We start from the raw sequence: 55,562 nt of genomic DNA on the forward strand, positions 1-55,562 counted from the left end.
CGGTCGACCGCGCTCACCGCGCTGGTGTCGGCAGTCGTCTCTGGCTCGTTGTGCGTATGGGCCGCCGCCGTCGCCCCCGCCTCGGTGCGGACCCCCCTGGCCTGGGGAGCGGGTGCGGCAGCGGTCGCGCTGACCGTGGCCGCGACCGTCGCCGCCCATGCACTGGGCGCCGCACGGGCGCTCCGCGAGGCCCGGGCGGCGGACAGCCGGAGGTTCACCGAGGACACCACCCGCCTGGTGTCCTCCGCCTCCGCCGACGCGCAGCGCTTCACGGCCGAGGCCGCCCGCATCAAGGCCACCTCCCGCGCCGCAGCCACCCGCGCCGCCTCCGAGGCGGCCACCGCGCTCGCCCGGGCCACCGCCGAGGCGGCTGCGGCCAAGGAGCGGCTGGCCGCCGAGACCGAGCGGCGCGCGGCCGAGAACGAGGCCGACCGCGAGCGCTTCGCGGCCGAGAAGGCCGCCCTGACCACCCGCCTCGCGCAGGCCGAGCGGGAGCGGTCCGCCGCCCTCGCGACGAGCGCCAACGCGGCGAGCCGGATGCAGGCGCTCGCCACCAGCATGCTGGCCGACCTGCGGGAGATGGAGAACCGGCACTCCGACGAGAACGTCCTCGGCGACCTCCTCCACCTGGACCACCGCACCGCCCAGGCGGGCCGGCTGGCGGACTCCGTCGCCGTCCTGACCGGCGCGCGCTCCGGGCGCCGGTGGGCCAAGCCGATCGTGATGGAGTCCATCCTGCGCGGCGCGATGGGCCGTATCAGCGGCTACCGGCGCGTCCGGCTCCACTCGACCAGCGACGTGGCCATCGCCGGTCACGCGGCCGAGGGCGTCATGCACGCGCTCGCGGAGCTCCTCGACAACGCTGCCAATTTCTCGCCGCCCACGGCCGAGGTGCACGTGTACGTCGAAGAGGTACCGGCCGGTGTGGTGATCACCGTGGAGGACAGCGGCCTCGTCATGAGCGACGTGCAGCTGCGCCGCGCCGAACAGGCCGTCTCCCCGGACGACCAGGGCTTCACCGCGCTCTCCGGTACCCGCCTCGGCCTCGCCGTCGTCGGCCGCCTCGCCCGCAAGCACGGCCTGCGGGTCTCCTTCCGGCCCTCCGCACGCGGCGGCACCGGCGCCCTGCTGATGCTGCCCCAGGAACTCATCTCGCGTACGTCGCAGGGCGCCGCGACCCCGTCGCTCCCGGCCGTCGTAACGAAGCTCCGGACGCCCGAGCCCCGTACGCCCGCAGCCGAGCCCTCTACGCCCGAGCCCCGTACGCCCGAACCGGAGCCCACCCACTCCGCAGCGGGCCCCCACGAGGGCGACGCCCGGCCGGGCGAGGCTCCCATGGCGGCCGAGGCGGCCGAGGCGGCCGAGCCGGTGACCACGGCCGCAGCGACGGCCGAGACGCCCGAGCCCACCGCCGCCCCCGGGACCGCACCCACCGCCGCTCCCGGGACCGCAGCCGGGACCGCGGCCGAACCCCCCGCGCCCGCCGCCGAGTCCGAGGCCGAGTCGACCGGCTCCTTCCCGAAGTTCGGTGAGAGCGGGCTGCCCCGGCGGCGCCGCGGGCGTACCTTCGCCGCCGCCGAGTCCCGTGCGACGGCCACCGCCCCCGTCGACTCCGTGACCCCCCGGGAGCGGGCCGACGTCGCCAAGAGGCAGGCCGAGCGCTTCTCCACCTTCAGCCAGGCAGTACGGGCCAACGCACCCCTCCCGGAAGGCAACACCCGATGACCGCGACCACCGACGAGAAGCTGAACTGGCTGCTGGAGGGGCTGCTCGAACGCACTCCCGGCGCCCGGCACGCGCTCGTGCTCTCCCGGGACGGCCTGAAGCTGTGCCGTACCCCCGAGCTCTCCGTCGACCAGGCCGACCAACTCGCCGCGATCTCCGCGGGCATCCAGAGCCTCTCGCACGGCGCGTCCGTCGAGTTCGGTGACGGCACCGGCGGCGTACGGTCCGCGATGGCCGAGTTCTACGGCGGGGTGCTCTTCATCGTGGAGGCCGGTACGGGCGCCCACCTGGCGGTCGTCGCCGCCGAGGACTCCGACGTGGGCCTCGTCGGGCACAACATGAGCGAGCTGGTCGAGCAGCTCGGCGAGCACCTCGTCGCCCCGCCCCGCGAATCGCCCGCCGCGCCCGACGGGCCGGGCGCCGACACGGGAACCTCCGCCTGATGACCCCGGCGCCGCGCCCCCGCCCCGGTCGTGACGACTCCCCCGACCGGCTCTACACCCTCACCGGTGGCCGCAGCCGGACGGACTCCGACGCCTTCGACCTGGTGACGCTCGTCGTCTCCGAGTGCGAGCCGGCCCCCGGCATGCAGTCGGAGCACGTCGCGATCCTGCGGATGTGCGGGCGCCCCACCGCGGTGGTCGAGATCGCCGCGACCCTGAAACTGCCCGTCGGCATCGTCCGCATCATGCTCAGCGACATGCTCGACACCGGCCGGATCAGCGCACGCCATCCCCGTACCGCCCGTGTCGCGGACCGGCTCCCCCACCCCGACATCCTGGAACAGGTGCTCGTTGGACTCCGCAACCTCTGACCGCGCCGCCCTTCGGGCGACGGCCGACAACGGACTGAAGATCGTCGTCGTCGGCGGATTCGGCGTGGGCAAGACGACCATGGTCCGTTCCGTGAGCGAGATACGTCCGCTCAACACGGAGGAGACGATGACGCGCGCGGGCGAGGCCGTCGACCACCTCGACGGCGTGCAGTCGAAGTCGTCCACCACGGTCGCCTTCGACTTCGGCCGCATCACCCTGGACGAGCGCTCGGTGCTGTACCTCTTCGGCGCACCCGGCCAGGAGCGTTTCTGGTTCCTCTGGGACCGCCTCTTCTCCGGCACGCTGGGGGCGGTCGTCCTGGTGGACACCCGCCGCCTCGCGGACTCCTGGTACGCCATCGACCGCCTGGAGCACCACGGCACGCCCTTCATCGTGGCGTGCAACGACTTCGGCGGCCCGCTCCACACCGAGCAGCAGATCCGCGAGGCCCTCGACCTCTCGGAGGACGTACCGCTGGTGGAGTGCGACGCACGCGACCGGTCGTCCAGCAAGTACGTCCTGATCACGCTGGTCGAGCACCTCCACGCGCTGTCCGCCGCCCGCGCCCGGACTCCGGAAGGGGCGCTCGCGGGCGCCCCCGAGGCGGCCGGCAGAACCCCGGAGACCACTTCGTGAACGCGTGCCCCGTCGACCACGGCCAGGGTGCGGCCGGGGACCCCGGTCCCGTACCGCTGTCCGGGCCCCGGTTCGCCACCGAACCGCACCAGCTGTACCGGGAGGTCCGCCGGGACCACGGGCCGGTGGCGCCGATCGTGCTGCCCGGTGACGTACCGGCCTGGCTCGTCCTCGGCTACCGCGAACTGCACCAGGTGACCACCGACCCGGCCCTGTTCACCCGGGACTCGCAGATCTGGAACCAGTGGCCGGACATCCCCGACGACTGGCCCCTGCACCCGATGATCAGCAAGGACCAGCCGTCGATCCTCTACACGGTCGGCGAGCGCCACAGCCGCCGTTCGCAGGTGATCAGTGCAGCACTGGAGGGCACCGACCCCTTCGAACTCCGCAAGTACACGGAGGAGTTCGCGGACGAGCTGATCGACGCCTTCTGCTCCTCGGGCAGCTGTGACCTGATCGCGGAGTACGCGATGCTGCTGCCGGTCCGGGTCCTCGCCAAGCTGTACGGCTTCCCGGACGAGCAGGGCCCCGCTCTCGTCAGGGCGATGAACGACATGATCAACGGTGGGCCCGGCGCCCTCGCCGGCCAGCGCCACATCGCCGGTTCCGTCATCGGGCTGGTGGGCGAGCGGTCCGCCGAGCCCGGTGACGACGTACCGTCCCGGATGCTCGCCGGGAACGACGAGTTCACCGCCGACGAGGTCGCCCGGGACCTCATGGTCATGCTCGCCGCCGGACACCAGCCGACCGCCGACTGGATCGGCAACTCGCTGCGGCTGATGCTCACCGACGACCGGTTCGCCGCCTCGCTCTCCGGCGGCCGGCACAGTGTCGCCGAGGCGATGAACGAGGTGCTGTGGGAGGACACCCCCACCCAGAACGTCGCGGGGCGGTGGGCGAGCCGCGACACCCACCTCGGCGGCAAGCACATCCAAGCCGGTGACCTGCTGATCCTCGGGGTCGCCGCCGCCAACGCCGACCCCCAGGTACGTACCGACGGCTCCGCCCTCACCGGCGGCAACAACGCCTTCCTCTCCTTCGGCCACGGCGAGCACCGCTGCCCGTTCCCCGCCCAGGAGACCGCCGAGGTCATCGCGCGTACGGGCATCGAGGCGATCCTCGACCGGCTTCCCGACGTCGATCTCGCGGTCCCCGCCGAGGACCTCGCCCGGCGCCCGTCCCCGTGGCTGCGCGGGCTGACGGAACTGCCTGTCCGCTTCACACCCACTCCCGCCCTTGGAGGCACGCGGTGACCGCGACGACCACCGAACCGACCGGCGCGCGCGACGACGAGCGCATCGTCCTCGACATGTTCGTCGGCGACCTCAGGGGCGAGAGCGCCCGGCTGCACGCGGCCGGTCCGCTCGTCCCGGTGGAGCTGCCCGGCGGGGTCCGCATCTACGCCGTCACCCACCACGCCGAGGCGAAGGCGGCCCTCACGGATCCGCGCCTGGTGAAGGACATCAACGTCTGGAACGCCTGGCAGCGCGGCGAGATCGCCCCGGACTGGCCGCTGATCGGGCTGGTCAACCCCGGGAAGACCATGCTGACGTCGGACGGTGCCGAGCACCGCCGGCTGCGCGGTCTCGTCGCCCAGGCGCTGACCGTCCGCCGGGTGGAGCGGCTCCGCGCATCCATCCAGGCCCGCACCGACGAGCTGCTGGACCGGCTCGCCGAGCACCGGGCGGGCGAGAGGGTCGACCTGAAGGCGGAGTTCGCCTACCCGCTGCCGATGAACGTCATCAGCGAGCTGATGGGCATCGGCACCGAGGACCTGCCCCGGATGAAGGAGCTGTTCGACAGGTTCTTCTCCAACCTGACGCCGCCGGCCGAGGTCCCGCAGATGATGGCGGACATCCACAGCCTGTTCACGCGCATCCTGGACGAGAAGAAGAAGTCCCCGGCCGACGACCTGACCGGGGCGCTGCTGAACGCCTCCGAGGACGGCGACCGGCTCACCGACGACGAGATCCTCAACACCCTGAAGCTGATCATCGCCGCCGGTCACGAGACCACCATCAGCCTCATCGTGAACACCGTCGTCGCCTTGGAGACCCACCCCGAGCAGCGCGCGCTCGTGCTCTCCGGCGGGGCGAGCTGGGAGGGCGCGATCGAGGAGACGCTGCGCTGGTCCTCGCCGACCTCGCACGTCCTCATCCGCTTCGCCACCGAGGACCTCACCATCGGCGACCGGGTGCTGCCGAAGGGCGAGGGGCTGATGGTCTCGTTCAACGCGCTGAGCCTGGACGAGAAGCAGTGGGGCCCGGACGCGGCCGAGTTCGACCTCACCCGCTCCCCCAACCGCCACCTCTCCTTCGGCCACGGCCCGCACATCTGCCCCGGCGCCGCGCTCTCCCGCCTGGAAGCGGCCGTCGCGCTCCCCGCGCTCTACGCCCGCTTCCCGGAGCTGGAGCTCGCCGTCCCCGCCGCCGAGCTGCGGAACAAGCCGATCGTGACCCAGAATGACCTCTTCGAACTGCCGGTCACCCTGCGCCGGGAGCCGGACGCCCGGGGCTGAGCAGCCGCGCCTACCGCACCGCCGCCGTGTTGTCCACGGGTCGGAGCGCCCGTCTCACCGGACGGACAGGGTCTTTCGCCCCGTCGCCGAGGGACTACGCTCCGAGTCGTGGCTGACATCCAGATTCCCGCTGACATCAAGCCCGCCGACGGACGTTTCGGCGCCGGGCCCTCCAAGGTGCGGACCGAGGCGCTCGACGCGCTGGCCGCCACCGGAACCTCTCTCCTCGGTACGTCCCATCGCCAGGCCCCGGTCAAGAACCTGGTCGGCGAGGTACGTGACGGTGTGCGCAGCCTCTTCTCCCTCCCCGAGGGTTACGAGGTCGTCCTCGGCAACGGCGGGTCCACCGCGTTCTGGGACGTCGCGACGCACGGTCTCATCGAGACGAAGTCCCAGCACTTGAACTTCGGTGAGTTCTCCTCGAAGTTCGCCAAGGCCGCGAAGCTCGCGCCCTGGCTGGCGGACCCGTCCGTGATCTCCTCCGAGCCCGGCACCCACCCGGAGCCCCGGGCCGAGGAGGGCGTCGATGTCTACGCCTTCACCCACAACGAGACCTCCACGGGTGTCGCGGCGCCGATCAAGCGCGTCGCCGGTGCCGACGAGGGCGCCCTCGTCCTCGTGGACGCCACCTCGGGCGCCGGCGGTCTGCCGGTCGACATCACCGAGACGGACGTCTACTACTTCGCCCCGCAGAAGTCCTTCGCCTCCGACGGTGGCCTGTGGATCGCGGCGTTCTCCCCGGCGGCCCTGGAGCGCGCGGCGCGCGTCCACGCCTCCGGCCGTCACGTCCCCGAGTTCTTCTCGCTGCCCACGGCGATCGACAACTCGACGAAGAACCAGACGTACAACACCCCGGCCCTCTCCACCCTCTTCCTGCTGAACGAGCAGCTGAAGTGGCTGAACGGCCAGGGCGGCCTGGACTTCGCGACCGGCCGCACCCTCGCCTCCTCCCAGAACCTCTACGGCTGGGCCGAGGACTCGAAGCACGCGACCCCGTTCGTCACCGACCCCGCGAAGCGCTCGCAGGTCATCGGCACGATCGACTTCTCGGACGACATCGACGCCGCCGCCGTCGCCAAGGTGCTCCGCGCCAACGGCATCGTCGACACCGAGCCGTACCGCAAGCTGGGCCGCAACCAGCTGCGCGTGGCGATGTTCCCGGCGATCGACCCGGCGGACGTGCAGGCCCTCACCGCCTGCATCGACTACGTGATCGAGAAGCTGTAACCGCGACCGCACCGGCTCACGCCCGCACGACGGCCCCGTACCCCCTGGTTTCCTCGGGTGTGTGCGGGGCCGTCGCCGTACGCGGGATCACTCGGGAGGGTGAGGTCCGTCCTCAGCGACGCCGGGCCCGGCTCCCTCCTACGATGATGGTCCCGACAGCAGTCGTCCCAGGAGGCACACCATGTCTGCAGCAGCAGTCGAGTACCCCTGTGACGATGAGCCGGAGTCGCTGCTCGAGAGTGCGCACCGGCTCACGGAGCAGCTCCCGGGTCACCGCGTCGAGATCATCGGAGGCGTCATCACCGTGGCTCCACGCCCTGACGGCCCGCACGCCAACGCCCTCACCAGCCTCATGGTCCCGTTCCTGGCAGCGGGCCTGCACGGCAAGGAATCCCGAGTACTCCAGGGCATCGGGCTCTGGCTCCCCGGTGGCCCGCAGGACTACGTCATCCCGGACCTCGCACTCGTCGACGCGGACTTCGACGCCCACCGGGCCGACAACCACTGCTACGCCCCGGCCGTCTTCCGTCTCGTCCTGGAGGTCACCTCCAGCAACTACCGGAGCGACCTGCACCTGAAGGTGGCCGCCTACGCCGAGGCCAAGATCCCCGGCTACGTGATCCTGGACCGCAGGCACGGCAGGGTCCACGTGCTCACCGAGCCGGGCGGCTCCACGTACGACCGGCACGAGGTGTACGCCCCCGGCCAGACGGTCACCCTGCCCGCGTCGATCGGTGCCGAGGTGGTCCTCGACGTGGCGGAGCTCGTGGCGGCGGGCAGCCGTACGGCCGAAGCCGCGTCCCCGACCGACTGACCGCACCGCTCGCGCGCGAGCAGGCCGGGGTCATCCGGCGCTGGGCTTCCGTGCCAGGACGAACCCCTGCGGGGTCGGCTCGGGGAAGTCGCCCCCGGTGTCGGCCTCGCGCACCGTACGCGCCCGGGTCTCGAAGCCCGCCGCGATGAGCAGGGCCGCGACCGTCTCGGGGAGACGGCGGCGGAAGTCGAGGGCGATCGGGCGGCCCCACGCGTCGGTGCGGTGGCGGGTCTCGTCGCCGACCTGGAAGCCGAGTTGGACGTGCGCTCCCGGGGCCAGTACCCGGTGGAACTCGGCGAAGACGGCCGGGAGCAGGGCGTCGGTGATGTGGATGACCGAGTACCAGGCGAGCAGCCCGCCGAGTGACCCGTCCGGCAGGTCGAGCGCGAGCATCGAGCCCTCCTCGAACCGGATGCCGGGGTGTTCGGCCCGCGCCACCGCGAGCATTCCGGGTGACAGGTCGATTCCGAACGCGTCGGCGCCGAGCCCGTGCAGGTGGCCGGTGATCCGGCCGGTACCGCACCCGACATCGGCGAGCGGCCGGCCGCCGCCCGTCTCCCGTACCAGCTCGACGAAGCCGGCGAGCAGCGCCCGTTCCAGCGGCTTGGCGTCCAGCTCGGCGCGGAACCGTGCGGAGTACTCGGCCGCCATGACGTCGTACGAAGCTCGGGTGGCGCGTACGGACTCGGGCTCGGCCGGGCCGGTTCGGGGCTCGGGGCCGGTGGGTCCCGGCTGTCCGAGGTGTCCGAAGTCCACCTCCGAGGCGTATCGCACCCGGCTGCTCCGGCCGGGGTGGCGGAGGTTCCGGAAGATCTCGTTGTGGTGCGCGATCGCCCGGTCGGGAGCGGCGTACGCGTCTTCGCCGGCGCCCCGCACGGAGGTGGTGTGGCCGTCCGCCACCAGCACCAGGTCGTAGCCGTGGCTCAGCGCGGAGCGCGCGGTGGTGTCCACGCAGATCTCGGTGGCGAACCCGGTGATGACCACCTCGGTGACTCCGTGCGCCCTCAGCAGGCCGTCGAGGCCCGTACCGAGGAAACTGTCCGGGGCGGTCTTGCGCAGGACCGTCTCCCCGGCGCCGGGGGCGAGTTCGGGCACGACCTGCCAGCCGTCGGAGCCGACTTGCAGACCACCGCCGCCGTCCTGCACGGTGACGATCAACGTCCCTGCCTCCGCTGCGCGTTGGCGCAGCGCGGCGATGGTGGCAACGGTCTCGGCGGCCCGGTGGGCGATGGCCACCGGATCGTTCTGCATGTCGATGACGAGGAGCGCGGAGGTGTTCGGCATGGGAGGAGAGCGTAGGGCCACGGGGCCATCCCGGGCGCCGGACTTGGCACGGCTCTCGTCGCGCCCCTCGGCGGGGAAGGCCCCACCGGACCGCCCGGCCGCAGCCGGGTGGTCCTGTGGGGCCCAGGTGGTGTCGTCAGCCGCGACTCCGCCCGGAGTCGGCTCATCAGCCGGCCCAGACGCCCGCTTCGTCGGCCGGGACGGTGGTGGAGAGTCCCAGCTCCTTGCGGGCGGCGACGGACTTGCTCGGGTCGATGCCGTTGAAGGCCTTGTCGTAGGCGAGGTAGAAGGCGTCGACGTCGGCGGCGTTCGCGGCCTTCTTCCATGCCTGGTTCGCCTTGTCGAGCTCCGAGCGCAGCTTGACGGTCGCCGGCTGTTCGATGCCCTGGAGCGCCGAGAGGTGGGTGTCCAGCGCGGCGGTGACGGCGGTGGCCTGTGCCTTGTAGCCGTCGAGGTCGTCCTCGACCGCGTCCGCCTCGGGCTGGTTGGCCCAGAGCGCCTCGTAGAGGGCGCTCGATCCCTTGAGGTAGGCGAGCTGGTCGGCGTTCATGGCCTTGCTCTTCAGCGTGCCGGTGATCTTGCCCGAGTCCTTGGTGTACGTGCAGGTGACGAGGCGGTCACCGGTGGCCCAGGAGTCCTTGGTCGGCTGGTAGTACGAGCCCGAGACGCCGGTCGGGACGGCCCAGGTGTCGGGGGCGAACTTCAGCTCCTCGGCCGGGCAGCGCGCGTCGGCAGCCTCGACGATCGCGTCGTCACCGGGGTAGGCGCCGTCGTCCACCTTGAACTCGCCGTAGACCTGGCCGTCGTGCGGCTCGGTGCAGGGCACGACCTCGACCGCGAACTCCTCGCCCGACTCGCCGTCGGCGACGGGCTTCGAGTTCGGGTTGTAGCAGTCGCCGACGTCCAGCGAGAAGACGGACTCCTGACGAGATGCCTTCTTGATGCCTTCCTTGGCGCTTTCGGCGACCGAGCATCCGGAGGCGCCGACGGAAAGAAGGACGACGGCGACGGATATTCCGCGCACATAGGGGGACTTAGTACCGAAAGACATTGACGTGTGGTTCCTCAGGCGGAAGTGTGGCGAACTGGAAAGCGCATCGTATGGCATGGCTGTGACAATCCTGTGCGCGCGACTGCCGTGCACCATGGGCGTGCGTCATGGGCGTGTGTATGGGCGTGTGTCATGGGCGGGTGTCATGGGCACGCGACACTGTTGCCGGGCCGTCAGCCGCCCGTACGCCGCCGCTTCCTCCGGATCACGAACCACACCGCGCCGATGACGACCAGGCCGCCGAGCGCCGTCCTGCCCTTCCCGGTCCCGCTCCCGCCGTCCGAACTGCCGCCCCCGGCGCCCTCGTCGCCCCCGGTTCCCTTACCCCCGGCCTCCGCCGGAGAGGACGCGCCGGCCCCGCCCGCGGTGCGGCCCGGCGCGGGCGTGGACTGCGCCGCGTTGGTGCCCTTGACGTCCAACCGCCTGACCTGGCTCCGCTCCCCCTCCGAGCCGAACATCAGCGCCGTGCCGTCCGCCGTGTACGTGACCGACTCGGCCTGTCCCATGAACGGGGCGCCCACGCCTCGTTCGTCGCCGAGTTTCCCGTCGTCGAAGGTGTACGCGTCGGCGCCGAGGTAGCCGCGCAACACCAGCCGCGTACCGTCAGGGGAGAACGCTCCGTCCGTCACCCACGGCACCTCGGCGACGCGCCGGAAGACGTTGTTCCCGTGGGTGGAGAGGTGTGCGGGGCCCTCGTAGAGGCCGCCGCCCGCCCTGTTCTTGGAGGCGATCCAGACCCGGCCGGTCTTCGGGTGGACCATCAGGGACTCGGCGTCGCGGGCCCCGTCCGCGTATGTCACGTCGAATTGGGTGGCACGTACGGTGACGTCCTTCAGGACCTCCGGTTCGGGGAGGCGGTAGATCCAGACGTGGTCCCAGGTGCCGTTGAGGTTGTCGCCGATGTCGCCGACGTAGAGGTTCCCGTCCGGGCCGATCGAGATCGCCTCCACGTCACGCGGATCGCCCACGCCGGTCATGGTGACAGTGGCGACGGTCTTGCCGGTCCGGGAGTCGACGGCGTAGAGGTAGGGGCCGTCCTCGCTGTCGTTGTGGGTCCAGTAGACGCCGGGGTGGATGCGGCTCGCGGCGAGGCCGCTGGACTCGGTGATCCGCGGGTCCTCGATGGTGAAGGTCTGATCGGCGCCGTCGTCCGCCTGGGCCGGGACGGTCCCCGCGAGCAGCAGCAGGGCGGCGGTACCGAGGGCGGTGAGAGAGGCACGCATGGCGCAAGTGTCCATCATCACGGTGCGGCCCGAACGGGGGATCGGGGATGATGACGCCATGCGTTCCCTGTCTGCCGCCGCCGACTCCACGCCCTGCGGCGGTGGGGGCACGACCGTACGCGCGGACGCGGTGCGCTTCCTCTTCGTCGGCGACTCGATGACCGTGGGCCGGGCGGGCGACTTCACCTGGCGCCACCGGATGTGGCAGCACCTCGAAGCGACCGTCGGCGAGGGCGGTTACGCCATCGTCGGCCCGCGGACCGGTCTCTACGACGCGGAGTCCGACGCCCCGGTCTCCACCGCGTACGCCGACCCGTCCTTCCCCGCTGCGGCCCGCCGTCACCTGGCCGGCTGGGGCGAGGGCTGGCTCCACATGGCGCCGGTGATCGGGGAGGCGGTGGCCGCGTCGGGTGCGGACGTGCTGCTCGTCTCGCTCGGCCTCATCGACCTCGGCTTCTACACCGACTGCGAGCAGACCGCGGCGAACGCCCGCGCCTTCATCGTCGCCGCCCGCACCGCGAACCCGCAGGTCAAGCTCGTGTTGCTGCCGGTCATACCGAACATCCGGGCCGAATCCGACGCGCCCTTCGCGGCCTCCTGCGCACGCTTCAACAGGCTCCTCGCCCAGGCTGCCGCGGACCTCTCCACCCCCGCGTCCCCGGTCCTGCTGGCCGGCCACCCCTCCGGCTACGACATCCACACCGATACGTACGACGGCACGCACCCGGGCCCGAGCGGCGAGCACAAGCTGGCCGCCGCCTTCGCGGACGCGCTGCACCGGGCGTGGTCACTGGGCGGCCCGTACACACCCGCGTCCGAGGCGGAGGCCGTACGGGGAGCAGCGGCCGTACCGACAGCGGGGGTCGTACCGGTGCCCGAGCCCGCCCTCTGACGGCGGCCCCGCGTACACGTCCTTCACCCCGCCCGCAGTACGTGTGCATGCCACTGATAATCTGCGGCCTCCCGCCTGCCGGTGATACGTCCCGGCAGGCGGGACTTGTATCCCATGGCGTTCACGCGCGGGCTTCACCGCACAGGAGCCCAGGACCACGACCGGCCGGGACACGCGGGGCGCCTCCCACATATCCCGGCCGGCGAACGGGCCCTGCCGGTGCACCGCGCCGGCCGGTACGCCGGTTCAGCCCGTCCGCTGCGTCCCCAGCATCGACAGCGCCAGCTCCCACAGCTCGCGCGAGACGTCTTCCGGACGGGCCCGTCGGGACCGCCGGGTGTGGTGGGCCATGAGTTCGTGGACCGTACCGACCATGACGAGCACGTCCGCCTTGTGGTCGCCCTCCTCCGCCTCGCCCCGCGCCACCGCACGCTGGGTCTCGCCGGTCAGCCAGTGCGCCCACACGTCACGCCACCGCTTGCAGTGCGCGTCCACCGCGTGGCTCACGCCCAGCACTTCGACGAAGGTCACCCGGGCTTCGCGGGGGTCCTCGGTCACCGCCTTCACATAGGCGTCGAAGAGGACCCTCGTCCGCTCGACCATCGAGCACTCGTCCATGCCCTCGGCCATCATGGCGTTCTCGGCTGCACGCAGGCCCTTGGTCGTCACCCAGTCGTGCAGGGCGATCAACAGGCCCTCCAGCGAGCCGTATTCCTCGTAGAGCATCGAGACCGGGACACCGGCCTTTTGGCAGACTTCCTCGTCGGTGGTCTGCTTGTAGCCGAACGTGCCGAACATCGCACGGGCCGCGTCGAGTAGTTGGGCGCGCTCCCGTGTGCGAATCCTGTCCACGGACTCGGTTCCCAGAGTCCCCCAGCTGTCCGTCACCGGTCCTCCTTAGGCAGAAGCGCGGGAGAGGTTCAGGTCGCCTCTGCATCGAACCGCCCGAGTCATTGTCCTCGCACATCACTCTCGATGGGCGATGGGTAACCCACTGCCACCCATGCAGCTTTCGAACGCGGAAGCGTTGACGTGCGAAATGCCGTACGAGAGAGCAGCCCTTATCTGCCATGTCTCGATGGGGAATTCGAAGACCTGCACGGAAATTCTGCCGCGCCCACTCGGACGGGTGACACTCTCCAACCGGCGCACACGGCGTGGTTGGGCGCGTCGTTCAGCGCCATGCGCCCGCCGCCCACGCCTGCCGCCCACGCCTGCCGAACGCAACTCCTGCGTGGCGCACGGGGCTACGGAGCACCGGCGGGACGGTAGGGCCGCCGACCGGGTGCCCGGGATCAGCTGCCGGGACCAGCTGCCGGGATCAGCTGCTGGGGCATTCGCTGTCGGGGCGTTCACTGTCGGGCTCACCGCACTTGCAGGACCGGCCCGCACCGGACTTCCCCTGCATTCAGCTGTGGCGCATCCAGATGTTGGGCTCCCGGTACACGCCGTGGTCCGAGGTCCGGTCGACCCGAAGCAGGCTCAGCCCGCCTGGAATCACGTAGTCACCCGATTCGGGAAAGGCCATCCGCGTCCACTGTTCCCACTCGGCGACCGTACCGGTCATCGTCTGCGATGCGGGTGCCGCAGAGAGGATCGTGGCACCGAGACGTTGATGGGTGCGGATCCAGGGGTCGAGGGCCATCCCGTCCTCACGGGTCCATCGCATGAAGGTCTCGATGGGTGTCAACGGATACAGGGCCTTGGTGGTCGGGCGCACCGGCGCGACGACCTTGGACAGGCCGGCTTCTTCGCCCGTTCGCCGCAGAGCCCTGAGGGTCTCCCCCGCGAGCCCGCGCCCCTTGAGCGATGGGGTGACCACAGCTCCGCAGATGACGAGGGTGTCGGCTTCGAGCCCCTTCTCGCGATCTTCGACCGCGCGCACCAGGGCATCGGTGTAACCGGTGGGCAGCGTCTCCGTCACGCCGTCCCACTGGATCGGTACCCCCCACCCCGACGCGACAGGTACCTGGTGCTCATCCACAAGCGTGAGATCCAGGCCGGTAAACCACTCACGGACCCTTCCTATGTACTCCTTCACCAGTCGGTCGGCAACGATGAAGTCGGGAAAACCCTCGCTGAACAGCTCCGCCATCTGCTCGTCCGGCCACGCACGCGCGTCACTTCGCTCGATCGTCACTGCCATGTCGGCTGGTCGTTCCTTCTCTCCGAGGCGGCAGCACGGTCGCAGAATCAGCCCGCCGATCGTTGATCGCGTGTGCCGTTGCCGACGCGCGCCGGGCTCGCATCGAGCCGTTGCGGGCGAGGCGTCCAGATCGATCGCGGCTGCGAACCATCTCCGATGTGCGGGGCTCGGTGTGGCGTCAACCGTGAAGCCACACCGAGCCCCGCGTCTCAAGGCAGGAAGGGGGCAGAGGCCAGGAAGGGTCAGGAAGGGTCGATCAGCTTCTGCACCTCGGGCGGAAGCCCGGAGCCGGAGTCGACGACGAAGAGCGCGGCTGTCTTCGCTGTGTCCCCGTAGAGGGCGATGGCCACCTTGGGAGAGACGCCGTCCACTTCATAGGCGGCCTCCTTCATGACCGCGTCCTCGCTCTTGCCCTCGGTGTCGTCGCAGGCCGGCGCGGTGGCCACGCCGAGCTTCTTCCCGGGCGAGAAATTCGCGTCCGGGACCATCCGATAGGAAGTGCTCTGATAGGTGAAGACCGGGGCGGCGCAGTCGATTGACCTGTTCGTGCTCTCGGACGTGCACCCGGCCACCCCCATCGCCATGACCGCCACCACTAGCCCGCCTGCGGATCGCCTGATCCAGCTCATGAGTGTCCCCCTCGATCGATGTTGCGAAGAACAGCCCGGGTGGGGCTGTCGAGTTCCGCCATTCGACGTCGGCGACCCGGATCGGGTTCCCCTCGCACGTGGGTTTCTCGGACCGATGGCGATCACGCGGTCCGGGGAAGGCGGGGCGGGTCACTTTCGGGCCGGCCGAGCGGTGCCCCAGGAGCTCCACGGGGCCGCGCTGGGGGCCGTCCGCGCGGACCTGTGTGGGGGTGACGTGTTCGACGTCGCACCTCCGCCACGAAGCCCGGCGACCGCTCGGCCACGTCGACAGCCGCGGCTCAGTCCTGGCTCACGGCTCATCGCCCGCCGCATCGGCCTCTCGCCCCTCGGGCGGTGCCCTGTCGGGCCCGACGGGGACGAACGCGGTACCGGGCTCACGTGGCGGGCCGGGAAGAGCCCGCATCCCCGGCCCGACTGTCCTCGCCCACCTGTCCCGCCTGGTGGGCGGCGACTCCTCCAGGAGGGCTGCTGGGGTGGACGGGTGACGCTACTGGACGGTGACGAAGAAGCCGGAGTTCACGTGGAGGCCGTCCGCACGGAACGTGGCCACGAAGATGGTGCTGGGGTCGTTGCCGCAGACCGCCTGGGGTTCGGTGAGGGCGCGGATCGATCCACCCTGGGAATCGTGGCTGCGCAGGGTGGCGGTGAGCACGCTGCGGCTCAGGTCGATGTCCTTGTCGGAGACGTGGACGCAGTAGACGCCGGTCTGCTTGCGGTCCACCCTGTCGATGCTCTTGGCCTTTGCCAGGTTCCCGAAGGCCGAGACCTCGGCGGCGGCCTGTGCGTACGGGGCGATGATCTCCACCGGATCGGCCAGCGCCGTTCCGGCACCGGTCGCGAGCGTCGCAGCGACCAGTGGTGCCAGGAGGAGGGACGTCGTCTTGCGCATGATTCCCCTTCGAAGATCGGCGTCGCCCGGCGGACGACGCCGGGCGATCCACAGCAGTCTGGTCACGCGTCATGCGGTGTACTCAGGACACTCCGGCAGCAGGGGTTACTTTTCGCGCATTCAGTCCCGTGCCGCACCGCCCCGGCGGCTCGGGCCGGTGGTGCCGGTCGGTCAAGCGCTCGCGTCGGTCCGTGCCGGCCTGCCGCTGCTCAGGCCAACCTCGACGGCGTCCCGGGTGCCCCAATGGTTGACGTGGCGGCAGGTCACCATCGCGTAGAGGTACATCGGGCGCAGGACGAGGGTGCGCCAGAGCGCTGCGAGCGGTGCCGCCGCGTACAGGAGCAGATTCTGACGGAAAGTCATGTCGGTGCGCGAGACGGTGAAGAGGCGCAGGGCCATCAGGTAGCTCATGGCGGTGCCGATGAGGGCGCCGAGTGCGGCGACGGTGCCCAGGTGTTCGCTGAGGCCGGGGTGGAGGAGGACGGCGGTGGTGATGGCGAGGGCGAGGATGAGGTGGAGGTACTCGGTGACGGTGGTCCAGAAGACGATGCCGCCCAGGGGCATGTAGCGCAGCCACCACAGGTGGCGCACGGTGGTGCCGCGCATCCAGCGCATCTGCTGGTTGAGGTAGTGCTGCCAGCGCTCGGGGGCGAGGGTGAAGACCAGGGAGGAGGGCTGGTGGACGGTGTCTCCGGCGAGCAGGGCGTAGAAGGTGAGCATGGAGTCGTCGTTCATCTGCATGGGCCGGCGGCAGAACTGCTCGCGCTCATAGATTCCGGCGGCTGCGCGGACGACGTCGGCCCGGTAGAAGGCGAGGGTTCCGGAGTTGATGGTGACCCTGCGTAGGACGGACTGGGCGCTGCGCAGCCCGCGAGTGAAAGGAAGATAGAGCAGACAGATCAGCCGGGTGAGCGGATTCGCGTCGTGGTTGAGGACGAGGACCTGGCCTGCGACGGACTGCACCTTCGGGTCGGTGAAGGGTTTGAGGCCCTCGGCGACAGCGTCCACGTCGAGGATGGAGTCACTGTCGAGGGTGACGAAGACGTCGGCGTCGTCGTGAGCGAGGACGTGCATCTGGGCCCAGCGTTTACCGCGGTTGGGGGTGCGGTCCCAGGTTGCCGTGATGCCGCGGGCGGCCGCGCGTTCCATGAGTTCGGCGTGGATGTCGTCATACGCCATCGGAGTGCCGTCAGGATGGGCGGAGCCGTCGTCGACGACGCGGATACGGGTGACTTGCCGGGACTGCACGAGGACGGAGTGCAGGCAGGCACGGAGGGCGGGCGGGTCCTCGTTGTAGACAGGAATCTGCACGGTCACGGTGAGCCGGTCCAGGTCGGCCGCCGCGGCCGGTGCCGCCTTGCGGGGACGCTCCAGCCAGGACACGGGCACCCACCACAGGAGCAGGAACGACACGAGCCACGGCACGGCCAGCGCCCCGGTGGACCCGTGCCCGCCCAGTTCCTCGACCGCGGCCGCCGCGTGGGCGACGGTCCAGGCGGTGAACGCGGTCAGCGGGACCACGCCCACCAGGACCAGCACCCATGAGGGTGCGTGCCTGGCCCGGGGCAGGAGCGGCACGCCGGGACGAGAACCAGCGGTGCCCGGCGCATCGGCACCGGGCACCACTGTCGTGCCCCCGTTCACCTGTCGACCGGTCCGCGGCCCCGACGAAACCCGAACCGCACCAACCCCGCACCAACCAGCGTCAGCAGCGCACTGGCCACGACCAGCCACAGTTGTCCCGCCGCCACACCCGTCGCCGCCAGCACCCCGCCCGAACCACCGATCGATCCATACGACATGGGGCACAACCTCCCTTATCCGCACATATGTCAGCGGAACAATAGATCGGCAGGTGCAGATCCGGGCGGCAGCCGGAGAGTGAACTTTCCGCGACGGGCACGCGGGACGCAGTCCGGCACGGCGCCTCCTGCCGACCCGTGGACGTGGAGGGAAAGACGGACACAGCGGCTAACCGTCGCCGCCCCGTGAGGCGGCGAGCTCGGCGAGGCGGTCGCGCCAGCCGCCCTTGCCGTCCCCGGTCAACCCGTCCTCGCCCCGCGCCCGGGCCGCCGCCTCCCGCTGCGCCGCCCACCGCTCGTACGCCTCGGTCTGTCGGCATTCCCCGCACTTCACATGACCCCCGTACGCCCGGAACATGTGCTCGTCGCCCGGCCCCTCGCAAACCAGCAACGGCGGGGGCGCCACCGCCTCCGGGGCCGGGTCCCGGTCCCTGCCAGGCGTCCCGTCCACACCCTGGGGACGGGACGCCTCCGGCGACACATCCCGCCTGTGGCCAGGTTCCGGCGGCATCTTCTCCTTCAGGCGGTGCATCAGGAATCCGACCGCCGACTTCACCCCGTCCTGCGGCAGCGCGGAACTCAGCACGTACCGCATCTCGGAAGCCGGCATACCGCGCCGCAGCCACTCCGCCGCCTTGTCCACCAGCCTCCGCGCCTCGTACACCCCGAGGTGGAGCTGCCTGGACTCCTTCCCCAGCGACAGCAGCACTTGCTCCGCCCGCACCATGTGAATCGTCCAGCCCTCCCCCCGGGCGGGAACGGTTACGGGAACGCGTTCGAGTACGGGACCGCTTTCGGGGTCAAGGACAGCCGCGGCATCGGGGGCGGACTCGGCCACCGACTCCGGCGCTTCCGGGGCTGCGGGACCGGGTTCGGGCACCGGCGCGGTCTCCCGCACGGCCCCCTGGTCCGCGGACTCCACGGGTGCGACCGGCCCCACCGGCCCCGCCGACGCCATCGGTGCCCCCTGTGGCGCGACCCCCACCGGGTCCTGCTCGATCATCCACTGGGGCGGCTCCGACCAGAAGCCCACGTCGGACTCGTCCTCCAGCAGCGGCCCCCATGCGAACCGTCCCTCGAACCCGTCCTCGAACCGAGCTTCGAACCAACCTCGTTCAGCTTTCGAATCCTGAACCACGCAGGTAGGTAGGTGGGATGAGCGCGCCATCAGTTGTCCGTCAGGTGGGTAGCCGCCGCCCTCCCGCCTGTACGTCCGTCCGGCAGTCGGACCTACGTCACTCGGACCGACCTGCGGCGATGCGCTCTCCGACGGCGCCGGTCCCCGAGCCCGCCCCCAGCCTCGGCCCCCACCGGGCCCCTCACCCGAAGCGCCGCCCGTCCGCTCGTCCGACGCGTCCGACCGGTCGCCCCACCCGTCGTCCCGACCGGCCGGCAAGCACCCCCGGACGGCCCAGACCGCCTTCGCCTCCGCCAGGGTGATCGGCGCGTTCGACAGGATCTGCGCGGTCGCCCAACGACCGTTCCCGTACGAGTAGGACCACTCGTTGAGATGGCCCTCGCGCCTCAGAAACCTCTTGGCCTTCTTGAACGGACCGGAGTCGATGCCCGCCGCCCGCGCGTAATCCCACAACGGGCCCATCATCCCTCGACGTTCCTCGTCCGGGAGCCCTTCCACGTACAACAAAATGATCTTCGCGTCGCTGTTCATCCGGCGCGAGCCGACCAGCAACCTCGAACGCCCGCCCGTGTCCAACACCGGCGAGATAGCATGCCAAAGCATCTCTGCGGACCCTCTGTCTGTCCAATGGGGTGAAGGCCCTCGGGACGGTGTGTCTGCACCTCCGGGGGCCGCTCCACGCGCGGATGTGCGCACGGAACGTGATGACGCGATCACCGTACATCACACCGTGGGCACACTTGTCACGTTTTCCGCAGGGGCAACCCCTGCGCATACGTGCGAAATTGGCACCGGTCGAGGCGAAGAGGGAGCGGGCCCGTCCGCTTCTCACCCGCGTGAGCACTCCACTTTTCAGGGCGGGGCGGGGCAGCGCTTCGGCCGGGCTGCCGGACGGTGCGCAACCGTGCTCCTGATGATCAGTCAGTACCGGTCCACTGCCCAGCGCTGCGACCGGAAAGGGTCCCCCGGTTCGGCTTGATCCGCCCCGGCATCCGGTCCCGTCGAAGATGGCGGCAGACTACGCCCATGGAACCGAGTAGCCAGGTCATCGTGGCCTTGGATTGTGACAACCGCGCGACCGCTGACGCTGTGGTTGAGCAGTTGGGCGGCGAGTGCCGTTTCTACAAGGTCGGTCTGGAACTGCTCACCGCAGCGGGGCCGGACATCGTCAAGGACCTTGTTGCACAAGGCAAGGAGGTCTTCCTGGACCTCAAACTCTTCGAGATCCCGAACTCGGTCGCCGGGGCGGTTCGTGCCGCGGGAGCGTTGGGCGTGTCCATGGTCACCGTGCACGGTATGGGCGGCAGCAGCATCATGGCCGCCGCAGTCGACGCCGCCCGCGACTTCCCCCGGCTGCGCATCCTCGCCTTGACCGTGGTCACCAGCATGACCGACGCGGATCTTGCCGACATCGGTGTCGGCGACACGGTGGACGAGCAGGTGCTCCGGCTGGCCCGTCTGGCGCAGAAGGCCGGATGCCACGGCGTGACTTCCTCGCCGCAGGACGTCGCTGCCCTGCGTCGCATGCTGGGCCCGGATGCCCTGATCGTCACTCCGGGCATCGCGCTGACCGGTGAGCCTTCGGCCGACCACGCCCGTCCGGGGACACCTCGTGCCGCTCTCACCGCTGGGGCGTCACACGTGGTCGTCGGTCGAACGGTCACTCGTGCCGCTGACCCGGCGGCCGCATTCCGGCTGGTCCAGGCGGCTCAGGCTCTGTAAGGACAGGGCAGTCGTCCGGTGCACCGTCACCGTGGGAAGCGATCCGTGACGGGCTCGGCGGTCCTCCGCGCCGGGAGACGCAGGGACCGACGCACGGACCGTAGAGTTCTGTGGATGAGTGACGCCTTCCCCATCGCCGAAGCCCGATCCCGGCTGGTGGCCCTGGTGCGCCGTACCTCCCACGCACGGGAACGCATCACCATCACCGACGACGGGCTGCCTGCGGCCGTACTCATCAGTCCCGGGGAACTCGCCGATCTGGAGGACGCTCCGGCGCTCGCCCAGTACCGGGTACGCCAGAACGCGGGCTCCGCCCCGGCGTGGGTGCATGACGAGGTCCGGTCCCGGCTCGGGCTGGAGCGCGGTTGACGTACACGGTCGTCTGGGACGAGGTGGCGATCGACGCAGCCGCCCGGTTCCTCACGGACGACCCCCACGGGCTCCGCCAACTGATGGACGCCGTCGATCTGCTCGCCGAGCAGCCCCGCCCCGAGGGCAGCGCCGCGTACGGCTCACCCGACCCGCGCCGCATACACGTGGGGCGGTACCGGGTCCTGTATGAGATCACGGAGGCCGCCCACACCATCGTGGTCATCCACGTCGGCCGGCTCGGCTGACCCGGAAGACACGGAGACACGAGCCGTCCGGCCGGGAGGGTCCTGCGGGTCTCACAGCGACGACGTGGGCGCGGGCGGCAGTGGCTTCCGGATGCGGCGGGCCGCCTCCACCAGTTCGGCGGGCAGCTCGGGGCCGGCGCACGCGTGGTCGACCAGCAGGTCCCGGTACGAGCTGTTCGGCAGGTCCGCCGCCAGCTCGATGAGTTCGCTCAGCGCGGTCGGCGAGCCGGTCAGCCGTGCCCGGTAGGCGGCCCCGGCGGCGCGGAGTGTCGGCTCGGTCGGCTCGTGCTCCAAGCCCTGGTCGATCAGCCGGACGGCGGTCTCGAAGTCGCCCTGCTCGACGCGTAGGTCGGCCAGGTCGAGATGGAGCGACCAGTTGGCCGGATCCAGCGCGAGCGCGCGCTTCAGGGCCGCCTCGTTCTGTTCGGGATCACCCAGCTCCCGCCACGTGCCGGCTCGTACGACCTCCGTCAGCATGACCCGTTCCACGGAGTCCGCCTGGTCGCAGAGGGCGAAGGACGCGTCGGTGAGACCACAGGTCCGCAGCAGGATCGCCATCCTGGCCAGCGCGTCGGGCGACGGCCGGCGGGCAGCGACCGTCACCGCGTCGATGGCGCGGAACCAGGGCCGGAACCGTTCCCGCGTGCTCTCGGTGTCCCGAACGCGCCCTCGGTCCATCGTGCGCATCGCGGCCTCGGCCAGCGCGTCGGCACTCACCGCGTCGAGGAACCGCGTATCGCCGAACCAGGGGGCTTCGCCCCAGGCGATGTCGGGCTGCACACCCGTGACCGAGCCGAGCGCTCGCGCCGCGCCGTCCATGTCGCCTTCGAGGAAGCAGACGTACGACTGCGCCAGCACCAGCCTCATGGTGGGGGCACCCCGCAGGACCTCGGCCAGCTCCGCCGGCCGGTCACGCCACAGCTCTTCCAGCGCCGCATAGGGCTGGGGGTCCCCGGGCGCGGAGGCGATGGCACCCGCCAGATAATGCACGGCTGCTGCCGGGCTGCCTCCGCAGTGCGCCAACACCTGCGCGAGACCAACTCCGGTTGTCACCGCTCGATTCGACATCGCACGAGGGTAACCCCGGGTGCCGTGGGGAGCGGTGACGCCGCCCCACGGTCCCGTTTCGCACGGACGGCACGCCAAGGGGTGCGGATGCCGCCCTTGAAGGTGCGGAAAGCATGAAAAGTGCCAAACACGCGGAAAGCCCAGAACGTGCCGCCGACGCCCCGATCGACCGAGTCGGACGCGGCGGAAACATGTCGGCGCCAGCGGTCAATCCCCTTGCGAACGGTCAGGCTGTCGTTACACGCCGTGCGTGGTGAGTAAAGAAACCTCTCTCGCGCCCCTATTCCTCCGGTGGAGATTGCTCCCATCACGGGATGGTCACTAAAGTCAGGGCTCGAACCTTCGCACGACCTAACACCCATCCGGGTGACAGCGAAGCGCCGTCGTGACCGTGACGTGCCGGGAGCCTGGAATTCAGCTCCTTCAGCGGCCCGGTGGGCGGCTCGATGAGAAGGAGCTCGCCTCCGTGGCGTCCCACCGTCGTCCCAAGTCGCCGAGCCGCGCCCGCGTGACCGTGCTCACCGCCACCGCCGCCGCTGCTGTCGCCCTGACCTCCCAGGCTGCCCACGCCGACCCGAAGCCGACCAAGAGCGAGGTCAAGGCGAAGGTCGACAAGCTCTACGAAGAGGCCGAGAAGGCCAGCGAGAAGTACAACGGCGCCAAGGAACAGCAGGACAAGCTCAAGAAGGAAGTCGACGCGATCCAGGACAAGGTCGCGCGCGAGCAGGACGACCTGAACGACCTGCGGAACGAGCTCGGTTCGATCGCCACCGCGCAGTACCGCAGCGGCGGCATCGACCCCTCCGTGCAACTCTTCTTCTCCTCGGACCCGGACGACTTCCTCGACCAGGCTTCGGCCCTGGACAGCCTCACGGCCAAGCAGGCCGAGTCGCTGGAGAAGATCCAGGCCAAGCAGCGCACCCTCGCTCAGGAGCGCAAGGAGGCGCAGGGCAAGCTCGGCGAACTCGCCGAGGTGCGCGAGGCACTCGGCAAGAGCAAGAAGGCGTCGCAGAGCAAGCTCGCCGCCGCCCAGCACCTGCTGAACACCCTGACCGCCGCCGAACGCGCCGAGATGGCCCAGAAGGAACTGCGCGCCAGCCGTGACTCGGGAAGCCGTGTCGACCTCGGCAACGAGGTTGCCGCATCCGGCCTCGGAGCCGCCGCGCTCCAGGCGGCCAGCACGCGCATAGGCATGCCGTACTCGCACTCCGTCACCACGGGCCCCAACTCGTTCGACTGCTCGGGCCTGACCCAGTGGGCGTACCACCAGGCGGGCGTCGAGATCACCCGCACCACGTACACCCAGATCAACCAGGGCACCCGCATCGGGCAGAGCCAGCTGGCCCCCGGCGACCTGGTCTTCTTCAACGGCAACTCGCACGTCGGGCTGTACGCCGGCGGCGGCAAGGTGCTGCACGCCCCCTACCCGGGTGCCTACGTCCGCTACGAGTCGATGAGCACCATCGGCAGTTTCTACGGCGCGGTCCGCATCTGATCGTGTCGTAGGGCCATCCACATGGGGGCCGAGGGTGTGGCGTCGGCGCGGTGTCCGGCTTCCTCGCGGCGGCGGCTGCCGGCATCCTCATCGGCAGAGCCTGGGCCACCTGCGACGTCGGCGGTTCCTCCGCGAACTCGCTCACGCTGGTCGCCCTCTTCGTCCCGCTCTGGATCGTCGGCGCCCTGTGCTGGGTCCTGCCGTACGGGTTGCTGGGGCGGCGGTTCCACAGCGGGTGGCCGATCGCGGCGGGCACGGCCGCCACCCTCTTCTTCATCTGGCTCGCGGCCACCTGGCTGGGGATGCCGGACGACTACCCGGCGCCGGTCTGCGGGGACAACGTGCCGGGGTGGTGGCCGGCGTGGATACCCACCTGAGCGCGGTGGGCCGGCCCGGGTGAGGGCCGGCCGGGGTGACGCGTCGGCGGGTGGCTCGTCCCCGGGTGGCTCGTCCCCGGTGACGTGTCAGCGGGTGACCTCGAAGGTGGCCGCGCGGGAGACGAACTCCGTGTCGCCGTCCTGGGCCGTCGCCAGCACCGACACGTACCAGGTACCGGCCGCCAGATCGGCCGCCTCCCGCGTCGACACCGTCAGCGTGTAGGCGCAGCGGGAGGTCTCGTCGGAGGTGCGGCTGCACGCGGCATCACCCGCGTACCGAAGCTCCGCCGCGGTCGGTTCGAGCTTCGAACTCTTCGGCCAGGCGATGACCTTGAGGCTACGGACCCCCGAGTCGTCGCTCACGTCGACGGAGTAGGCGAGCTTGCCGGCGCGCTGGGCGGTCGGGGCGGCGTAGTGGGCCGAACCGTTCTCCACCGCCAGTTCGGTGGTGGACGAGGCCATGGCATAGCCGCCGGCGGCGACAGCGCCGAGAGCGACGACACCGATGACGGTCGGAACGAGAACACGCTTGGACATGGACATGGTGATCCCCCGGATTCGGAACAGACGGATGGTGTGGAGCGATGTGCGGGAGAGCGGGGCCGGACTGAGCCGGTGGCCCGTCGGTGAGGACCTGCCGCTTTCTCGATGGGATCGAGCCTAGGTTCGGGCCGTGGCCATGTCCTCACGCTGCGGGACGAACGGGGCGTCGACCCAGGGGTGCGGCCTCTCCACCCCTGGTAAGAGACGGGGGTCCTCCTCCAGCCGGAGGAAGCCGCTCACCTGCGCTCATATCTTTGAGTAGTCATGAAACGTACTGACGAGCGGCTGCTCCCGCTCCTGTTGATCTGCGCCCAGGCCGCCGTGTGGCCGGGGGCGGAGCTGATCCGCGGGACCCTCCCGTCCGGGTCTGCCCTGCTGGTGACGGCCCTGGTGGCCGGGTTGGTGACCGCCGCCCTCTGCCTCCGCCGTACCCGGCCCGAGGGCGCCCTCGTCGTGGTCGTCGCCGCCTGCGCGCTGGGCGCCGAGCCGCTGCCCACGGGAGCGGTGGCGGTCCTCGGGACGGCGGGTGTCGCACTGGCCCTCTTCACCGTGGCCCGCGAACGCGACACGTTCACCGGCCTGTTGTGCGCGGTGGCCCTCGCCTCCTGGCAGTTCCTGCAGAACATCACGCTGCACGGGCTCAGCGACCTCAACGGGCTGGACCGCGTCCTGACCACCTCGCTGTACGCCGCCGCCTGCGCGGCCGGCCTGCTGGCGCGTCGGGCCCACCGGGCACGGCGGGCCGCCGAAGAGCGGCTGAAGCTCGCGGAGATCGAGCGCCACCGGCTCCCGGAGATCGAACGACGCCGTATGGAGCGTGAGTTGCACGACGTCAGCGCGCACCACCTGACAGCTGTCGTCGTCACCGCGGGCGCGGCACTCGGACTGCGCGAACGCCGGCCGGAAATGGTCGGCGAAGCACTGGAGTTCGCCGCCGAGACCGGCCGTGAGGTCACCCGGGCCCTGGGCGCCGTACGGGCCCCCGCACCCTCGCGGGAACAACTTCCCACCCCCCAGGAGCGACTGCGCGGCCTGGTCGCCGGGTTCTCCCGGCTGGGGCAGCGGGTGGAGAGCGAGATCGGCCCACTGCCGGACGGGGCCGTCGCGGACGCGGTCTACGGCGTCCTCCGGGAGGCCCTGACCAACGTGGCGCGCCACGCGCCCGGGGCACCCACGACCGTACGGTGCGTGTACGGCGACACCCGCACGGAGCTGCTCGTCACGAGTGGGCCGTCGCCCGCCGGATCGACGGCCCACGGCGCGGGCCTCGGCTCGGGACGCGGCCAGGGCTTCCTGCGGTCCCGGGCCCGTGAGGCCGGCGGCACCCTGACCAGCGGCCCGACCGCCGGGGGCGGCTGGGAGGTACGCGCGACCCTGCCCGGTCGGCACGCCGCCACCTCGGTGGAGCGGTCGGTCCCACGGAGCTACCGCCTCGCCCAGACGGCCGCCGCGGCCGGCCTCGTCCTGCAACCCCTGCTGCCGCTGCTGGTGGTCCACACCGAGTACACCGCGACGAACGACCAGCGCGTGCCGGCGAGCGTGCTCTTCGCGCTACTGGCCTCGGCGCAGGCCCTCGCCCTGCTGTGGCGGCACCGCGTGCCCGTGGCGACCCAGGCCGTCGTCCTCGGTCTCGCCCTGCTCTGGCCGGTGGCGATGACCACGGGTGCGTACACCGGCCCGGTCCTCCTGCCGCCCCTGCTGAGCATGGCCGCCACCTGCGCGGTGATCGTCTCCGTCGCGGCCGGCGGCCCGCCGGACGCCTCACTCGACCGCGACGACCGCCGTGCCGCCGCCCTGCGCCTTTCGGCCGGACCGCTCACGGCAGTGGTGGTGCACGCCTCGGCCACCACCGCCGCCGTCCTGCACCGGGGCACCACCATGCCGGTTTGGGCGCTGGTCGCGGGGGCGACGGCCGAGGCGGCCCTCGCGGTCGGCGCGGCGTGGTGGATCGGCGTCCTGCGCGGGCGACGCCTCCGGGCCGCCCACAGCTCCCGGGCAACCCACCTCGCGTCCTGGACCGAGGAGGCGGTACGCGACGCGTGGGCCGAACGCCGCAGGATCGCCGAAGGGCTGGAGACCACGGTGCTGGCCCGGACGGTCGACCTGGTCGCGCAGGCCGAGGCGGGCCGGCTCGACGCGGTCGCCGAACGTGCCCGCGAAGCCCTCACGGCGATGCGCGCCCTGCTCGACGCCGTCCGCGACACGGAGACGGCACCCGACCTCCGGCCGCAGCCGACCCTCCAGGCCCTCGACCTCCTCGCCCACCAGCTCCGGGCCACCGGGAGGGAGATCGAGATACACCTCACCGACCGCATGCCGAAATGGCTGCCCACCCGGGTGGACCTGGCTGCCTACCATGCGTGCGAGACGGCACTGGCGGCCGGCGGCGACGAGCCCATGGTGCTCGCACTCGATGTGGACGAAGAGACGCTGACGCTCTCGGTGACAGGAGTTCCGGACACCGCCCGGGCCACCCTCGGCCGTCGACTGACGGTACGCACCGCGGCGATCGGCGGAACCTGCACCACCAGCCCGCCGGGCCCGGTGCTCGTCCGGCTGCCCCTGCCCGCCACACCCGCCGTACCGACCATGCCTTCGGCACAGCCGGACGACGCCGTGCAGCAGAACGACGCCGTGCGGCAGAACAACGAAAGGGGAGAACGATGAGCCTCAACGTGCTGGTCGTCGACGACCAGGGCATCGTACGAGCGGGGTTCGCCGCGGTCATCGACGCCGAGGAGGACATGACGGTCGTCGGCGAGGCCGCCGACGGCGTCGAGGCGGTACGCCTGGCCGCCGAACTCGCCCCCGACGTGGTGCTCATGGACGTCCGGATGCCCGAACTCGACGGTATCGCCGCCACTCGGATCATCAGCGGCAGCCCGGACGCGCCGCGCGTCCTGGTGCTGACCACCTTCGACCTCGACTCCTACGTCTTCGACGCCCTGCGCGCCGGAGCCTCCGGCTTCCTCCTCAAGGACGTGCACCCGGAGGAGTTGCTCCAGGGCATCCGGGTGGTGGCCGCCCGGGAGAGCGTCCTCGCACCTTCCGCGACCCGGAGGCTCATCAACCACTACGCGTCCGTACCCGGCTCCGGACTCCCCGGCAGCAGCACCCCACGCGAGCTGAACCACCTGACCGCACGCGAACTCGACGTCTTCACCCTCATCGCGTCCGGGCTCACCAACACGGAGATCGGCGAGCACCTCGGTATCAGCGTGGGCACCGTGAAATCCCACGTCAACGCGCTGCTCCGCAAGCTCGAACTCCGTGACCGGGTCCAGGCGACGATCCTCGCCTACGACCTCGGGCTCGCCCACCCGAACCCGCCCCACTCCTCCGCCTGACCGCCGGGGCGCCGGGGCGCCTGTCTGCTGGGGGGGCCCGACCGCCCGTGCACCAGGCCGTCATGCCCGTACGCGTCCCCGTTTCCGTACCACCCGTCGAACAGCCGCGTCGCGGCCGCCACCACCCAGGAGTCCACCACCATGGCCGGTCCAGGCCGCTCCCTCGTCCGCTCGGTGCGCCGGGCGCTCTCCACCCTCGCCGCCCGTGTCTACCTGGTGGGCTGTGCCCTTCTCCTCGGGTGGGCGATCGTCGCCTCCGGCGACGGGTCCATGGCGGCCGTCATCCCGATGTTCGCCACCATCCCCTCCAGCCTCGTCCTGCTGCTCGTACTGCCCGACAGCGACGTGGCCTTCCTCCTCTCCATCGTTCTCGGAGCGCTGATCAACGCTCTGCTCATCGGCTGGATCGCCGGCGCGCTGCGCCGGGGGCACCGGCCCGACCCGGCGTCCTGATCCGAGTCTCCGGTCCGTCTGTTCCACCCGCCCATTACGCCCATCGCAAGGAAATCGATGAAGCACTCCCGCCACCTCGCCAAGCTCCGCAGAGGTGCGACGGCCACCGCCGCTCTCGCCGCCGCCACGGCATCACTGCTCTTCGCCGGCAGCGCTCCGGCCGGGGCGGCCGGTACCTCTGCCCAGAGCTCCGTCACCCACTACGTCGCCCTCGGCGACTCGTACGCCGCCGGTGTGGGTCTGACCCCGGTGCGGAACGCCGCGTGCGGACGTACCTCGGGCAGCTACCCGGCCTGGATAGCCGCGACGTACAAGCCGGCCGTGTACAAGGACGTCACCTGCTCCGGCGCCACCACGCGCTCGTTGTGGAACTGGGAGGGTACGGCCGCTCCCCAGGTCAACGCCCTCACCAAGGACACCGACCTGGTGACCGTCACGCTCGGCGGCAACGACCTCGGCTTCACCGACGTGCTCACCACCTGCGTCCTCGCCGGGCTCACGACGAAGGAGGGGACTCCCTGCCGCGACAAGGAGGCCGCCGACGTGGACGCGGCCTTCGCCAAGCTGAGTTCGCGCCTGCCCGACATGCTCGCCGACATCAAGCTGCGCAGCCCCCGGGCCCGTGTCCTGGTGGTCGGTTACCCGAACCTCTTCCCCGACGACGGAGCCCTCTGCGGCGCCTCCGCACCCCTGGCCAAGGGCGACATCACCTGGCTGAACCAGACCACGAGCCGGCTGAACTTCATGCTGGAATTCTCGGCCTACCTCAAGCAGGCCGAATTCATCGACACGGCCAAGCTGTTCCAGGGCAAGGACATGTGCAGGGCCCCGGGGGCGTGGATCAATCCGCTGCTGCCGGTGACACCCGGGTCGGCCCACCCGACCGCCTTCGGACAGCTGGTCATCGCCGAAGAGGCGTACAACCGAATGGGGAACTGACCCTCCCCGTGGTCGAGTTCACTCGACAGAGCTCCACCTTCATCCCCAACTCCTCCTCACGTAAGGCGAAACACATGTCCATCGATGACTACACCAGCGGCCCGGCGAAGAGCTCGGAGGTCCTGGTCGTGACCACCAACGACGTACCCGGCCACGAGGTGACGCAGGTGATGGGCGAGGTCTTCGGCCTCACCGTGCGCTCCCGCAACATCGGCTCCCAGCTGGGCGCCGGCCTGAAGTCGGTGATCGGCGGCGAGCTGAAGGGCCTGACCAAGACCCTGGTACAGACCCGGAACGAGGCCATGGCGCGCCTCATCGAGGCGGCCCGCGCCAGCGGCGCGAACGCCGTGCTCGCGATGCGCTTCGACGTCACGACGGCCGCCGACATCGGCACCGAGGTCTGCGCCTACGGAACGGCCGCGGTCATCGCCCCGAAGGCCTGACGGCTACCCGCCCGACCCTCCCGCCGCCCCGGCCCCCGGCGTCATCGCCGGGGGCCGGGGCACGGCGGTGACGCCCTGGGCCGGGGGCAGTGCGGTGACGCCCGGGGCCGGGGACAGTGCCGGGGGCAGTGTCAGCTTCGGCGGCCGGGGAGCATGGTGAGGGCCTGGGAACGCTTCGCGACCAGGTCGTCGTAGGTGCCGTCGCGCTCGGCCCAGCGGTGCGTGAGCACCCGCTCGACCAGGATCTCGTCGGGGGTGGGGTCCTGGGCGAGCAGCTCCATCACCTCGGTGGCGAACCCGTCGAGCGGCAGCGCCTGCGGGTTCACCTTCTCCTGCCCTGCCGTGGCGACGGCCGGGGGGACCAGTTCGACGACGCCGACGCCCGTGCCGTCCAGTTGCGCGCGCAGCGCCTCGGAGTAGGCGTGCACTGCGGCCTTGGAGGCGGCGTAGGTGGGCATGGGCGGGAACGGCAGGAAAGCGATGCCGGAGGTGACGGTCACGAAGGTGCCGACGCCGCGTGCCACCAGGTGCGGGGTGAAGGCGTCGATGGTCCGGATGGTGCCGATCAGATTGGTGTCGATCGTCATACGCGCCGCCTCGAAGTGCGCCGGGTCGCGCAGGTCCTCCAGGAGCATGACGCCCGACATGATCACCACGGTGTCCAGTCGGGGATACCGGGCGAGTACGGCGTCGCGGGCGCGCGCGACGGAGTCACCGTCGGTGACGTCGATGTCGAAGGCGCCGATGCCCTCGTCGGAGAGTCCGGCGAGCGCCTGCGCGCTGCGGCCGCCGACGGCGACGGTGCTGCCCTCCGCGGCGAACCGCCGGGCCAGTTCTCGGCCGATGCCGGACGTGCCGCCGACGATGAACAGAGTGCGGTCGGAGAGATCCACGAGGTCGTCCCTTGGGTTCCCTGTCCTTTCGGACAGTGCTGCGGTGCTGCGGTGCTGGGGTGAAGCAGCGCAGCGGTGATACCGAAAAGCTCGGCCGCATTCCCCGGTCGTGACGAGGCCCCCGTCTTCCTGGTCCTGTCAGGGCCCCCTCCACGACGCGCTCGGGGGCCGCCCGCCGCATTACGGTGGGTGGCATGAGGGAGGCGCCATGAGGGACGAGGAATCCGACAACCGGCTCGGCACCTACCTCCGTGCCCGCCGTGAGCTGATCTCCCCGGAGCAGGCGGGAATCCCTCCCGGCGGCAACCGCCGCGTACCCGGGCTGCGGCGCGAGGAAGTCGCCCTGCTGGCCGGAATCAGTCCCGACTACTACCTGCGCCTGGAGCGGGGCCGCGACAAGAACCCGTCGGCCCAGGTACTCGCCTCGCTCGCGCGCGTCCTGCGGCTCGACGACGTCGAGCGGACGTATCTGCTCGGCCTCTCGGCCGCACGCCCCCGGACTCCGCGCCGCAAGCGGCCCGAGCACGTACCGGCACGGGTGCACCAGCTCCTGGCCCACCTGAAGATCCCCGCGTTCGTCGAAGGGCGCGCCTTCGACGTCCTGGCCTCCAACCCCATGGCCGTCGCCCTCTCGCCGCGCCTGCGGCCCGGCCGGAACCGGCTCCTCTCCCTCCTCCTCGACCCCGAGGAACAGGCCTTCCACGAGGACTGGCCCAAAGCCACCGCCGACTTCGTCGCCGCCCTCCGCACCACCATCGGGGACGACATCGACAATCCCCGGTTCGTGGAGCTGGTCGGCGAACTCGCCCTCTCCAGCCAGCGGTTCCGCGCCCTGTGGGCCCGGCACGACGTCCGGGATCTCGGCGGCGGCACCACCACCGTCCACCACCCCGTTGTCGGTGAACTGCGGCTCCACCGCGACAAACTCCCCGTCGACGACGTCATCCTCGTCGTCTACTACCCGGACAGGGGCAGCGACAGCGACGAGAAGCTGCGCCTCCTCGCCTCCCTCGCGCACGCACCGTCCGAGCCGGAGCAGAGCGGGCCCGCGGACGCCGCGCACCACCCGAAGACGCCCTGACGCCGCCCCGACGCCGCCCCGACGCCGCCGAACTCACCATGCCCGCTGCCGAGTTCCGTCGAAGCGCTTCACTTCCCACGAACGCAACAAACCCTGTCCGGCGTCTTGTCACCCTCTCCCGGCCGCCCCTACAGTCCCCCACTGGATGGGAGCGCTCCCACGGCTATCCCGTCACCTTCCCCCACTGCCCGAAGGGACATGATGCGACACCGTGCACGCGCCTTCCTGACAGCTCTGACGCTGATGCTGGGTACGACCACCGCACTGCTCACCGCCACCCCCACCCAGGCGGCGACCCAGGCCACGCAGGCCACCGGCCAGATCTGCGAGCAGTACGGCAGCACCACGATCCAGGGCCGCTACACCGTCATGAACAACCGCTGGGGCACCAGCGCCACCCAGTGCATCAACGTCAACGACAGCGGGTTCACCGTCGCCCAGGCGGACGGGTCCGTCGCCACCAACGGCGCCCCGAAGTCGTACCCGGCGATCTTCCTCGGTTGTCACTACACCAACTGCTCGCCCGGGACGAACCTGCCGAAGCGGATCGACACCATCGCGGCCGTGCCGACGTCGCTGACGTACGGGTACGTCAACAACGCCACCTATGACGCGGCGTTCGACATCTGGCTGGACCCCCAGCCGAAGACCGACGGTGTCAACAAGACCGAGATCATGATCTGGTTCAACCGGGTCGGCTCCATCCAGCCCATCGGATCACCGACCAGCACCGCCACCATCGGTGGCAAGACCTGGCAGATCTGGACCGGGAACAACGGCGGCAACGACGTGATCTCCTTCGTCGCCCCGTCCGCGATCACCAGCTGGTCGTTCGACGTCAAGGACTTCATCGACCGTACGGTCAGCCAGGGCATGGCCGCCTCCAACTGGTACCTGACCAGCGTGCAGGCGGGCTTCGAGCCGTGGGTGGGCGGGGCGGGCCTCTCGCTCTCCGCCTTCTCGTCCTCGGTCACCGACGGCCAGGACACCAACGGCAACGGCACCGGTGGCGGTACGGGTGGCGGTGGTACGACGACCCCGCCGGCCGGACAGTCCGCCTGCCAGGTCGAGTACACGCCCAACGTGTGGCCCGGTGGGTTCACCACCAACGTCACCGTCAAGAACACCGGCACCGCGGCGGTCAACGGCTGGAACCTGGCCTTCACCCTGCCCTCCGGCCAGCAGATATCGCAGGCCTGGAACGCGACGGTCAGCCCCAGCAGCGGCGCGGTGACCGCGCACAGCTCCGCGTCCAACGCCGTCATCAGCCCCGGAGCCACCCAGTCCTTCGGCTTCCAGGGCACCTACAGCGGCACCTACGCGGAACCGTCGAGCTTCACCCTCGGCGGAGCCGCCTGCACGGTCGTCTGACCAGTCGCCCGTCCGGTCGTCCGACCGGTTCAGCACGCACCACCGCAGCACCGTAGAGCCCCTGCCGTCCCCGGCCCGAACCCGCCGGGGACGGCAGGTCGGCCACCGTGACCGCACCGGACCGGTTCCCGGACACCGCCGGCGGCCCCCCGCGCCGTACGGTCTACGGCGAGGCGGCCGAGGCGTACGACGGAGGGCGCCCCGGGTACGCCGACGAGCTGGTCACCGAGGTGCTGGAGCACGCGGCCCTCGGAGGCCGTACGGCACTGGAGGTCGGCGCCGGCACCGGCAAGGCCACCGCCCTCTTCGCGGCACGCGGAGTACCGCTCGTCTGCGTCGAACCGGACCCCCGGATGGCAGAGGTGCTGCGCCACAACACGGCCGGGTGCCCCCATGTACACGTGGAGGTCAGCGACTTCGAGCGGTGGACTCCCTCCGCCAGCCCCGCCGCAGGCCGCTTCGGCCTGCTGTACGCGGCCACCTCCTGGCACTGGGTGGACCCGGACCACCGCTGGGACCTCGCCCACTCCGCCCTCGAACCCGGCGGCACGCTGGCCCTGTTCTGGAAACCGCTCGCCGTCATCGATCCCGAACTCCTGGCGGAACTGCGGTACATCGACCGCCTCCACGGTGTGGAAGAGCCCCCGCACGACGCCCTCGCCTCCCGGTACGGGGAAGAGGCGGGCACCGTGGACGGAGTGGAGGGACCTGGCCGGCCGGTGGACGAGATCCGGCGCGACGGACGTTTCACCGACCTGCGTACGGTGCGCTTCCGCCAGAACCTGCGGTACGACACCGCCCGCTACCTCGCCTTCCTCGCCTCGGTCTCCGCCTACCGCATCCTCCCCGACCGGAACCTCGACCACTTCTTGCTCGACACAGGCCGTTTGCTGGACTCCGGGGGTGGCGCGATCTCCATGCTCCGCGTCAACGACCTCGTCCTCGCCCGGGCCGCCTGAGCGCGACGCCCGAACCGGACCGAAGAACCCGCCCGTCCACCGCCCGGCCCCGGCCCCGCGCCCCGGCCCCCGCACGCGTACTCAGCGCCGGACATGTGGAGAGTGGAGAGAGGTGGATACCCCCTCTTGGCCCCCACCCCTCACGTACGACGCGACGCCCATCACGCAGGATCAGGTCCTCCTCCGGGCCTACGGAATCGGCGGCGGGGAACGCCAGGTCTGCGTCAGCCCTGTTCCGTGTCCGGACCGCCGAACCCGGCGAACATGTCGAGCAGCGGCTGCGGGGCGGCCGGGGAGAAGATGGCCTCCAGCCCCCCGGCGGACTCCCGCGCCATCTCCTCGGCGCGCGGGAAGAGGATCGCCTCGTACGCCGAAAGCGCCGCCTCCGTGTCCCCCGGGTGCTCGGCCAGGCAACGGCCGAGGTCGGCGCCGTCGATCAGGGCGAGGTTCGCGCCCTCCCCGGCGAACGGCGACATCAGGTGCGCCGCGTCCCCGAGCAGCGTGACGCCCGGAACCCGCTCCCAGCGGTGACCGACCGGCAGGGCGTGGATGTACCGGGGGACGAGCGATCCGTCCGCCTCCGCGATGAGCCCGCGCAGGCTGGGCGCCCAGTCCGCGAAGTGCTCCAGTACGGCGGCCTTCGCCGCGTCGGAGTCGGTGAAGTCGACCGTACCCAGCCAGCTCTCCTCGGCGCGCAGGGCCACATAGACGTGCAGGCTGCCGTCCGTCTCGCGGTGGGCCAGCAGTCCCTTCTCGTCGCCGAGGGCGAAGAACATCCCGCCACCGAGCACCGCAGCCGACTCCGGGTGGCGGGTGTCCGCGTCGAAGAGATCGACCTCCACGAAGGAGACGCCGGTGTACGCGGGCAGCGCGTCCGACACCAGCGGCCGTACCCGCGACCAGGCGCCGTCGGCACCGACCAGCAGATCGGTGGTGAACGCGGACCCGTCGGCGAGGGTCACCTCGTACCGGCCCCGGCTCCCCTCGCCGTCCGTCGCCCGGCACGCCACCACCTTGGAGTTCCAGCGGATGGTGTCCTCCGGGAGGGAGGTCAGCAGCAGGTCCCGCAGAGCGCCCCGGTCGATCTCGGGGCGCTCCCCGGAGCCGTCGTCCTCCTCCTCCAGGCGGACGGCGCCACTCTTGTCGAGCACCCGCAGCGCCTGGCCGCCCGGGTGCACCTTGGCCAGGAACGCCTCGTGCAACCGCGCCTCGCGCAGGGCCGCCTGCCCGGTCTCCTCGTGGATGTCGAGCATCCCGCCCTGCTTACGGGCGTCCGGCGAGGCGTCCAGGTCGAAGACCGGGACCTCGATGCCGTGCACGTGCAGGACCCGGGCGAGCGTGAGGCCGCCGAGCCCGCCGCCGATGACGGCGATCGGGTGGTGGGGGGTGGGGGCGGTGGGGTTGGTGCTGGCGGTGCTGGTGGTCATGGCGTGGCTCCTTCTCGACGTGCGAAGTGGTGCATGACGGGTCGCGCGGGTGGTCGGCGCGCAATTGGCCGGCGCGCGGCGGTGGTGGTCAACGCGGGGTGGTCAACGCGGGGTGGTCAGCGCGCCGTTGACGACCACGCGGAACATCCACCCGAGGCGCTGCTGCGGGTTGCCGGAGAACAGCTCGTCGCCGACCGCGGCGATATGGGGGTACGCGTCGGCCGAGGCCCCGCGCAACGCCCCCACCAGCGCGTCGTGCTCCTCCTCCGCGGAGTCCGTCTCCGACCGGGTGGCCTGCTCGGCAGCGGCGGCGGTCGCCAGCTGGAGCAGTACGTCCACGCCCCAGGCGGCCTGCCCCGGAGGCACCCCGCCCTCGTCCAGCAGGCCGAGGACCGCCTCCACCAGCGCCAGGTAGTTCGCCCCGGTGGGCCGCGCCACGAGTGCGGACCGCGCCAGGCTCGGGTGCTCGAACAACACCCCGGTGTACGAGGCGAGCACCTGGACGAGCCGCTCCCGCCAGTCGTCCTGTGGTGCGGCCGGCGCCTTCGCGGGACTCAGGTCGACCGCGCCGAGGTACTCCTCCAGGATCGCGGCGTGGAGTTCGGCCGTGTTCCCGAAGTAGACGTAGAGCGAGGCGGGCCCGGTGTCCAGCTCCGTCGCGAGCCGCCGCATGGTCACGCGCTGGAGCCCTTCGGCCCGCATGATCCGCACGGCGGCCCCGACGATGCCCGCATGGCTGAGCGCGGGCTTGGCGGGCCGCTCACGGCGGCTGCGGGGTGCGGGAGTGGCTGGTGTCATACGACGAGAATAGCGAACATGTTCGTAGCGAACAAGTACTTCACGAACATGTTCGTGCGGCTCTGACCGCACCGTCCGGGAGAGCGTCTACGACTTGGTGTCCGAGCGAGGCGAGGTTGCGCCGCTCACCTGGACGGGGAGAGCTGCGCACGTACCCATGCGGGATCGGGGTTGACGTGCGGTTGGCCCGCGACCACGACGGTCGGCACGGTCTCGTCACCGTCATTGGCCGCCCTCACCACCGCCGCTCCGGCAGGGTCGCGCCAGATGTCGACCCAGTGCACCTGGTGGGCGCTGCGGCCCAACCGGAACCGCAGGCGCAGGCAGTACTTGCAGCCGGCCCTCCAGTAGACGATCGGCCGGCCGTCGACCGCGCTGCGTCGTCGCGCCTCCACCGCGCTCACCGACCGTGGGAATGCCAGCGGCGAGTGCACCCCCGCGAGCAGGACGAACATCAGCAGGAGGGGAACAGTAGCGACGGAAAACCCCCTGACCACCCACCCGGTCGCAGCGAACGAGCCGCAAACCAGGAACAACACCGGCACCATCCATGCGCGCATCATGGTGACGCAGGCTAGTGCCGGGCGCGCCGATAGCGGTGGCGGGTGAGCGGGCAGCGTGCGTTGTTGTCCATTTTTGGGTGGCTCAGGGGGAAGGGCCGCCGGTCGCGGTGCTCGGCCGCTACCGCTTTCCGGTAGCGCTGCCGGTCCCACGGTGCAGCCCACGGCCCGGTGTCGCCGCAGGAGGGGACGTCCAAGCTGGCGACGATCAACACCGCTGCACGTCACGGGGTGTTGTGTACGCATCACCGACAGCGGCACGGCCGACGCCAAGACCTACGCATTCGGTGCGTCGGGCGGTGCTCTCGAAGTGCGCCCGACCGCTCTGCCGACGCGGGTCGCACCCACCAGGATTCCCGTCCCGAGCGCCCGGGCGGCCGCTCCCGCAGCGGCGGGTGCGGCGGCCACCTACGCCGTGGCGCTGAACATCACCAACGCCGACGTGATGTCCAAACTCTTCTACGTCCGGAACAGCAAGACCTGGGCGTCGTACGCCGTCAACAGCGACGCCATCGGCCCGTCCGCGTCCCTCAGGCTTCCGCCTGGCGACTACTTCTCCGTGGCGCTGCACAGCGACTGGCAGCGCCCGTCCTACCTCCTGACCCCAAGGTCACCGCGACCACCTCCTCGTGCGAGGCCGATTTCGCCTACGTCTCCCCCCGTTGGCCCCTCGGTCTCCACGCCCTGGCCGGCACCTGGAAACTCGCCGCCCGGACGGAATCGGCCAACGGCAAGAGCCTCACCGACCTGCACGCCGCCGTGTCGGTGAACCTCCAGCGCGACTCCATCCAGACCGCCAACGCCGCGCCGGAACCCGTGGTGAAGGGCAAGCCGATCACCGTCACCGGCAAGCTCTCGCGCTCCAACTGGGAGACGCGGCTACCACGGCTACGCCACCCAGCCGGTCCGGCTCCAGTTCCGCGAGAACGGGACGACCACGTACACCACGGTGAAGACGGTGAAGACGGTGAAGACGGTGAAGACGGACAGCGTCGGGAACCTCAGGACCACGGTGACGGCCTCGGTCGACGGGTACTGGCGCTACTCCGTCGCCGGCACCACGACGACCCCGCCGGCCACGGCCGCGGGCGACTTCATCGACGTGCGCTGACGTCGTAGCCGCAGGCAGGAAGGCCCTGGTCGCCGGACCCCACGAGCTCCTCGGGTACGGCGGCCGGGGCCTTCCGCGTCCCCAGGGGCCCTCGGTGGGCAAGCCTGTCAGTGCCGCGTGCTTGGCTCTCCCCATGACTGACGCACACGGCAACCAGCCCCCCGTCCCCATCCCGAACCAGCAGCCAGGGCAACCGAGTTACGCCCCCGGAGCCGAGATCGCCGTACTCCTCGCCTGCCTGCGCGCCCAGCGTCGGCACGTGCTCGGGATACTCGACGGGCTCGACGCAGAGGCGCTGCGCAGGCCCGTGCTGCCCTCGGGATGGAGTTGCCTGGGGCTGGTGCGGCATCTGGCACTCGATGTCGAGCGGTTCTGGTTCCGGGCCGTCTTCCTCGGGGACGCGAAGGTCGTCCGGGGCCTGGACGAGATCGACGACGCCTGGCAGGTCCCGGCCGGCGCCTCGCCCTCCGACATCCTCGGCACGTACCTCACCGAGAGCGAGCGCGCCGACGCCGTCATCGCCGCCGCTTCCTCCGCCGACGCGCCCCTCGCCTGGTGGCCGCACCAGCTCTTCGGCGAACCGCATCTCCACACCCTGCGCGATCTCCTGCTGCACGTCGTCACCGAGACCGCCTGCCACGCCGGCCACCTCGATGCGGCCCGCGAACTCATCGACGGGCGGCGGTGGTTGGTCCTCGCCTGACCGGCACAGGTGCTCCACGCCGACGGCGGCGTCACCCGACGGCCACCGCGTCCCGCCGACCGCCGCCCCGAGAGAAGCCGAGCGCCGGGAGCGGACGAACACCGCAAGGAGCGGGCCACTGGCCGGTTTGTATCCTCGGGATGGTGCCGTCCGGCACCAGCGGGACCCGCGAGAGGACACACCGTGACCACCGAGCTGAGCTCCGACGCCCTGAGCGCCCCCGGAGCCCCGAGCGACCTGAGCACCCTTGTCGACCGTGCCAGGCAGGACTACGAGGAGCTGGCCGGCCGTGGTCTCTCCCTCGACCTGACCCGGGGGAAGCCGGCGCCCGCGCAGCTCGATCTCTCCGAGGACCTGCTGAGCCTGCCGGGTGGCCGCCACACCGCCGCCGACGGCACCGACGTGCGCAACTACGGCGGTCTCCAGGGGCTGACCGAACTGCGCGAGATCTTCGCCGAGCAGCTCCAGGTGCCGGTGGCGCAGCTGCTCGCGGCCGGCAACTCCAGCCTGGAGCTGATGCACGACTCCCTGGTGCACGCGCTGCTCAGCGTGGTGCCGGGCGCCGAGTCCCGCTGGGTGGACCAGGGCCGGATCGCGTTCCTCTGTCCCGTCCCCGGTTACGACCGGCACTTCGCGCTGTGCGAGCGGTTCGGCATCGACATGATCCCCGTGCCGATGACCGGGGCGGGTCCGGACATGGACGTGGTCGAGCGCCTCGTCGCGGAGAACCCTGCCGTCAAGGGCATCTGGTGCGTCCCGAAGTACAGCAACCCGGACGGCGTGGTCTACAGCGACGAGACCGTGGCCCGGCTGGCCGCGATGGAGACCGCCGCACCCGACTTCCGCATCTTCTGGGACAACGCGTACGCGGTGCACCACCTCACCGAGGAGCGGGTGGAGATCGCCGACCTGCTCGCCGCCTGCGACGAGGCCGGGAACGCGGACCGGGTGTTCGTGTTCGGCTCCACCTCCAAGATCACCCTGGCGGGTTCGGGCGTCGCCTTCTTCGGCTCGTCCCCCGCCAACGTGAAGTGGCTGCTCGCCAACAACGCGAAGCGGTCCATCGGCCCGGACAAGGTCAACCAGCTCCGGCACGCGATGTACCTGCGTGACGCGGACGGCGTACGTGACCTGATGAACCGTCAGCGTCAGGCTTTGCAGCCGAAGTTCGAGGCCGTGCAGCGCATCCTCGAAGCCGAGCTGGGCGGTACGGGCCTCGCCTCCTGGACGAAGCCCAAGGGCGGCTACTTCGTGAACCTGGTGGTCGAGGAGGGCTGCGCGAAGGAGGTCGTCCGGCGCGCCGGTGCGGCGGGTATCGTGCTCACCCCGGCCGGCGCCACCCACCCGTACGGCGACGACCCGAGCGACTCGGTCATCCGGATCGCCCCCAGCTACCCGACGCAGCAGGAGCTGGAGGAGGCCATCCTCGGCCTGACCGCGTGCGTGCGGGTCGTCGGGTACGAGAAGCGGCTCGCCGCGAAGTAACGATTCCGGGTACGCACTCCGGCCAGCGGTGCGCTCCGGCCCGCCTCCCTCGACGGGGGCGGGCCGGAGCGCACCGGAGCGGCCCCCGAGGAGGGAACCTCGTGTGACAGGCGACAGGGCGGGCGACGGGGCGGGCAGCGGAACGGCCGGTGCGGACCGCGGCCGCTCCGGCACCGGCGCCCGGAAGTGGCTGTTCCTCACCGGCGCGATCGCCTCCGAGGTCGCGGGGACGCTGGCCCTGCGGGCCGCCCTCGACGACCAGCCGTGGTACGTGCTGGTGGTCGCGGGTTATGTCACCGCGTTCACCCTGCTGGCGCTGGTGCTGCGCGAGGGCATGCCGATCGGTGTCGCGTACGGGATCTGGGGCGCGAGCGGCGTCGCCGTCACCGCCGTGCTGGCCGCGCTCCTCTTCGGCGACCCGCTGACCTGGCTGATGGGCCTCGGGGTCGTGGCGGTCGCCGCCGGGGTCATGACCGTGGAGATCGGCGCCCAACGCGCCACCGCCGTCCGGGAGCACGCCGCCGCGACCGGCACCGCCCAGCCCCAGCTCCAGCCCCCATCCCAGCCGCAGCCGCAGCCGCAGCCGCAGCCCGAGGAGACCACCCCGTGAGCTGGCTCTTCCTGATGGGCGCGATCCTCTGCGAGGTCAGCGGCACCCTCGCCCTGCGCGCCTCCGAGGGGTTCCGCAAGAAGGTGTGGCTGGCGCCGGTGCTGATCGCGTACGTCGTCTCCTTCGGCTGCCTCGCGCTGGCGCTCTCGCACGGCATGGCGATCGGCGTCGCGTACGGCATCTGGTCCGCCTGCGGGGTCGCGCTGACCGCCGTCCTCGCCCGCCGCCTCTTCGGTGAGCCGCTCACCCGGCTGATGGGCCTGGGCATCGCCCTGATCGCCGGCGGCGTCCTGCTGATCGAAGCGGGCGCCCACCCATAGGTGTCGCCCACCCGTAGGTGGTGTCCGGCGGACCGGATCGCGACCGGGCGGCCCGCTCGGCCTCAGTCCAGTTGGCGCGAGAGCTCCCGGGAGGACGAGCGCCGCCGTTCGCCTTCCGGCGTATAGGTGAAGGAGTCGCGGAACGTACCGGCTTCACCGACCCGCACGGCGAGCAGGACCGGCTCCGGGTGCTCGGCGGTCCAGCCGCAGAGGGCGTCGGGCCGGGTGCCGTTCCAGAGGTGGAAGCAGACCATCGGGTCGGCCGGATCGGCGGTGACGTATCCGAGCGTCTTGCCGAACCGGGGGTTGGAGCCGCCGAACCGCACCGACGGCGGCCCGAACTCGGCCGCCACGTCCGACCAGTTCCGGTCCTCCCGGTCCACCCACTCCGGTGCCGTCGTGCGGAGCCGGGCGTACTCCCCCGCGTCGAGCACCCGTACCGCCCGCAGCCAGCCGAGCCGGTGGGCGAACTCCGCGTAGAGCGAGACCACGGCGTCCGCCGGGCCGTCCGCGTGCAGATGCCGGGCGAAGGCCCCCTTCGCCCCGTTCGCCGACCATGCGCCGGACACCTCCCAGGCCGTCTGCTGCCGGTGCCAGACCGCCGGCCGGCCCTCCACGTACAGGAGGTCCTCGCACATCATCCGGAGGACCAGCTCGTCCCCCCACATACCGGGGCGTCGCAGCACCGAGTTGAGCCGGTCGACGAAGTGGGCACGGATGTCCGCAGCGGGCACGAGGGCATCGGAAGAGATCACCGCGCCAGTCTTTCGTGTCAACGTTCGACGCGCATGCGTACGAAGAATTCTCTGGGAGATTACCCAACCCACCTGCCCCCACGGTCACCCGACCGACATCCACCCACTACAACCAGCCACCACACCCCCCGCTCAACGCCCCGGCCACCATTTCTTGCGCCGGTTACCGCACCCACAGCCCGTACTCACAGCCGCAGCCGTGCGACCGCCTGCCCCGCCGTCTTGCCCGTCAGCGCCCGATCAGCGCCGTCCCGTGCACACTCGGGGGAGCGGACCGCGCCCGCCGAACGGACCGGGGGCCCGCCGGGCGAGGATGAACCCGAGGCACGCACGGCCCGCCCGGCACGAGCCGTGCGGGCAGACGGCACAGGGCGCGGGTCGCACGGCACCCGCGCGGCGTAAGGACGGAACATGGCTGAGCGTACGGTCCCCCTGCTGCGGACGATGCGGGCGCGGGACCCGGAGGAGGAGCACCGGGCTTCGACGCCGCTGGAGCTGCTCTTCGACCTGACCTTCGTGGTCGCGGTCTCGCAGGCCGCCGCACAGCTCCACCACGCCCTGGCCGAGGACCACGTGGGCGCCGGACTGGCCGGCTACGCGGCGGTGTTCTTCGCCATCTGGTGGGCCTGGATGAACTTCACCTGGTTCGCCTCCGCGTACGACACCGACGACGTCCCCTACCGGCTGGTGACCCTCTTCCAGATGGCCGGCGTGCTGGTGCTCGCCGCCGGAGTGCCCGCCGCGTTCCAGGACGGGGACTTCACGGTCGTCGTCATCGGCTACGTCATCATGCGCGTGGCGATGATCGCGCAGTGGCTCCGGGCCGCGTCGCAGCACCCGGAGGGCCGCCGGTGCGCCGTGCGGTACGCGACGGGCATCGGCGTGGCGCAGATCGGCTGGGTGGCCCGGCTGGCGGTCCCGGACGAGTGGCAGGCGGTCACGTTCGTGCTGCTCGTCCTGGTCGAGCTGGCGGTTCCCGCCTGGGCCGAGTCCGGCGGCAACACCACCAGTTGGCACCCGGAGCACATCGCCGAGCGGTACGGCCTCTTCACCATCATCGTGCTCGGCGAAGTCATCCTCGCCTCGCTCGCGGCGGTCCAGTCCACCGTCTCCGACCACGGCCTGTCGGCCCCCGTCCTGATGATCGCCATCGGCGGTCTGCTGCTGGTCTTCGGCCTGTGGTGGATGTACTTCACCGGCGGCGAGATCGGCCTGCCGACCTTGCGATCCGCCCTGACCTGGGGGTACGCCCACTACGGCGTCTTCGCCTCACTGGCCGCCCTCGGCGCCGGGCTGGAGGCCGCCGTGGACGCCACCCAGCACCACGCCCATCTGTCCGAGCGGACCGCCTCGCTGGCCGTGGCCGTTCCGGTCGCCCTCGTCCTCGTCCTGCTCGGCGCCCTGCACCGCATGACGGGCACCGGCGGTGTGGAACACACCGTCGTGGTCGCGCTCGGCTCCCTCGTGGTCCTCGCCCTCGGCTTTCTCGGCCCGACGCTGGACCTGGGCGGCGCGGTGCTCGGCATGGGCCTGGCCGTCGCCGCCACCGTGGCCGCCGACGCGACGGTCCTCCGGAGGCGCGCGGTGGCCCGGTAGCGGAGGGCCAGGCCGGGGAGGGCTACGCCGAGGGGGGCTCGTACGCGGCGAGCGCCCGCTCGAAGGACGTGTACGCGTCCTCGTCGAAGAGGACGAACCGGACCTCGGCGACCGGGAGCCGAGACTCCTCGCGGACCGTGCGCACGGCGAGACGGGCACCGTCGTCCATCGGCCAGCCGTAGACACCGGTCGAGATCGCCGGGAACGCCACGGAGCGCGCGCCCACTTCGGCGGCGACCCGGAGGGACTCGCGGTAGCAGGAGACCAGCAGGTCGGAACGGTCCTCCTCCCGGGACCAGACCGGGCCGACGGTGTGGATCACGTGGTCGGCGTGGAGCCGCCCGGCGGTCGTGGCCACCGCCTGCCCGGTGGGCAGCCCTTTGCCGTACCGCGAAGCACGCAGGTCACGGCAGGCGTCCAGGATCGCGGGGCCGCCCTTGCGGTGGATGGCGCCGTCCACCCCGCCACCGCCCAGGAGCGAGGAGTTGGCGGCGTTCACGAGGGCGTCGGCGTGCTGCTCGGTGATGTCACCCCGTACGAGCGTGATGATCGGCTTCGTCGTCATGGTGACCATCCTCCTCCACCCCTCCGGCCCTCCGGCGCCGTGGCCCGGCACACCAGTCCCCCAGCCGTCACCGCAACAGGAACCCCGTCAGGTACCCCAGCGCGTTGGTGGCCCAGTGCAGGCCCGCCGGGGCGAGCAGGCTGCCGCTCCGGCGCCGCAGCTCGCAGAAGAGGACGCCGGAGGCCGCGGTGAAGAGCACCGCTCCGGCGTCGGCGACGACCGCCGCGATCACGGTTCCGGTGGAGGAGGTGCCGAAGAGGCCCGCGAGCGCGGGCTTGTCGCCGGCCAGGTGGAGCGACGGCAGGATGTGCCACATCCCGAAGAGGGCGGAGGAGACGACGGTGGCCGTGACCGTCCCCCGGGCGCGTACGAGGAGCCCGTACAGCACCCCGCGGAACGCGACCTCCTCCAGCAGCACGGTGGCGACGGGGACCTGGATCAGCATGCGCTCGGCGACCTCGGCCCCCGAGAGGCCACTGTTGCGCTCGTCCTCGAAGAGGTCGCGGGTGGCGGGGAGCAGCGCACCGACCAGGTAGACGAGTCCGACCAGGCCGATCAGTACGGCGGCCCAGCGGGCACCCCGCGCCCAGGTCCCCCGCCCGAGGCCGGCCTCGGGCCAGGTGCCGCCGGACCACTTCCACACCCCGAGCAGGATCGCGGTGACGACCAGGGAGACGACCAGGCCCCAGCCGTGGAGGAAGACGTGGTTGACGAGGTTGGTGGCGACCAGGATGGCGATGGTCAGCGCGATCGCCCCGTTCAGGGGAAGCCGCCGCCCCTCAGCCATGCCGTCTCCGTCCGCGTACCCGTGCGTCCCCGTACCGGCGTTCCCCGCCCCCCGCGCGGCGCCCGTGGCTGAAACCCACTTTCGGCGCCACCCCCCGTCCGGGCAACTCGTGGCCGAGCAGGAACGCACCGGCACGGATCGCCGCCGTCACAGGGTGTCGCCCGGTGGCGGCGTACCGTTCCGCCTAGCGTGCCTCTGGAGCGGCCGGGCGACTGCGGCCGAGGCGCCCGGGAGGCCCCCATGACCGGAAGCGGCGGATCCACCCGGTGGCAACCCGGCCCCGACAGGGACAGGGCCGAGCGGCCCACCGCCGGAGCCGAGGCCCGGCCGGCCGCCCGTCCCGCGCGGCGGCCGGTCGTCCGGCGGCGGCCCGGCTGGGCGGGGGTGGTCGTGGCGGTGCTCTTCTACGTCGCCTCGTTCACGCCCTCCCTCATCCCCCGCTCCTGGCTGGTCCAGTCGCTGGCTGCCGGGGTCACCGCGGCGGCCGGTTACGGCGTGGGGGCGATCCTCGGCCGGGTGGCACGGCGCTGCGGGCTGCGGCCCGGCCCGGCGGCGGTCCGGCGGGCGTGGCTGCTGCTCGTACCGCTGGGGGTCGCGGCTGTCGTGGCGGTGACCGTGCGCAGCGTCCACTGGCAGGGTGACGCGCGGCGGTCGGTCGGGATGGCGCCGGGGCTGGTGTGGTGGCAGTGGCTGCTGGTGCCCTTCGCGGCGCTGCTGATCTGCGCGCTGCTCGTCGCGTCGGCCCGGTCCCTCCGGCTGGGTACGCGCACCCTGGCGCGTCCCCTGGAGCGGCTGGTGCCGCGTCCGTGGGCGCTGACGGTGGCGGCCGCGGTGGCGGTGGTCGTGGTGGTGGGGGTGGTCCAGGGCTTCCTGCTGCGCGGGTTGGTGAACCTCGTGGAGAGCAGCGCGTCGCTGACGAACGGGACGACCAGCAAGGGCATCGCCCGGCCTCTGCTCCCGACGCTCTCGGGCAGTCCGTCCTCGCTGGAGAGCTGGTCCTCGCTGGGGAAGAACGGCCGGGACTTCGTCGGCCACGCGTCCACCCGGGCGCAGATCTCCGCGTTCACCGGAGCCCCGGCGCAGGACCCGGTCCGGGTATACGTCGGCCTGGAGTCCTCGGCGACCCTGCGGGGCCGTGCGGATCTGGCCGTGCGGGAGCTGGAGCGGACCGGCGCGTTCCGCCGGAAGGTGCTGGTGGTCTTCGGTTCGACGGGCAGCGGCTGGGTCAACGAGAGCCTCGCCAAGCCGTTGGAGTACATGTACGGCGGGGACAGCGCGGCGGTCGCCCTCCAGTACTCGTTCCTGCCGAGCTGGCTCTCGTTCCTGACCGAGAGCGAGGCCGCCGTGGCCGGTTCCGCGCTCTTCGACGCCGTGTACGCACACTGGTCCGCGCTGCCCGCCGGTGAACGCCCGCAGTTGCTGGTGTCCGGCGAGTCCCTCGGTTCGTACGCCACCGAGGGCGCCTTCGACGGCGAACTCGCACGGATGACCGCCCGCAGCGACGGCGCGCTGCTGGTGGGGCCGACGCTGCGGAACCCGATGTGGGAACGGCTCGGCAAGGACCGCGACCCGGGCACTCCGCTCTGGCTGCCGGTCTACCGGGACGGGCGCACCGTGCGGTACGCCCGTCGCGGAGGCGATTTCGGCAGGCCGGCGGGTGCCGTGTGGGACGCGCCCCGGATCGTCTACCTCCAGAACGGGTCCGACCCCGTCACCTGGTGGTCCCCCGATCTGCTGACGTCTCGGCCGCAGTGGCTGGTGGGCCCGAAGGCGCCGGACGTCTCCCCCGGGATGCGCTGGTACCCGATCGTCACGTTCTGGCAGGTGACCTGCGATCTCGCGGCGGCCGACTCGGTGCCGGCGGGGTACGGGCACCGGTTCGGCAGCCTCCCGGTCGCGGCCTGGGCCGCCGTGACCCGGCCGCCCGGGTGGACGGGGGAGGACACCGCCCGCCTCGAGGAGGCCCTGGAACGGAAACAGGACGAGCAGGACGAGCAGGACGAGCAGGACGAGCAGGACGAGCAGGACGAGCGGAAGGAGTAGGGGGAGCGGCCTGGGTGGTGTCCGGCGTTCCTGCTCTTCTTGCCCCTCACCTTCCGAAGCGTGACAGAACCGCAAGTAGGCACACACGTTGTGGCACTGACGGACCGTCTACCCTGTTGCTTCCAGTAGTGCACAGGGGGTCGCATGCACAGCGAGGGAACGGCCGACGAGCCGGAAACGGGCTTCGACGGCGATCCCGGTGGCGGCCGGCGGTCCACCGAGCCGCAGTCCGTCGAGCCACGAGGTGCCGAATCACGACGCGCTGAACCACTGGGCGCTGAACCGCAGCACACGGAGCAGCAGCACGTCGATCCGCGCGGGTTCGGGGACGAGTCCGTCGTGGAGCCCCTCGGCGATCCCACCGGACCGGAGTTCCTCGGTGAGGCGCCCGAGTTCCTCGGCGATGCGGCAGGCCCCCTCGGGGACGGGGACACGCACGGCTCGGAGCCCGAACTCCACCCGCACATGGTGATCGCCGACCGCTACGAGCTCCAACGCCAGTTGGGCCGGGGCGGCATGGGCGTCGTCTGGGAGGCGCTGGACCGGCGGCTCGGGCGGCGGGTCGCGGTCAAGGGGCTGCTCTACCGGGGTGCCGTGGAGCCGGACACGCAGGCCCAGTGGGTCGAGCGGGCGCGGCGCGAGGCGCAGGCCATCGCGCGGATCGGGCACCAGAACGTCGTGGCCGTGCACGACGTGATCGAGGCCGGGAACCAGGTCTGGATCGTGATGGAGCTGCTCAACGCGCGCTCCTTGGCGGACCTGTTGCGCGAGCAGCGCCGCCTGCCGGTGGCGCAGGCGGCCCGGATCGCCCTCCAGGTGCTGCGCGGGCTGCGCGCGGTGCACGAGGCGGGGGTGCTGCACCGGGACGTCAAGCCGCACAACATTCTCTTCCGGCCCAACGGCCGTGCGCTGCTCATGGACTTCGGCATCGCCACCTTCGAGGGTGCCGTCCAGCTGACCAAGTCGCAGGAGATCATCGGCACTCCGAAGTACCTGGCGCCGGAGCTGATCCACCGGGGCGGCGAGGCGCTGCCGAAGCCGGGCACCCCGGCGTCCGACCTGTGGTCGCTGGGGGTGACGCTGTTCGAGATGGTCGAGGGCCACGCGCCCTTCACGGGCCTCAGCTCGTACGAGATCTTCATCGCCGTGTACGAGCAGCCGCTGCCCGCGATGACGCACGCCGGGCCGCTCGCCCCGGTCATCGGGGCGCTGCTCCGGAAGGACCCGCTCCTGCGGCCGACCGCCCGGGAGACCGAGGCGATGCTGCTGGCGGTCACCAGCGACCCTCCGGCGCTCGACCCGTCGACCCACCGCCGGAACCAGGGCCTCCAGCTCCCGCAGGGCGAGGACACCACGGGCGCGCGCCCCGGCGACAGCGACGACAGCAACGACAGCGGCACCGCCGGCAACGGCAACAACGGCGGCGGCGACGGAGCGGCGCCGGGCGGCCGTCGGTCCGGGCGGCCCCGTCGGCGGGCCGCGCTCGGTGCGGCGGCGGTCGGCTGCGCGGTCCTGCTGTCCGGCGGCGGCTGGCTGACCTGGCAGCACTTCGGAGCGCCCGCGCCCACGTACAAGAAGGGGCACGCCGAGCTGAAGATAGGCGTCAAGGAGGACCAGCCCGGACTGAGCCAGCGGCAGTCGGACGGTTCGTACGCCGGGTACGACATAGACCTCGCCACCCGGATCGCGCGGCGCATGGGCTACCGGGCCAAGGACATCCGCTTCGTGCCGGTGAACAGCGAGAACCGGGCGTCGATGCTCTCGGCGGGGCGTGTCGATCTGGTGATAGCGAGCTACAGCATCACCCCCGAACGCAAGGAGCAGGGAATCGTCTTCGCGGGGCCGTACTACACGGCGCTGCGCAGCTTCCTCGTACGCAAGGACGTCCCCCGGGCGTACACCGACGCCGCCGACCTGATCGACGACAACGCCCAGATCTGCACGGTGCGGGGCTCGACGTACGAGAAGTGGCTGGTGGACGCCGGCTACAACCTGACCAAGCGGCAGAGCTCGTACCAGCTCTGCGTGGACTACCTGCTGGACGACAAGAGCGGGATCTCCGCCGTGAGCACCGACGACATCATCCTCGCCGGGTACGTCGGACAGGACCCGCAGAAGCTCCAGCAGATCAGCAACGCGGGCGGGGCCGAGGGGTACGGCGTGGCGATGGTGCCCGGCGAGCCCGAGCTGAAGAAGGAGGTGTGCGACGCGCTGCGGGAGATCGTGAACGGCCAGGAGTGGGAGGACATGTACACCGAGCACCTGGCGCCGCTGATGTCCAACGAGTCCGCGCCGAACCGGCCGAAGCTGACCGAGTGCGAGGACTCCTGAGAGTCCGCGGGCATCCCCGGGCTCTCGCGTGCTCCCCCGGGCATCCCCCGCTCAGTGCCCGCCGAGCCGCTCCCCGCACTCCGCGCAGAACTTCGGCGCCCGCCCCTCGGCGAGACGGCCGCACTCCGGGCAGACCCGGTCCAGCGCGCACGGGGCCTCGCCGCCCTCGGCCCCGGCCGCCGCGCGGGCGGGCGGCGCGGACGCGATGGTCAGGCCGGGGCGGCGGCGGTGGACGGTGAGGTACGCGAGGCCCTCGGGTCCGGCCGCGACGGCACGGCGGGAGGTGCGGGGCAGCCAGGTCACCGTGGTCGGGGTGAGCGGCAGCGCGGTGGTGCCGGTGGTGATCACGCCGCTGCCCGCGAGGACGACGAGGAGCACGTCGAGGGTGTCCTCCCGGTGCTCGCCGACCTCGGCGTCCGGCGGCAGCCGCACCAGGTTGGCGTCCAGCTCCCGCCCCTGCTCGGCGAGTTGCCAGAGCGCGCCCCGACCGTCCGGGGCCGCCCGGGCGAGGGCGTCGGCGAGCACGGCGAGGTTCCTGGGCACGGCGTTCACGCCTCCGAGCATAGGCTGATCGTTTTCCCCTGGACCACCCTGGACCACCCGCGAGAAGGAGCCGCATGCACCGCGAACCCGGCGCGAGTTACCCGCCCGTCGAGCCGTACGACCACGGGCTGCTCGACGTCGGCGACGGCAACCTCGTCCACTGGGAGGTCTGCGGCAACCCGGCGGGGAAACCGGCGCTGGTCGTGCACGGCGGCCCGGGCTCCGGCTGCAAGCCGTGGCCCCGGCAGCGCTTCGACCCGGAGCTGTACCGGGTGGTCCTCTTCGACCAGCGAGGCTGCGGGCGCTCCACCCCGCACGCCGCCGACCCCACGACGGACATGCGGCACAACACCACCGCCCATCTGATCGCCGACGTGGAGAAGCTCCGCGCCCACCTGGGCATCGAGGCGTGGCTCCTCTTCGGCTGGTCCTGGGGGGCGACGCTCTCCCTCGCGTACGCCGAGGCGCACCCGGAGCGCGTCACGGCTCTCGTGCTGTCGGGCGTCACCTCGACCCGCCCCAGCGAGATCGACTGGCTCTACCGGGGAGCGGGCCAGATCTTCCCGGAGGCCTGGGACCGCTTCCGCGCGGGCGTCCCGGAGGTGACGGACCCCCGGCCGTCGGCCACCGCGCTGATCACGGCGTACGCCCGGCGGATGGAGAGCGCCGACCCCGCCGTACGGGAGCGGGCCGCGGCCGACTGGTGCGTCTGGGAGGACGCCGTGCTGGCGGAGGAGGGGCAGCCGCCCGCGTACACCAGCAGGCCCGAGCGGGACCGGCTGGCGTTCGTCCGGATCTGCTCGCACTACTTCGCGCACGCCGCCTGGCTGGAGGACGGGCAGCTGATCCGGGACACGGGGCGGCTCGCGGGCATCCCGGGCGCGCTGATCCACGGCCGGTTCGACCTGGGCGCGCCGTTGACGACCGCATGGGAGCTGGCCCGCGCCTGGCCCGACGCGGAGCTGACGGTCATCCCGGACGCCGGCCACCTGGGCGGTGCGGCGACCTCCCGCGCGGAACTCGCCGCCATCGACCGGTTCGCCGGAAAACCCGTCGCCCCCTGACGGCTCGCGGTGCCCCCTTGCTTCGAGCGCACTCGAAGGCGTTGGGTGGGGAATCATGAAGTACACGCAGCTCGGACGCACGGGCCTCAAGGTCAGCCGCCTCGTTCTCGGGACGATGAACTTCGGCCCGCAGACCAACGAATCCGACAGCCACTCCCTCATGGACGCCGCACTCGACGCGGGCGTCAACTTCTTCGACACCGCCAACGTCTACGGCTGGGGCGAGAACAAGGGCCGCACCGAGGAGATCCTCGGCACCTGGTTCGCGCAGGGCGGCGACCGCCGCGACAAGGTCGTCCTCGCCACCAAGGTCTACGGCAACATGGGCCCGGACGGTGAGGCGTGGCCCAACCACGACAAGCTCTCGGCGCTCAACATCCGCCGTGCCGTCGACGCCAGCCTGAAGCGGCTCCAGACGGACCACATCGACCTGTACCAGTTCCACCACGTCGACCGCTCCACCCCGGCCGAGGAGATCTGGCAGGCCATCGACGTACTGATCCAGCAGGGCAAGATCCTGTACGCGGGCTCGTCCAACTTCGCCGGCTACAAGATCGCCCAGGCCAACGAGACGGCCAAGCGCCTCGGCTCGTTCGGCCTGGTCAGCGAGCAGTGCCTGTACAACCTGATGGCCCGCGACGCCGAGATGGAGGTCATCCCGGCCGCCCAGGAGTACGGCCTCGGGGTCATCCCCTGGTCGCCGCTGCAGGGCGGACTGCTCGGCGGCGCACTGCGCAAGGAGCGCGAGGGCGGCGGCGCACGGTCCACCACCGGCCGCTCGGCCGAGGGGCTCGCCGACCCGAAGGTGCGCGCCCAGGTCCAGGCGTACGAGGACCTGCTCGACAAGCACGGTCTTGAGCCCGGCGAGGTCGGCCTGGCGTGGCTGCTGACGCGGCCGGGCATCACCGGCCCGATCTCGGGTCCGCGCACGCGCGAGCAGCTCGACTCCGCGCTGCGCGCGGTGGAGCTGGAGCTCTCCGAGGAGGTGCTGGCCTCGCTGGAGGAGATCTTCCCCGGTCCGGGCCCGTCGCCGGAGAGCTTCGCCTGGTAGTCCGGTGAACCCGGTACGTCTCCCCGGCGGGCGGTCAGCCCTCGGGGAGGCGGGGGGCCGCCGACGTCAGTTGCCCACGGCCGCCGCCACGAAGACGACGACGAACATCAGCACGAGAACGGCGGCCATGATGCGGTTTCTGGTCTTCGGATCCACCCGACGAGGTTAACCGCCCAGCCGGACGCCCCCGTCACCCGCCCCGTCACCCGGCCGGTCACCCGGCCCCGTGGCCCGCCGGCCTCTCACCGCCCCAGCGGCCAGGCCCGCACCACCTCGTACCGCGGCTGCTCCCCCGCCACCCCGGACACCGGCAGGTGGCTGCGGACCAGGCTCAGCGCGTCCGCCTCCCACCCGGCCCCCTCGAACCCCTCCAGCACCTCCGTGAACGGGTGCAGGTCCACCTCCGTACGGCTGCGCGCGAGCGTGAGGTGGGGCGTGTAGCGGCGGTGCTCCTCCATCGGGACACCCGCCCTGCGGGCGGCTGCGTGGGCGCGTTCCGCGAGCAGCCGCAGCACGTCCAGCCCGCCCGCCGCCCCGGCCCACAGCACCCGCCCGTCGAACCGGCCACCGCCGTGCACCCGGAGCGGGAACGGTTCGGTCCGACGGGCGGCGCGCTCCAGCCGCCCGTACAGCTCCGGCAGCAGCACCTCGTCCACCTCTCCGAGGAAGGCGAGCGTGAAGTGCCACCCCTCCGCCCCGGACCACCGCAGACTCCGCGCCCCCGGCAGCGCGTGCAGCGGGGCGACGGCAGCACGCAGCTCCGCCACCGCCCCGGCGGGCGGCAGGACGGCGGCGAAGAGGCGCTGAGTGATCACGGGGTCCTGCCGGGTGCTCATACGGCCGAGTCTCGCAGTTGCCCGCGTGCCCCGACTCCCTCCGCGCCCGCGCCCGAGCCCGCCGTCACGGTCCCAGAACCCGGAAAACCGGTCCGCCCTCCTTCCCCCGCGCGCGGGAAGGAGGGCGGACCGGTGTCAGCGATCGCTCGATCTACGCCGCCGTCGCCAGTTGTTCGCGCGGGACGAAGCGGACGTGAGGGCGCCCCGGGCGGAGGTCCACCTTCAGCTTCAGGCCCCCGACGCGGGCCAGCACGAAGCCGATGACCAGGGCCGCGAGGAGCGATATCCCGCCGCCGACCGCGAAGCCGACGCGGGGGCCGTAAGTGTCGCTGATCCAGCCGACGATCGGCGCTCCCACCGGCGTACCACCGGCGAAGACCATCATGTAGAGGCTCATGACCCGGCCGCGCATGGCAGGATCGGCGGCCATCTGGACGCTGGTGTTGGCGCTGATGTTGGTGGTCATGCCGAGCATCCCGATCGGCACCAGCAGGATCGCGAAGATCCAGACGGCCGGCGAGAGCGAGGCGGTGACCTCCAAAATGCCGAAGAGGGTGGCCGCCGCGACGACCATCCGGAGCCGCGAGGAGCGGCGCCGGGCGGCGAGCAGGGCTCCTATGAGGGAGCCGCAGGCCATCAGGATGTTGAAGAAGGAGTACAGGCCGGCGCCGCCGTGGAAGATCTCGTCGGCGTAGGCGGTGAGCCAGATCGGGAAGTTGAATCCGAAGGTGCCGACGAAGCCCACCAGGGCGATGGGCCAGATCAGGTCCGGGCGCCCCTTCACGTACCGCAGCCCCTCGCGGAGCTGGCCCTTGGCGCGGGGCACGATCACCGACTGGTGGAGCTCGCTCGTCCGCATCATCAGCAGGCCGACGAGCGGGGCGAGGAAGGACAGGCCGTTGAACATGAAGGCCCAGCCGCTGCCGACCGTGGTGATCAGGACACCCGCGACGGCGGGGCCGATGAGGCGGGCGGACTGGAAGTTCGCGGAGTTCAGGCTGACGGCGTTGCGGAGCTGCGACGGGCCGACCATCTCGGAGACGAACGACTGGCGGGCCGGGTTGTCCACGACCGTGACCATGCCGAGCAGGAACGCGATCAGGTAGACGTGCCAGACCTGCACGGCGCCGGCGAGGGTCAGGGTGGCCAGGGACACGCCGCACAGGCCGAGCAGCGTCTGGCTGACGAGGAGGAGCTTGCGCTTCGGGAAGCGGTCGGAGATCACGCCGCCGTACAGGCCGAAGAGCAGCATCGGAAGGAACTGGAGGGCCGTGGTGATGCCTACGGCCGCAGCGGACCCGGTGAGGCTGAGGACCAGCCAGTCCTGCGTGATGCGGGACATCCAGGTACCGGTGTTGGAGATCACGGCGCCCGTGGCGAACAGGCGGTAGTTGCGGATCTTCAGCGACGAGAAGGTCCCGCCGGTCGTGCTGTCGTGGGTGGCGGTCGGTGCGGGGGCGGAGTCTGCTCCGGATCCCGTACTCAAAAGGGTTCGCCTCCTCGGCGTGGGTGAATGCTGGCAGGTGACGAGGGAACGGCGACTGCGGGCGCGGCGGCTGTGGTCCGGCCGGCCCGGGGCGTCACAGGTGGGCGAGCTTCTCGAGCACGGGTGCGGCGACCCTGAGCTTCTCCCACTCGTCCTCGTCCAGGCCCTCGGCGAGTCCGGCCAGCCAGGCGTTCCGCTTCGTGCGGCTCTCACTGAGCATGGCCTCGGCCTGCTCGGTCTGGCTGACCGTCTTCTGGCGACGGTCATCGGGGTGCGGTTCGAGACTGACCAGTCCCTTGGCTTCCAGCAGCGCGACGATGCGGGTCATCGACGGAGGCTGGACGTGCTCCTTGCGGGCCAGCTCACCGGGGGTGGCCGAGCCGCAACGGGCGAGGGTGCCGAGCACCGACATCTCGGTGGGGCTCAGCGACTCGTCGACGCGCTGGTGCTTGAGGCGTCTGCCGAGCAGCATCACGGCGGAGCGGAGGGAGCTCACGGCGGCGGCACTGTCGCCGTCGTGGATCAGGTCAGCCATGGTCCTTAGCGTAACTCATTACTTTAGCTAAAGACCAATCGGTGGTACGCGCGAGCAAACGCTCACTCGAACGAGTGAGTCGAGCGCGGAAAGTCACCCCTGGAGCGCGCCGGGGCGGCGACCCTGCTTGGCATGGGATCGACAGTACTCAGCCTGCGGATGGACGGTGAGCTGCTCGACAGGCTCCGGCAGCATGCCGCAAAACGCGGAATGAGCGTCCAGGACTATGTGGTCCGGACGCTCATTCGCGATGACTTCGACGAACGCTTCAAGTCGGCGGTCGACGAGACGGAGAAGTTCTACGGGCCCCAGGGGCCGGCCGTACCCGGGGCACCGCAGGCGCCGCAGGGGCCGGTGGACCGGATCACCCGGCCCGGATCACCCGACCCGGCCCGGTGATCCGGACCGGATCACCCGGCCCGGATCACGTGAGGCCGAGAGCCGGCATCGCGTAGTAGAAGACGAACACGGCCGACACCACGTACATGGCCGCCGGTACCTCACGGCCCCGGCCGGCCGCCAGCCGCATCACGCTGAAGGCGATGAAGCCGATGCCGATGCCGTTGGTGATCGAGTAGGTGAACGGCATCATCACCATGGCGAGGAACGCCGGGATGGCGAGGGTGAAGTCGCTCCAGTCGACCCCCCGCACCGAACTCGCGACGATCAGGAACCCGACCGCGACGAGCGCCGGGGTGGCGGCCTGCGAGGGGACCATGGTCGCGAGCGGTGTCAGGAAGAGCGCCACCGTGAAGAGCAGACCGCTCACCACGCTCGCGAGGCCGGTACGCGCCCCCTCGCCGACGCCGGCGGTGGACTCCACGAAGCAGGTGGA

Annotated in this window: 56 protein-coding genes and 2 pseudogenes (2 of these 58 only partly in view); 33 read left to right on the plus strand and 25 right to left on the minus strand. The window is 71.4% G+C overall.

Going from position 1 to position 55,562, the window contains the following annotated elements:
• From ACFYPN_RS11560 to ACFYPN_RS11595, 8 genes are all read left to right on the plus strand, one after another.
• Positions 1 to 1,725, plus strand: the 3' portion of a protein-coding gene (locus tag ACFYPN_RS11560; RefSeq protein ID WP_358762514.1) for an ATP-binding protein. It extends 15 nt beyond the left edge of the window; only the last 1,725 of its 1,740 coding nucleotides appear in the window; its start codon lies off the left edge, out of view; its stop codon occupies positions 1,723 to 1,725.
• Entirely contained in the window at positions 1,722 to 2,168 is a 447-nt protein-coding gene (locus ACFYPN_RS11565; RefSeq protein ID WP_358762516.1) for a roadblock/LC7 domain-containing protein, read from the plus strand. The genes ACFYPN_RS11560 and ACFYPN_RS11565 overlap by 4 nt, the downstream gene beginning before the upstream one ends.
• Positions 2,168 to 2,539: a DUF742 domain-containing protein gene (locus tag ACFYPN_RS11570; protein WP_358762518.1), complete on the plus strand. Its 372-nt coding sequence runs from the start codon at positions 2,168 to 2,170 to the stop codon at positions 2,537 to 2,539. The genes ACFYPN_RS11565 and ACFYPN_RS11570 overlap by 1 nt, the downstream gene beginning before the upstream one ends.
• Positions 2,520 to 3,176 carry an ATP/GTP-binding protein gene (locus ACFYPN_RS11575; RefSeq protein ID WP_358762520.1) on the plus strand — a complete coding sequence of 219 codons (657 nt, stop codon included), beginning with the start codon at positions 2,520 to 2,522 and terminating at the stop codon, positions 3,174 to 3,176. Before ACFYPN_RS11570 ends, ACFYPN_RS11575 begins: the two co-directional genes overlap by 20 nt.
• Complete coding sequence (locus tag ACFYPN_RS11580; RefSeq protein ID WP_358762521.1) at positions 3,173 to 4,432, plus strand: cytochrome P450; 1,260 nt, start codon at positions 3,173 to 3,175, stop codon at positions 4,430 to 4,432. Before ACFYPN_RS11575 ends, ACFYPN_RS11580 begins: the two co-directional genes overlap by 4 nt.
• A gap of 56 nt (positions 4,433 to 4,488) precedes the next feature.
• A complete protein-coding gene (locus ACFYPN_RS11585; protein ID WP_389297935.1) occupies positions 4,489 to 5,697 on the plus strand; it encodes a cytochrome P450 in 1,209 nt (402 codons plus the stop codon).
• 108 nt (positions 5,698 to 5,805) lie between these two features.
• The gene (gene serC, locus ACFYPN_RS11590; protein WP_389297820.1) at positions 5,806 to 6,924 is read left to right on the plus strand and encodes a phosphoserine transaminase; all 1,119 of its coding nucleotides are present in this window, start codon (positions 5,806 to 5,808) and stop codon (positions 6,922 to 6,924) included.
• A 181-nt stretch (positions 6,925 to 7,105) separates the two neighbouring features.
• On the plus strand, positions 7,106 to 7,738 hold the full coding sequence (locus ACFYPN_RS11595) for a Uma2 family endonuclease (RefSeq protein WP_389297821.1): 633 nt from the start codon (positions 7,106 to 7,108) through the stop codon (positions 7,736 to 7,738).
• A 30-nt stretch (positions 7,739 to 7,768) separates the two neighbouring features.
• Here the strand turns inward: ACFYPN_RS11595 and ACFYPN_RS11600 are convergent, their stop codons facing one another.
• The 4 genes and pseudogenes from ACFYPN_RS11600 to ACFYPN_RS11615 form a co-directional block, all read right to left on the minus strand.
• Entirely contained in the window at positions 7,769 to 8,389 is a 621-nt protein-coding gene (locus tag ACFYPN_RS11600; protein ID WP_389297937.1) for a class I SAM-dependent methyltransferase, read from the minus strand.
• A 237-nt stretch (positions 8,390 to 8,626) separates the two neighbouring features.
• A pseudogene (locus ACFYPN_RS11605) lies at positions 8,627 to 9,022 on the minus strand (cysteine hydrolase family protein); the annotation flags it as partial.
• Between the two features lie 166 nt (positions 9,023 to 9,188).
• Complete coding sequence (locus tag ACFYPN_RS11610) at positions 9,189 to 10,073, minus strand: septum formation family protein (protein ID WP_389297823.1); 885 nt, start codon at positions 10,071 to 10,073, stop codon at positions 9,189 to 9,191.
• Positions 10,074 to 10,246: 173 nt separating this feature from the next.
• A complete protein-coding gene (locus ACFYPN_RS11615; protein WP_389297825.1) occupies positions 10,247 to 11,296 on the minus strand; it encodes a WD40 repeat domain-containing protein in 1,050 nt (349 codons plus the stop codon).
• 130 nt (positions 11,297 to 11,426) lie between these two features.
• Here ACFYPN_RS11615 and ACFYPN_RS11620 point away from each other — a divergent pair, with 130 nt between their 5' ends.
• Positions 11,427 to 12,188 (plus strand): GDSL-type esterase/lipase family protein, encoded by a 762-nt coding sequence (locus ACFYPN_RS11620; RefSeq protein ID WP_389297939.1) that lies wholly within the window; start codon positions 11,427 to 11,429, stop codon positions 12,186 to 12,188.
• 246 nt (positions 12,189 to 12,434) lie between these two features.
• Here the strand turns inward: ACFYPN_RS11620 and ACFYPN_RS11625 are convergent, their stop codons facing one another.
• The 7 genes from ACFYPN_RS11625 to ACFYPN_RS11655 all read right to left on the minus strand — a co-directional run bounded on the left by ACFYPN_RS11625 (position 12,435) and on the right by ACFYPN_RS11655 (position 18,813).
• Positions 12,435 to 13,076, minus strand: coding sequence for a TetR/AcrR family transcriptional regulator (locus ACFYPN_RS11625; protein ID WP_358762531.1), 642 nt, complete (start codon positions 13,074 to 13,076; stop codon positions 12,435 to 12,437).
• 520 nt (positions 13,077 to 13,596) lie between these two features.
• Complete coding sequence (locus ACFYPN_RS11630; RefSeq protein ID WP_389297827.1) at positions 13,597 to 14,334, minus strand: hypothetical protein; 738 nt, start codon at positions 14,332 to 14,334, stop codon at positions 13,597 to 13,599.
• 242 nt (positions 14,335 to 14,576) lie between these two features.
• A complete protein-coding gene (locus tag ACFYPN_RS11635) occupies positions 14,577 to 14,963 on the minus strand; it encodes a DUF6281 family protein (RefSeq protein WP_389297829.1) in 387 nt (128 codons plus the stop codon).
• Between the two features lie 508 nt (positions 14,964 to 15,471).
• Positions 15,472 to 15,873, minus strand: coding sequence for a hypothetical protein (locus ACFYPN_RS11640; RefSeq protein WP_389297830.1), 402 nt, complete (start codon positions 15,871 to 15,873; stop codon positions 15,472 to 15,474).
• A 171-nt stretch (positions 15,874 to 16,044) separates the two neighbouring features.
• The gene (locus ACFYPN_RS11645; protein ID WP_358762538.1) at positions 16,045 to 17,451 is read right to left on the minus strand and encodes a glycosyltransferase; all 1,407 of its coding nucleotides are present in this window, start codon (positions 17,449 to 17,451) and stop codon (positions 16,045 to 16,047) included.
• 62 nt (positions 17,452 to 17,513) lie between these two features.
• The gene (locus tag ACFYPN_RS11650) at positions 17,514 to 17,675 is read right to left on the minus strand and encodes a hypothetical protein (protein WP_358762540.1); all 162 of its coding nucleotides are present in this window, start codon (positions 17,673 to 17,675) and stop codon (positions 17,514 to 17,516) included.
• 169 nt (positions 17,676 to 17,844) lie between these two features.
• A complete protein-coding gene (locus ACFYPN_RS11655) occupies positions 17,845 to 18,813 on the minus strand; it encodes a hypothetical protein (protein WP_389297833.1) in 969 nt (322 codons plus the stop codon).
• Between the two features lie 1,026 nt (positions 18,814 to 19,839).
• Between ACFYPN_RS11655 and pyrF the strand changes: the two genes are divergently transcribed.
• From pyrF to ACFYPN_RS11670, 3 genes are all read left to right on the plus strand, one after another.
• The gene (gene pyrF / locus ACFYPN_RS11660; protein WP_358764142.1) at positions 19,840 to 20,535 is read left to right on the plus strand and encodes an orotidine-5'-phosphate decarboxylase; all 696 of its coding nucleotides are present in this window, start codon (positions 19,840 to 19,842) and stop codon (positions 20,533 to 20,535) included.
• A gap of 114 nt (positions 20,536 to 20,649) precedes the next feature.
• Positions 20,650 to 20,904: a type II toxin-antitoxin system prevent-host-death family antitoxin gene (locus ACFYPN_RS11665; RefSeq protein ID WP_389297835.1), complete on the plus strand. Its 255-nt coding sequence runs from the start codon at positions 20,650 to 20,652 to the stop codon at positions 20,902 to 20,904.
• The gene (locus ACFYPN_RS11670; protein WP_358764146.1) at positions 20,901 to 21,152 is read left to right on the plus strand and encodes a type II toxin-antitoxin system RelE/ParE family toxin; all 252 of its coding nucleotides are present in this window, start codon (positions 20,901 to 20,903) and stop codon (positions 21,150 to 21,152) included. Before ACFYPN_RS11665 ends, ACFYPN_RS11670 begins: the two co-directional genes overlap by 4 nt.
• Positions 21,153 to 21,203: 51 nt before the next feature.
• Here the strand turns inward: ACFYPN_RS11670 and ACFYPN_RS11675 are convergent, their stop codons facing one another.
• Positions 21,204 to 22,142 (minus strand): tetratricopeptide repeat protein, encoded by a 939-nt coding sequence (locus ACFYPN_RS11675; protein ID WP_389297837.1) that lies wholly within the window; start codon positions 22,140 to 22,142, stop codon positions 21,204 to 21,206.
• A 544-nt stretch (positions 22,143 to 22,686) separates the two neighbouring features.
• On the opposite strand from ACFYPN_RS11675, the gene ACFYPN_RS11680 reads away from it, so the two are divergent.
• Together ACFYPN_RS11680 and ACFYPN_RS11685 are read left to right on the plus strand one after the other, a co-directional pair.
• A complete protein-coding gene (locus ACFYPN_RS11680) occupies positions 22,687 to 23,715 on the plus strand; it encodes an NlpC/P60 family protein (protein ID WP_358764150.1) in 1,029 nt (342 codons plus the stop codon).
• Positions 23,716 to 23,765: 50 nt separating this feature from the next.
• On the plus strand, positions 23,766 to 24,092 hold the full coding sequence (locus ACFYPN_RS11685) for a hypothetical protein (protein WP_389297839.1): 327 nt from the start codon (positions 23,766 to 23,768) through the stop codon (positions 24,090 to 24,092).
• 87 nt (positions 24,093 to 24,179) lie between these two features.
• Here ACFYPN_RS11685 and ACFYPN_RS11690 read toward each other — a convergent pair whose 3' ends face one another.
• Positions 24,180 to 24,629: a DUF5707 domain-containing protein gene (locus ACFYPN_RS11690; RefSeq protein ID WP_389297841.1), complete on the minus strand. Its 450-nt coding sequence runs from the start codon at positions 24,627 to 24,629 to the stop codon at positions 24,180 to 24,182.
• 270 nt (positions 24,630 to 24,899) lie between these two features.
• On the opposite strand from ACFYPN_RS11690, the gene ACFYPN_RS11695 reads away from it, so the two are divergent.
• The 5 genes from ACFYPN_RS11695 (at position 24,900) to ACFYPN_RS11715 (ending at position 29,817) form a co-directional block, all read left to right on the plus strand.
• Entirely contained in the window at positions 24,900 to 27,302 is a 2,403-nt protein-coding gene (locus ACFYPN_RS11695) for a histidine kinase (protein ID WP_389297843.1), read from the plus strand.
• Positions 27,299 to 27,982 carry a response regulator transcription factor gene (locus tag ACFYPN_RS11700; protein ID WP_358764158.1) on the plus strand — a complete coding sequence of 228 codons (684 nt, stop codon included), beginning with the start codon at positions 27,299 to 27,301 and terminating at the stop codon, positions 27,980 to 27,982. The genes ACFYPN_RS11695 and ACFYPN_RS11700 overlap by 4 nt, the downstream gene beginning before the upstream one ends.
• 141 nt (positions 27,983 to 28,123) lie before the next feature.
• Positions 28,124 to 28,435, plus strand: a complete 312-nt coding sequence (locus tag ACFYPN_RS11705; protein ID WP_358764160.1) for an SCO4225 family membrane protein — start codon at positions 28,124 to 28,126, stop codon at positions 28,433 to 28,435.
• 57 nt (positions 28,436 to 28,492) lie between these two features.
• The gene (locus ACFYPN_RS11710) at positions 28,493 to 29,374 is read left to right on the plus strand and encodes an SGNH/GDSL hydrolase family protein (RefSeq protein WP_358764161.1); all 882 of its coding nucleotides are present in this window, start codon (positions 28,493 to 28,495) and stop codon (positions 29,372 to 29,374) included.
• Positions 29,375 to 29,448: 74 nt separating this feature from the next.
• Complete coding sequence (locus tag ACFYPN_RS11715; RefSeq protein ID WP_389297846.1) at positions 29,449 to 29,817, plus strand: YbjQ family protein; 369 nt, start codon at positions 29,449 to 29,451, stop codon at positions 29,815 to 29,817.
• 131 nt (positions 29,818 to 29,948) lie between these two features.
• On the opposite strand, the gene ACFYPN_RS11720 is transcribed toward ACFYPN_RS11715, so the two are convergent.
• Entirely contained in the window at positions 29,949 to 30,710 is a 762-nt protein-coding gene (locus ACFYPN_RS11720; protein ID WP_389297847.1) for an SDR family oxidoreductase, read from the minus strand.
• A gap of 208 nt (positions 30,711 to 30,918) precedes the next feature.
• On the opposite strand from ACFYPN_RS11720, the gene ACFYPN_RS11725 reads away from it, so the two are divergent.
• The 3 genes from ACFYPN_RS11725 (at position 30,919) to ACFYPN_RS11735 (ending at position 34,121) form a co-directional block, all read left to right on the plus strand.
• Positions 30,919 to 31,791: a helix-turn-helix transcriptional regulator gene (locus ACFYPN_RS11725; RefSeq protein WP_389297849.1), complete on the plus strand. Its 873-nt coding sequence runs from the start codon at positions 30,919 to 30,921 to the stop codon at positions 31,789 to 31,791.
• Between the two features lie 201 nt (positions 31,792 to 31,992).
• The gene (locus ACFYPN_RS11730) at positions 31,993 to 33,162 is read left to right on the plus strand and encodes a cellulose binding domain-containing protein (RefSeq protein ID WP_358764208.1); all 1,170 of its coding nucleotides are present in this window, start codon (positions 31,993 to 31,995) and stop codon (positions 33,160 to 33,162) included.
• 107 nt (positions 33,163 to 33,269) lie between these two features.
• A complete protein-coding gene (locus ACFYPN_RS11735) occupies positions 33,270 to 34,121 on the plus strand; it encodes a class I SAM-dependent methyltransferase (RefSeq protein WP_389297851.1) in 852 nt (283 codons plus the stop codon).
• 224 nt (positions 34,122 to 34,345) lie between these two features.
• Here the strand turns inward: ACFYPN_RS11735 and ACFYPN_RS11740 are convergent, their stop codons facing one another.
• The 3 genes from ACFYPN_RS11740 to ACFYPN_RS11750 all read right to left on the minus strand — a co-directional run bounded on the left by ACFYPN_RS11740 (position 34,346) and on the right by ACFYPN_RS11750 (position 36,909).
• Positions 34,346 to 35,548, minus strand: a complete 1,203-nt coding sequence (locus tag ACFYPN_RS11740; RefSeq protein ID WP_389297852.1) for an FAD-dependent oxidoreductase — start codon at positions 35,546 to 35,548, stop codon at positions 34,346 to 34,348.
• A 102-nt stretch (positions 35,549 to 35,650) separates the two neighbouring features.
• Positions 35,651 to 36,346: a TetR/AcrR family transcriptional regulator gene (locus tag ACFYPN_RS11745; protein ID WP_389297854.1), complete on the minus strand. Its 696-nt coding sequence runs from the start codon at positions 36,344 to 36,346 to the stop codon at positions 35,651 to 35,653.
• A 125-nt stretch (positions 36,347 to 36,471) separates the two neighbouring features.
• Positions 36,472 to 36,909: a glutaredoxin domain-containing protein gene (locus tag ACFYPN_RS11750; RefSeq protein ID WP_389297855.1), complete on the minus strand. Its 438-nt coding sequence runs from the start codon at positions 36,907 to 36,909 to the stop codon at positions 36,472 to 36,474.
• Positions 36,910 to 37,864: 955 nt separating this feature from the next.
• Between ACFYPN_RS11750 and ACFYPN_RS11755 the strand changes: the two genes are divergently transcribed.
• From ACFYPN_RS11755 to ACFYPN_RS11775, 5 genes and pseudogenes are all read left to right on the plus strand, one after another.
• Complete coding sequence (locus ACFYPN_RS11755; protein WP_389297857.1) at positions 37,865 to 38,017, plus strand: hypothetical protein; 153 nt, start codon at positions 37,865 to 37,867, stop codon at positions 38,015 to 38,017.
• Positions 38,018 to 38,150: 133 nt separating this feature from the next.
• Entirely contained in the window at positions 38,151 to 38,720 is a 570-nt protein-coding gene (locus ACFYPN_RS11760; protein ID WP_389297859.1) for a DinB family protein, read from the plus strand.
• A gap of 210 nt (positions 38,721 to 38,930) precedes the next feature.
• Positions 38,931 to 40,205 (plus strand): aminotransferase class I/II-fold pyridoxal phosphate-dependent enzyme, encoded by a 1,275-nt coding sequence (locus ACFYPN_RS11765; RefSeq protein WP_389297941.1) that lies wholly within the window; start codon positions 38,931 to 38,933, stop codon positions 40,203 to 40,205.
• A 190-nt stretch (positions 40,206 to 40,395) separates the two neighbouring features.
• Positions 40,396 to 40,704, plus strand: a pseudogene (locus tag ACFYPN_RS11770) (DMT family transporter); the annotation flags it as partial.
• A 107-nt stretch (positions 40,705 to 40,811) separates the two neighbouring features.
• On the plus strand, positions 40,812 to 41,135 hold the full coding sequence (locus ACFYPN_RS11775; protein ID WP_358764178.1) for a multidrug efflux SMR transporter: 324 nt from the start codon (positions 40,812 to 40,814) through the stop codon (positions 41,133 to 41,135).
• A 62-nt stretch (positions 41,136 to 41,197) separates the two neighbouring features.
• Here ACFYPN_RS11775 and ACFYPN_RS11780 read toward each other — a convergent pair whose 3' ends face one another.
• Complete coding sequence (locus ACFYPN_RS11780; protein ID WP_358764180.1) at positions 41,198 to 41,890, minus strand: hypothetical protein; 693 nt, start codon at positions 41,888 to 41,890, stop codon at positions 41,198 to 41,200.
• 411 nt (positions 41,891 to 42,301) lie between these two features.
• Here ACFYPN_RS11780 and ACFYPN_RS11785 point away from each other — a divergent pair, with 411 nt between their 5' ends.
• A complete protein-coding gene (locus ACFYPN_RS11785) occupies positions 42,302 to 43,486 on the plus strand; it encodes a low temperature requirement protein A (protein ID WP_358764182.1) in 1,185 nt (394 codons plus the stop codon).
• A gap of 22 nt (positions 43,487 to 43,508) precedes the next feature.
• Here ACFYPN_RS11785 and ACFYPN_RS11790 read toward each other — a convergent pair whose 3' ends face one another.
• The gene (locus tag ACFYPN_RS11790; protein ID WP_358764184.1) at positions 43,509 to 44,051 is read right to left on the minus strand and encodes an O-acetyl-ADP-ribose deacetylase; all 543 of its coding nucleotides are present in this window, start codon (positions 44,049 to 44,051) and stop codon (positions 43,509 to 43,511) included.
• A gap of 67 nt (positions 44,052 to 44,118) precedes the next feature.
• A complete protein-coding gene (locus tag ACFYPN_RS11795) occupies positions 44,119 to 44,838 on the minus strand; it encodes a CPBP family intramembrane glutamic endopeptidase (RefSeq protein ID WP_358764186.1) in 720 nt (239 codons plus the stop codon).
• Between the two features lie 240 nt (positions 44,839 to 45,078).
• Here ACFYPN_RS11795 and ACFYPN_RS11800 point away from each other — a divergent pair, with 240 nt between their 5' ends.
• Both ACFYPN_RS11800 and ACFYPN_RS11805 read left to right on the plus strand, forming a co-directional pair.
• Positions 45,079 to 46,881, plus strand: coding sequence for an alpha/beta hydrolase (locus ACFYPN_RS11800; RefSeq protein WP_389297862.1), 1,803 nt, complete (start codon positions 45,079 to 45,081; stop codon positions 46,879 to 46,881).
• Positions 46,882 to 47,025: 144 nt separating this feature from the next.
• On the plus strand, positions 47,026 to 49,212 hold the full coding sequence (locus ACFYPN_RS11805) for a serine/threonine-protein kinase (RefSeq protein WP_389297864.1): 2,187 nt from the start codon (positions 47,026 to 47,028) through the stop codon (positions 49,210 to 49,212).
• 51 nt (positions 49,213 to 49,263) lie between these two features.
• Here the strand turns inward: ACFYPN_RS11805 and ACFYPN_RS11810 are convergent, their stop codons facing one another.
• On the minus strand, positions 49,264 to 49,764 hold the full coding sequence (locus tag ACFYPN_RS11810; RefSeq protein WP_389297865.1) for a hypothetical protein: 501 nt from the start codon (positions 49,762 to 49,764) through the stop codon (positions 49,264 to 49,266).
• 65 nt (positions 49,765 to 49,829) lie between these two features.
• Here ACFYPN_RS11810 and pip point away from each other — a divergent pair, with 65 nt between their 5' ends.
• Positions 49,830 to 50,819 (plus strand): prolyl aminopeptidase, encoded by a 990-nt coding sequence (gene pip / locus ACFYPN_RS11815; RefSeq protein WP_389297867.1) that lies wholly within the window; start codon positions 49,830 to 49,832, stop codon positions 50,817 to 50,819.
• 55 nt (positions 50,820 to 50,874) lie between these two features.
• Complete coding sequence (locus ACFYPN_RS11820; RefSeq protein WP_358764197.1) at positions 50,875 to 51,870, plus strand: aldo/keto reductase; 996 nt, start codon at positions 50,875 to 50,877, stop codon at positions 51,868 to 51,870.
• A 242-nt stretch (positions 51,871 to 52,112) separates the two neighbouring features.
• On the opposite strand, the gene thpR is transcribed toward ACFYPN_RS11820, so the two are convergent.
• The 3 genes from thpR to ACFYPN_RS11835 form a co-directional block, all read right to left on the minus strand.
• Positions 52,113 to 52,706, minus strand: a complete 594-nt coding sequence (thpR, locus tag ACFYPN_RS11825) for an RNA 2',3'-cyclic phosphodiesterase (protein ID WP_389297869.1) — start codon at positions 52,704 to 52,706, stop codon at positions 52,113 to 52,115.
• A gap of 151 nt (positions 52,707 to 52,857) precedes the next feature.
• Positions 52,858 to 54,192: an MFS transporter gene (locus tag ACFYPN_RS11830; protein WP_358764200.1), complete on the minus strand. Its 1,335-nt coding sequence runs from the start codon at positions 54,190 to 54,192 to the stop codon at positions 52,858 to 52,860.
• A gap of 94 nt (positions 54,193 to 54,286) precedes the next feature.
• On the minus strand, positions 54,287 to 54,727 hold the full coding sequence (locus ACFYPN_RS11835) for a MarR family transcriptional regulator (protein ID WP_358764202.1): 441 nt from the start codon (positions 54,725 to 54,727) through the stop codon (positions 54,287 to 54,289).
• A gap of 132 nt (positions 54,728 to 54,859) precedes the next feature.
• Here ACFYPN_RS11835 and ACFYPN_RS11840 point away from each other — a divergent pair, with 132 nt between their 5' ends.
• Positions 54,860 to 55,126: a hypothetical protein gene (locus ACFYPN_RS11840; RefSeq protein ID WP_358764203.1), complete on the plus strand. Its 267-nt coding sequence runs from the start codon at positions 54,860 to 54,862 to the stop codon at positions 55,124 to 55,126.
• A gap of 25 nt (positions 55,127 to 55,151) precedes the next feature.
• On the opposite strand, the gene ACFYPN_RS11845 is transcribed toward ACFYPN_RS11840, so the two are convergent.
• Positions 55,152 to 55,562 carry the 3' portion of an NCS2 family permease gene (locus ACFYPN_RS11845; RefSeq protein ID WP_389297872.1) on the minus strand. Its footprint extends 1,029 nt past the window's final position, so only the last 411 of its 1,440 coding nucleotides appear in the window; its start codon lies beyond the right edge, outside the window; its stop codon occupies positions 55,152 to 55,154.

It is taken from the genome of Streptomyces sp. NPDC005576 (genome assembly GCF_042871745.1).
Taxonomy (GTDB): Bacteria; Actinomycetota; Actinomycetes; order Streptomycetales; family Streptomycetaceae; genus Streptomyces.

Coding starts and splice junctions, on each gene's coding strand:
- ACFYPN_RS11565 (WP_358762516.1), top strand. CDS start 1,722: ATGACCGCGACCACCGACGAGAAGCTGAACTGGCTGCTGGAGGGGCTG.
- ACFYPN_RS11805 (WP_389297864.1), top strand. CDS start 47,026: ATGCACAGCGAGGGAACGGCCGACGAGCCGGAAACGGGCTTCGACGGC.
- ACFYPN_RS11760 (WP_389297859.1), top strand. CDS start 38,151: ATGACTGACGCACACGGCAACCAGCCCCCCGTCCCCATCCCGAACCAG.
- ACFYPN_RS11835 (WP_358764202.1), bottom strand. CDS start 54,727: ATGGCTGACCTGATCCACGACGGCGACAGTGCCGCCGCCGTGAGCTCC.
- ACFYPN_RS11800 (WP_389297862.1), top strand. CDS start 45,079: ATGACCGGAAGCGGCGGATCCACCCGGTGGCAACCCGGCCCCGACAGG.
- ACFYPN_RS11695 (WP_389297843.1), top strand. CDS start 24,900: ATGAAACGTACTGACGAGCGGCTGCTCCCGCTCCTGTTGATCTGCGCC.
- ACFYPN_RS11795 (WP_358764186.1), bottom strand. CDS start 44,838: ATGGCTGAGGGGCGGCGGCTTCCCCTGAACGGGGCGATCGCGCTGACC.
- pyrF (WP_358764142.1), top strand. CDS start 19,840: ATGGAACCGAGTAGCCAGGTCATCGTGGCCTTGGATTGTGACAACCGC.
- ACFYPN_RS11600 (WP_389297937.1), bottom strand. CDS start 8,389: ATGGCGGCCGAGTACTCCGCACGGTTCCGCGCCGAGCTGGACGCCAAG.
- ACFYPN_RS11665 (WP_389297835.1), top strand. CDS start 20,650: ATGAGTGACGCCTTCCCCATCGCCGAAGCCCGATCCCGGCTGGTGGCC.
- ACFYPN_RS11750 (WP_389297855.1), bottom strand. CDS start 36,909: ATGATGCGCGCATGGATGGTGCCGGTGTTGTTCCTGGTTTGCGGCTCG.
- ACFYPN_RS11640 (WP_389297830.1), bottom strand. CDS start 15,873: ATGCGCAAGACGACGTCCCTCCTCCTGGCACCACTGGTCGCTGCGACG.
- pip (WP_389297867.1), top strand. CDS start 49,830: ATGCACCGCGAACCCGGCGCGAGTTACCCGCCCGTCGAGCCGTACGAC.
- ACFYPN_RS11730 (WP_358764208.1), top strand. CDS start 31,993: ATGCGACACCGTGCACGCGCCTTCCTGACAGCTCTGACGCTGATGCTG.
- ACFYPN_RS11710 (WP_358764161.1), top strand. CDS start 28,493: ATGAAGCACTCCCGCCACCTCGCCAAGCTCCGCAGAGGTGCGACGGCC.
- ACFYPN_RS11635 (WP_389297829.1), bottom strand. CDS start 14,963: ATGAGCTGGATCAGGCGATCCGCAGGCGGGCTAGTGGTGGCGGTCATG.
- ACFYPN_RS11840 (WP_358764203.1), top strand. CDS start 54,860: ATGGGATCGACAGTACTCAGCCTGCGGATGGACGGTGAGCTGCTCGAC.
- ACFYPN_RS11595 (WP_389297821.1), top strand. CDS start 7,106: ATGTCTGCAGCAGCAGTCGAGTACCCCTGTGACGATGAGCCGGAGTCG.
- ACFYPN_RS11745 (WP_389297854.1), bottom strand. CDS start 36,346: ATGACACCAGCCACTCCCGCACCCCGCAGCCGCCGTGAGCGGCCCGCC.
- ACFYPN_RS11715 (WP_389297846.1), top strand. CDS start 29,449: ATGTCCATCGATGACTACACCAGCGGCCCGGCGAAGAGCTCGGAGGTC.
- ACFYPN_RS11700 (WP_358764158.1), top strand. CDS start 27,299: ATGAGCCTCAACGTGCTGGTCGTCGACGACCAGGGCATCGTACGAGCG.
- ACFYPN_RS11725 (WP_389297849.1), top strand. CDS start 30,919: ATGAGGGACGAGGAATCCGACAACCGGCTCGGCACCTACCTCCGTGCC.
- ACFYPN_RS11570 (WP_358762518.1), top strand. CDS start 2,168: ATGACCCCGGCGCCGCGCCCCCGCCCCGGTCGTGACGACTCCCCCGAC.
- ACFYPN_RS11585 (WP_389297935.1), top strand. CDS start 4,489: ATGTTCGTCGGCGACCTCAGGGGCGAGAGCGCCCGGCTGCACGCGGCC.
- ACFYPN_RS11615 (WP_389297825.1), bottom strand. CDS start 11,296: ATGCGTGCCTCTCTCACCGCCCTCGGTACCGCCGCCCTGCTGCTGCTC.
- ACFYPN_RS11790 (WP_358764184.1), bottom strand. CDS start 44,051: ATGACGACGAAGCCGATCATCACGCTCGTACGGGGTGACATCACCGAG.
- ACFYPN_RS11690 (WP_389297841.1), bottom strand. CDS start 24,629: ATGTCCAAGCGTGTTCTCGTTCCGACCGTCATCGGTGTCGTCGCTCTC.
- ACFYPN_RS11650 (WP_358762540.1), bottom strand. CDS start 17,675: ATGTCGTATGGATCGATCGGTGGTTCGGGCGGGGTGCTGGCGGCGACG.
- thpR (WP_389297869.1), bottom strand. CDS start 52,706: ATGAGCACCCGGCAGGACCCCGTGATCACTCAGCGCCTCTTCGCCGCC.
- ACFYPN_RS11785 (WP_358764182.1), top strand. CDS start 42,302: ATGGCTGAGCGTACGGTCCCCCTGCTGCGGACGATGCGGGCGCGGGAC.
- ACFYPN_RS11820 (WP_358764197.1), top strand. CDS start 50,875: ATGAAGTACACGCAGCTCGGACGCACGGGCCTCAAGGTCAGCCGCCTC.
- ACFYPN_RS11630 (WP_389297827.1), bottom strand. CDS start 14,334: ATGGCAGTGACGATCGAGCGAAGTGACGCGCGTGCGTGGCCGGACGAG.
- ACFYPN_RS11610 (WP_389297823.1), bottom strand. CDS start 10,073: ATGTCTTTCGGTACTAAGTCCCCCTATGTGCGCGGAATATCCGTCGCC.
- ACFYPN_RS11740 (WP_389297852.1), bottom strand. CDS start 35,548: ATGACCACCAGCACCGCCAGCACCAACCCCACCGCCCCCACCCCCCAC.
- ACFYPN_RS11705 (WP_358764160.1), top strand. CDS start 28,124: ATGGCCGGTCCAGGCCGCTCCCTCGTCCGCTCGGTGCGCCGGGCGCTC.